The organism is Magnetospirillum sp. UT-4, from assembly GCF_902729435.1.
Classification (GTDB): Bacteria; Pseudomonadota; Alphaproteobacteria; order Rhodospirillales; family Magnetospirillaceae; genus Magnetospirillum.
On record NZ_CACVCG010000048.1, the window covers coordinates 1 to 55,389 of the forward strand.

The 55,389-nt window shown below is 68.2% G+C and carries 54 protein-coding genes, 1 pseudogene and 1 riboswitch (1 of these 56 only partly in view); of the genes and pseudogenes, 24 read left to right on the forward strand and 31 right to left on the reverse strand.

The features are described from left to right. The 5 genes from MTBUT4_RS19440 to MTBUT4_RS07380 form a co-directional block, all read left to right on the forward strand. On the forward strand, positions 1-362 hold a 362-nt coding region (locus MTBUT4_RS19440), incomplete at its 5' end, for a hypothetical protein (RefSeq protein WP_254434778.1). Continuing rightward, entirely contained in the window at positions 340-2,001 is a 1,662-nt protein-coding gene (locus MTBUT4_RS07365) for a hypothetical protein (RefSeq protein ID WP_173979028.1), read from the forward strand. The genes MTBUT4_RS19440 and MTBUT4_RS07365, both read left to right, overlap by 23 nt. Before the next feature lie 69 nt (positions 2,002-2,070). Continuing rightward, positions 2,071-3,630, forward strand: coding sequence for a GlcNAc-transferase family protein (locus MTBUT4_RS07370; protein WP_173979029.1), 1,560 nt, complete (start codon positions 2,071-2,073; stop codon positions 3,628-3,630). Next, entirely contained in the window at positions 3,630-5,384 is a 1,755-nt protein-coding gene (locus tag MTBUT4_RS07375; protein ID WP_173979030.1) for a choline/ethanolamine kinase family protein, read from the forward strand. Before MTBUT4_RS07370 ends, MTBUT4_RS07375 begins: the two co-directional genes overlap by 1 nt. 23 nt (positions 5,385-5,407) lie before the next feature. Further along, positions 5,408-6,460 (forward strand): ParA family protein, encoded by a 1,053-nt coding sequence (locus tag MTBUT4_RS07380; RefSeq protein ID WP_173979031.1) that lies wholly within the window; start codon positions 5,408-5,410, stop codon positions 6,458-6,460. Between the two features lie 90 nt (positions 6,461-6,550). Here the strand turns inward: MTBUT4_RS07380 and MTBUT4_RS07385 are convergent, their stop codons facing one another. The 15 genes and pseudogenes from MTBUT4_RS07385 to MTBUT4_RS07460 form a co-directional block, all read right to left on the reverse strand. After that, positions 6,551-6,787, reverse strand: a complete 237-nt coding sequence (locus MTBUT4_RS07385) for a hypothetical protein (RefSeq protein ID WP_173979032.1) — start codon at positions 6,785-6,787, stop codon at positions 6,551-6,553. A gap of 52 nt (positions 6,788-6,839) precedes the next feature. Next, the gene (locus tag MTBUT4_RS07390; protein ID WP_173979033.1) at positions 6,840-7,988 is read right to left on the reverse strand and encodes an ATP-binding protein; all 1,149 of its coding nucleotides are present in this window, start codon (positions 7,986-7,988) and stop codon (positions 6,840-6,842) included. After that, positions 7,985-8,257, reverse strand: a complete 273-nt coding sequence (locus tag MTBUT4_RS07395) for a circadian clock KaiB family protein (RefSeq protein ID WP_173979034.1) — start codon at positions 8,255-8,257, stop codon at positions 7,985-7,987. Before MTBUT4_RS07395 ends, MTBUT4_RS07390 begins: the two co-directional genes overlap by 4 nt. Positions 8,258-8,264: 7 nt before the next feature. Next, positions 8,265-9,935 (reverse strand): circadian clock protein KaiC, encoded by a 1,671-nt coding sequence (gene kaiC / locus MTBUT4_RS07400; RefSeq protein ID WP_173979035.1) that lies wholly within the window; start codon positions 9,933-9,935, stop codon positions 8,265-8,267. A 36-nt stretch (positions 9,936-9,971) separates the two neighbouring features. Then, positions 9,972-11,240, reverse strand: a complete 1,269-nt coding sequence (locus MTBUT4_RS07405; protein WP_254434780.1) for a methyl-accepting chemotaxis protein — start codon at positions 11,238-11,240, stop codon at positions 9,972-9,974. A gap of 42 nt (positions 11,241-11,282) precedes the next feature. Next, entirely contained in the window at positions 11,283-12,020 is a 738-nt protein-coding gene (locus MTBUT4_RS07410) for a hypothetical protein (RefSeq protein WP_173979037.1), read from the reverse strand. Next, the gene (locus MTBUT4_RS07415) at positions 12,017-12,391 is read right to left on the reverse strand and encodes a response regulator (RefSeq protein WP_173979038.1); all 375 of its coding nucleotides are present in this window, start codon (positions 12,389-12,391) and stop codon (positions 12,017-12,019) included. The genes MTBUT4_RS07410 and MTBUT4_RS07415 overlap by 4 nt, the downstream gene beginning before the upstream one ends. Next, positions 12,391-13,182: a ParA family protein gene (locus MTBUT4_RS07420; protein WP_173979039.1), complete on the reverse strand. Its 792-nt coding sequence runs from the start codon at positions 13,180-13,182 to the stop codon at positions 12,391-12,393. The genes MTBUT4_RS07415 and MTBUT4_RS07420 overlap by 1 nt, the downstream gene beginning before the upstream one ends. Further along, on the reverse strand, positions 13,179-13,436 hold the full coding sequence (locus MTBUT4_RS07425; RefSeq protein WP_173979040.1) for a hypothetical protein: 258 nt from the start codon (positions 13,434-13,436) through the stop codon (positions 13,179-13,181). Before MTBUT4_RS07425 ends, MTBUT4_RS07420 begins: the two co-directional genes overlap by 4 nt. Before the next feature lie 2 nt (positions 13,437-13,438). Next, entirely contained in the window at positions 13,439-16,075 is a 2,637-nt protein-coding gene (locus tag MTBUT4_RS07430) for a chemotaxis protein CheA (protein WP_173979041.1), read from the reverse strand. Then, positions 16,072-16,257: a chemotaxis protein CheW gene (locus MTBUT4_RS07435; RefSeq protein WP_173979027.1), complete on the reverse strand. Its 186-nt coding sequence runs from the start codon at positions 16,255-16,257 to the stop codon at positions 16,072-16,074. The genes MTBUT4_RS07430 and MTBUT4_RS07435 overlap by 4 nt, the downstream gene beginning before the upstream one ends. A 39-nt stretch (positions 16,258-16,296) precedes the next feature. After that, a pseudogene (locus MTBUT4_RS19895) lies at positions 16,297-18,225 on the reverse strand (methyl-accepting chemotaxis protein). A gap of 115 nt (positions 18,226-18,340) precedes the next feature. Then, positions 18,341-18,997 (reverse strand): response regulator transcription factor, encoded by a 657-nt coding sequence (locus tag MTBUT4_RS07450; protein WP_173979044.1) that lies wholly within the window; start codon positions 18,995-18,997, stop codon positions 18,341-18,343. Positions 18,998-19,108: 111 nt separating this feature from the next. Then, entirely contained in the window at positions 19,109-19,705 is a 597-nt protein-coding gene (locus tag MTBUT4_RS07455) for a LuxR C-terminal-related transcriptional regulator (protein ID WP_173979045.1), read from the reverse strand. Further along, entirely contained in the window at positions 19,705-20,745 is a 1,041-nt protein-coding gene (locus tag MTBUT4_RS07460; protein WP_173979046.1) for a B12-binding domain-containing protein, read from the reverse strand. The genes MTBUT4_RS07455 and MTBUT4_RS07460 overlap by 1 nt, the downstream gene beginning before the upstream one ends. 175 nt (positions 20,746-20,920) lie before the next feature. On the opposite strand from MTBUT4_RS07460, the gene MTBUT4_RS07465 reads away from it, so the two are divergent. After that, positions 20,921-21,484 (forward strand): hypothetical protein, encoded by a 564-nt coding sequence (locus MTBUT4_RS07465; RefSeq protein WP_173979047.1) that lies wholly within the window; start codon positions 20,921-20,923, stop codon positions 21,482-21,484. 168 nt (positions 21,485-21,652) lie between these two features. Here MTBUT4_RS07465 and MTBUT4_RS07470 read toward each other — a convergent pair whose 3' ends face one another. From MTBUT4_RS07470 to MTBUT4_RS07490, 5 genes are all read right to left on the reverse strand, one after another. Beyond that, positions 21,653-22,537, reverse strand: a complete 885-nt coding sequence (locus MTBUT4_RS07470) for a LysR substrate-binding domain-containing protein (protein WP_173979048.1) — start codon at positions 22,535-22,537, stop codon at positions 21,653-21,655. Positions 22,538-22,715: 178 nt separating this feature from the next. Further along, positions 22,716-23,018, reverse strand: coding sequence for a P-II family nitrogen regulator (locus tag MTBUT4_RS07475; RefSeq protein WP_173979049.1), 303 nt, complete (start codon positions 23,016-23,018; stop codon positions 22,716-22,718). Then, positions 23,018-23,962, reverse strand: coding sequence for a sodium-dependent bicarbonate transport family permease (locus tag MTBUT4_RS07480; protein ID WP_217424127.1), 945 nt, complete (start codon positions 23,960-23,962; stop codon positions 23,018-23,020). The genes MTBUT4_RS07475 and MTBUT4_RS07480 overlap by 1 nt, the downstream gene beginning before the upstream one ends. Continuing rightward, entirely contained in the window at positions 23,962-24,450 is a 489-nt protein-coding gene (locus MTBUT4_RS07485) for a hypothetical protein (protein WP_173979050.1), read from the reverse strand. The genes MTBUT4_RS07480 and MTBUT4_RS07485 overlap by 1 nt, the downstream gene beginning before the upstream one ends. A gap of 86 nt (positions 24,451-24,536) precedes the next feature. Continuing rightward, positions 24,537-25,454 carry a LysR family transcriptional regulator gene (locus MTBUT4_RS07490; RefSeq protein ID WP_173979051.1) on the reverse strand — a complete coding sequence of 306 codons (918 nt, stop codon included), beginning with the start codon at positions 25,452-25,454 and terminating at the stop codon, positions 24,537-24,539. Positions 25,455-25,588: 134 nt separating this feature from the next. Between MTBUT4_RS07490 and MTBUT4_RS07495 the strand changes: the two genes are divergently transcribed. The 4 genes from MTBUT4_RS07495 (at position 25,589) to MTBUT4_RS07510 (ending at position 30,641) form a co-directional block, all read left to right on the forward strand. Continuing rightward, positions 25,589-27,007: a form I ribulose bisphosphate carboxylase large subunit gene (locus MTBUT4_RS07495; RefSeq protein WP_173979052.1), complete on the forward strand. Its 1,419-nt coding sequence runs from the start codon at positions 25,589-25,591 to the stop codon at positions 27,005-27,007. Between the two features lie 30 nt (positions 27,008-27,037). Then, complete coding sequence (locus MTBUT4_RS07500; RefSeq protein WP_173979053.1) at positions 27,038-27,397, forward strand: ribulose bisphosphate carboxylase small subunit; 360 nt, start codon at positions 27,038-27,040, stop codon at positions 27,395-27,397. An 80-nt stretch (positions 27,398-27,477) separates the two neighbouring features. After that, positions 27,478-28,287 carry a CbbQ/NirQ/NorQ/GpvN family protein gene (locus MTBUT4_RS07505; protein ID WP_173979054.1) on the forward strand — a complete coding sequence of 270 codons (810 nt, stop codon included), beginning with the start codon at positions 27,478-27,480 and terminating at the stop codon, positions 28,285-28,287. Between the two features lie 29 nt (positions 28,288-28,316). Beyond that, complete coding sequence (locus MTBUT4_RS07510; RefSeq protein ID WP_173979055.1) at positions 28,317-30,641, forward strand: nitric oxide reductase activation protein NorD; 2,325 nt, start codon at positions 28,317-28,319, stop codon at positions 30,639-30,641. A 219-nt stretch (positions 30,642-30,860) separates the two neighbouring features. Here the strand turns inward: MTBUT4_RS07510 and MTBUT4_RS07515 are convergent, their stop codons facing one another. Further along, complete coding sequence (locus MTBUT4_RS07515) at positions 30,861-31,229, reverse strand: hypothetical protein (RefSeq protein ID WP_173979056.1); 369 nt, start codon at positions 31,227-31,229, stop codon at positions 30,861-30,863. A 38-nt stretch (positions 31,230-31,267) separates the two neighbouring features. Between MTBUT4_RS07515 and MTBUT4_RS07520 the strand changes: the two genes are divergently transcribed. Beyond that, positions 31,268-31,417, forward strand: a complete 150-nt coding sequence (locus MTBUT4_RS07520) for a hypothetical protein (RefSeq protein WP_173979057.1) — start codon at positions 31,268-31,270, stop codon at positions 31,415-31,417. 221 nt (positions 31,418-31,638) lie between these two features. Here MTBUT4_RS07520 and MTBUT4_RS19690 read toward each other — a convergent pair whose 3' ends face one another. From MTBUT4_RS19690 to MTBUT4_RS07540, 5 genes are all read right to left on the reverse strand, one after another. Beyond that, positions 31,639-31,770 carry a hypothetical protein gene (locus MTBUT4_RS19690; protein ID WP_256367230.1) on the reverse strand — a complete coding sequence of 44 codons (132 nt, stop codon included), beginning with the start codon at positions 31,768-31,770 and terminating at the stop codon, positions 31,639-31,641. A gap of 234 nt (positions 31,771-32,004) precedes the next feature. After that, a complete protein-coding gene (locus tag MTBUT4_RS07525) occupies positions 32,005-33,351 on the reverse strand; it encodes an HlyD family type I secretion periplasmic adaptor subunit (protein ID WP_173979058.1) in 1,347 nt (448 codons plus the stop codon). After that, complete coding sequence (locus MTBUT4_RS07530; RefSeq protein ID WP_173979059.1) at positions 33,348-35,060, reverse strand: type I secretion system permease/ATPase; 1,713 nt, start codon at positions 35,058-35,060, stop codon at positions 33,348-33,350. The genes MTBUT4_RS07525 and MTBUT4_RS07530 overlap by 4 nt, the downstream gene beginning before the upstream one ends. A gap of 116 nt (positions 35,061-35,176) precedes the next feature. Further along, a complete protein-coding gene (locus tag MTBUT4_RS19260) occupies positions 35,177-36,721 on the reverse strand; it encodes a hypothetical protein (RefSeq protein WP_217424128.1) in 1,545 nt (514 codons plus the stop codon). Positions 36,722-36,847: 126 nt separating this feature from the next. Continuing rightward, a complete protein-coding gene (locus tag MTBUT4_RS07540) occupies positions 36,848-37,027 on the reverse strand; it encodes a hypothetical protein (RefSeq protein ID WP_173979060.1) in 180 nt (59 codons plus the stop codon). Positions 37,028-37,135: 108 nt separating this feature from the next. Between MTBUT4_RS07540 and MTBUT4_RS07545 the strand changes: the two genes are divergently transcribed. The 4 genes from MTBUT4_RS07545 (at position 37,136) to MTBUT4_RS07560 (ending at position 41,270) form a co-directional block, all read left to right on the forward strand. Continuing rightward, on the forward strand, positions 37,136-37,348 hold the full coding sequence (locus tag MTBUT4_RS07545; protein WP_173979061.1) for a hypothetical protein: 213 nt from the start codon (positions 37,136-37,138) through the stop codon (positions 37,346-37,348). An 85-nt stretch (positions 37,349-37,433) separates the two neighbouring features. Continuing rightward, positions 37,434-39,413: an amylo-alpha-1,6-glucosidase gene (locus tag MTBUT4_RS07550; RefSeq protein ID WP_173979062.1), complete on the forward strand. Its 1,980-nt coding sequence runs from the start codon at positions 37,434-37,436 to the stop codon at positions 39,411-39,413. Then, positions 39,410-39,703 carry a hypothetical protein gene (locus MTBUT4_RS07555; protein WP_254434779.1) on the forward strand — a complete coding sequence of 98 codons (294 nt, stop codon included), beginning with the start codon at positions 39,410-39,412 and terminating at the stop codon, positions 39,701-39,703. Before MTBUT4_RS07550 ends, MTBUT4_RS07555 begins: the two co-directional genes overlap by 4 nt. 151 nt (positions 39,704-39,854) lie before the next feature. Continuing rightward, entirely contained in the window at positions 39,855-41,270 is a 1,416-nt protein-coding gene (locus MTBUT4_RS07560; protein WP_173979063.1) for a methyl-accepting chemotaxis protein, read from the forward strand. Positions 41,271-41,373: 103 nt separating this feature from the next. On the opposite strand, the gene MTBUT4_RS07565 is transcribed toward MTBUT4_RS07560, so the two are convergent. Then, positions 41,374-41,769 (reverse strand): response regulator, encoded by a 396-nt coding sequence (locus tag MTBUT4_RS07565; RefSeq protein WP_173979064.1) that lies wholly within the window; start codon positions 41,767-41,769, stop codon positions 41,374-41,376. A gap of 140 nt (positions 41,770-41,909) precedes the next feature. Between MTBUT4_RS07565 and MTBUT4_RS07570 the strand changes: the two genes are divergently transcribed. The 6 genes from MTBUT4_RS07570 (at position 41,910) to MTBUT4_RS07595 (ending at position 46,441) form a co-directional block, all read left to right on the forward strand. Further along, complete coding sequence (locus MTBUT4_RS07570) at positions 41,910-43,136, forward strand: D-alanyl-D-alanine carboxypeptidase family protein (protein WP_173979065.1); 1,227 nt, start codon at positions 41,910-41,912, stop codon at positions 43,134-43,136. Between the two features lie 78 nt (positions 43,137-43,214). Continuing rightward, positions 43,215-43,634, forward strand: coding sequence for a hypothetical protein (locus MTBUT4_RS07575; protein WP_173979066.1), 420 nt, complete (start codon positions 43,215-43,217; stop codon positions 43,632-43,634). A 124-nt stretch (positions 43,635-43,758) separates the two neighbouring features. After that, positions 43,759-44,064: an STAS domain-containing protein gene (locus MTBUT4_RS07580; RefSeq protein ID WP_173979067.1), complete on the forward strand. Its 306-nt coding sequence runs from the start codon at positions 43,759-43,761 to the stop codon at positions 44,062-44,064. A 20-nt stretch (positions 44,065-44,084) separates the two neighbouring features. Next, a complete protein-coding gene (locus tag MTBUT4_RS07585) occupies positions 44,085-44,615 on the forward strand; it encodes a PAS domain-containing protein (protein ID WP_173979068.1) in 531 nt (176 codons plus the stop codon). 9 nt (positions 44,616-44,624) lie between these two features. Next, a complete protein-coding gene (locus MTBUT4_RS19790; RefSeq protein ID WP_173979069.1) occupies positions 44,625-45,926 on the forward strand; it encodes a methyl-accepting chemotaxis protein in 1,302 nt (433 codons plus the stop codon). A gap of 83 nt (positions 45,927-46,009) precedes the next feature. After that, positions 46,010-46,441, forward strand: a complete 432-nt coding sequence (locus MTBUT4_RS07595; protein WP_173979070.1) for a Fur family transcriptional regulator — start codon at positions 46,010-46,012, stop codon at positions 46,439-46,441. A 251-nt stretch (positions 46,442-46,692) separates the two neighbouring features. Here the strand turns inward: MTBUT4_RS07595 and MTBUT4_RS07600 are convergent, their stop codons facing one another. After that, the gene (locus MTBUT4_RS07600) at positions 46,693-47,163 is read right to left on the reverse strand and encodes a Dps family protein (protein ID WP_173979071.1); all 471 of its coding nucleotides are present in this window, start codon (positions 47,161-47,163) and stop codon (positions 46,693-46,695) included. Between the two features lie 154 nt (positions 47,164-47,317). On the opposite strand from MTBUT4_RS07600, the gene MTBUT4_RS07605 reads away from it, so the two are divergent. Further along, entirely contained in the window at positions 47,318-47,602 is a 285-nt protein-coding gene (locus MTBUT4_RS07605; RefSeq protein ID WP_173979072.1) for an acylphosphatase, read from the forward strand. Positions 47,603-47,675: 73 nt separating this feature from the next. Next, positions 47,676-49,028, forward strand: coding sequence for a GH1 family beta-glucosidase (locus MTBUT4_RS07610; RefSeq protein WP_173979081.1), 1,353 nt, complete (start codon positions 47,676-47,678; stop codon positions 49,026-49,028). 196 nt (positions 49,029-49,224) lie between these two features. Here MTBUT4_RS07610 and MTBUT4_RS07615 read toward each other — a convergent pair whose 3' ends face one another. From MTBUT4_RS07615 to thiC, 3 genes are all read right to left on the reverse strand, one after another. Next, complete coding sequence (locus MTBUT4_RS07615; protein WP_173979073.1) at positions 49,225-51,294, reverse strand: ATP-binding protein; 2,070 nt, start codon at positions 51,292-51,294, stop codon at positions 49,225-49,227. Between the two features lie 82 nt (positions 51,295-51,376). Further along, complete coding sequence (locus MTBUT4_RS07620; RefSeq protein ID WP_173979074.1) at positions 51,377-51,607, reverse strand: zinc ribbon domain-containing protein; 231 nt, start codon at positions 51,605-51,607, stop codon at positions 51,377-51,379. A gap of 65 nt (positions 51,608-51,672) precedes the next feature. Continuing rightward, positions 51,673-53,505 carry a phosphomethylpyrimidine synthase ThiC gene (gene thiC, locus MTBUT4_RS07625; RefSeq protein ID WP_173979075.1) on the reverse strand — a complete coding sequence of 611 codons (1,833 nt, stop codon included), beginning with the start codon at positions 53,503-53,505 and terminating at the stop codon, positions 51,673-51,675. Positions 53,506-53,537: 32 nt separating this feature from the next. Beyond that, a riboswitch (TPP riboswitch) is annotated at positions 53,538-53,651 on the reverse strand. A 160-nt stretch (positions 53,652-53,811) separates the two neighbouring features. On the opposite strand from thiC, the gene MTBUT4_RS07630 reads away from it, so the two are divergent. Then, positions 53,812-55,389 carry the 5' portion of a methyl-accepting chemotaxis protein gene (locus tag MTBUT4_RS07630; RefSeq protein WP_173979076.1) on the forward strand. It continues 105 nt past the right edge of the window, so only the first 1,578 of its 1,683 coding nucleotides appear in the window; the start codon lies at positions 53,812-53,814; the stop codon falls past the right edge of the window.

A 55,389-nucleotide genomic window follows, 5' to 3' on the forward strand; every position in this document is an offset into this window, starting at 1 on the left:
CCGACGACCACGTCCGCTCCGACGACGACGCAGGCTCCGACGACCACGTCCGCTCCGACGACGACGCAGGCTCCGACGACCACGTCTGCTCCGACGACCACGTCTGCTCCGACGACGACGTGCGCTCCGACGACCACGTCCGCTCCGACGACGACGTGCGCTCCGACGACCACGTCTGCTCCGACGACCACGTCCGCTCCGACGACGACGTGCGCTCCGACGACGACGTGCGCTCCGACGACCACGTCTGCTCCGACGACGACGTCCGCTCCGACGACGACGTGCGCTCCGACGACCACGCAGTCTCCGACGACCACGTCGGCTCCGACGACGACGTGCATGCCGACGACCCAGCACGATGATCCGAACATGCAGGCCCAGAACGCGGTCCTGGACGAGGACGACGTGACGGCCGGCGGCAGTGACCAGAGCGATGCCTATTCGGTGACGAAGACCATCGACTTCGACACCGGCGGGGCGCGGTACGCCGACTTCAAGCTCGAGGTGCCGGCCGACCTGAAGGCCATGCATCTGACCTCTGACGGGGTCGAGCTGAAGTACTCGGTCACCAACAACGGCAATACGCTGGTGGCCAAGGCGGGCACCGAGGAGGTGTTCTCGATCAAGCTCACCGAATCTGGCGGCAATGCCTCGTACACCTACACGCTGAAGGGCCATATCGACCACGATCCCGGCCAGGGAGAGCAGGTGGAGACCCTGCCTGTCGGCCTGATGATGAAGACCTCGACGGGCGACGTGATCCGCGAGACCTTCACCGTGGGCGTGGTCGATGACCGGCCCGAGGCCGAGAACGACCTGGATACGGTCGCGTCGCGGCTGGGTGCCACCACCACCGGCAACGTCCTCACCGGCATCGACGCAGATGCCAGCACGGGCGCCCACCTGGTGGCCGACGAAAACGGCGCCGACAGTGCCGCCGTCTCGGCGGTGCGCAGCGGCGATACGGTCGTCAGCTTCGACGACGCCAGTGCCGTCCATGTGGACGCCAAGGGCAACCACTACGTCGACGTCCAGGGCGAGCACGGCTCACTCCGGATCTTCGACAACGGCAGCTACACCTACAAGGTCACCGACGCCCAGGCCGGGCAGTCGGAAACCGTGACCATCGACAACAGCAACTACCGCGCCTCGGACCATGGCTTCCAGGTATCGGCCAAGTCCCTGGACGCCCAGGGGAACTATGTCGACGGCCAGGTCAACCACTATGACGGCGGCTGGGGCACGGGCTTCGGCGTGGACGGCAACAAGGGCGGCGTCAAGATCGGCGTCGACGAGGAAACCGGCTACGTCCCCGCCTACGGCAAGTCCGAGCAGCTGATCATCGACTTCGACAAGGATGTCTCCACCGCCAAGGTGACACTGGACACCTTCTTCGACACGTCGGTGGATGCCCGGGTCGAGGTGGGCAAGATCACCGCGCTCAAGGATGGCCAGGAGGTCGGGTCGATGACCTTCTCCGGCAAGGACGCCAGCGGCGACCTGGTCGTGTCTGTCGACTTCGACAAGAACTTCGACCAGCTGGTCCTGGAAGGCTCGCCCTACAAGGGCGGTCAGGGCGGCATCACCACCGACAGCTCCGACTTCCTGGTCCGGGGAGTGACCTTCACCACCGTCCCGGCGCCGGTCGAGGAGCACTTCGAGTACACCATCCGCGATCACGACGGCGACATCGCCAAGGCCATGCTGGACATCAACGTGGCCAGCCCCGCCGGCCGTGACCTGGGCGTGACCCTGGGCGACGACCAGGGGCTGCACGCCTGCCAGGACGAGTTCACCTTCGGTCATGGCGTTTCCGGCGGGGGCGACGGATGGACCCAGCTGGTGCTGGACGACACCCTTGGCCAAGGTGCCGCGGAGGGTTGGGGCAATTACAACGAGACCGTCGAGATCCAGGATCACGGCGCCGACAAGGGCGGCTGTGGCCAGGATCAAGGCGAAAACAACCACAACATCGACCAGAACGACAGTATCGGCTGGTAGGTTTTGGGGTACTCTTACGGCTGCCGCCCCCCATGGGGGCGGCAGCCGAATTTTTGCCGGGAGCGGGGAATGGCGAAGCGTCCGCGGATCTTCGTGAACATCGCGTCTTATCGGGATACCGAATGCCAGCACACGGTTCGTGACCTTTTCTCCAAGGCGAAGCACCCCGACCGCGTGTTCGTGGGTATTTGCTGGCAGTTCATTCCTGGCGAGGATGACGACTGCTTCCAGGTCGTCACCCGGCCGGACCAGGTCCGCGTCATCGAGGTCAACGCCAACGAAAGCAAGGGGGTGTGCTGGGCGCGGTCGCAGGTCCAGTCCCTGTGGCGCGGCGAGGAGTTCACCTTGCAGATCGACAGCCACATGCGGTTCGTCGAGCACTGGGACGAGCTCCTTCTGACCATGATCGGCGAGTGCGACTCGCCGAAGCCGGTGATCAGCACCTATCCGCCCAGCTACGAGCCCCCGGACCAGCTTTCCGAGCCGACCGTCTCGGCGATCAGCGCCAGCGAGTTCGACAAGAACGGCATCCTCAAATTCCGCGCCCACGGCTCGCCTCTGCCGGAGCCGCCGCCACCGCCGCAGCCCAACCATTTCATCGCCGCCGGCCTGCTGTTCGGGCCGTCCTCCATCAACACCGACGTCCCTTACGATCCCTACCTGTACTTCCACGGCGAGGAGATTTCGCTCGCCGTTCGCCTGTTCACCCATGGCTACGACGTCTTCACCCCCAACCGCTGCATCGCCTTCCACGACTACACCAATGCAAGGGGACGCAAGCGCCACTGGGACGATTTCGAGTGGGCGCACCTCAACGCCCTGTCGTTCAACCGCATCCGCCATTTGCTCGGCATCGCCGAAAGCGACGACCCGGAAGTGCTGCGGGAGATGGACCGCTATGGCTTGGGAAGCGTGCGAAGCTTGGCCGAGTTCGAGCGCTCGGCGAAAGTCGACTTCAAGAACCGGCTGATCGACGGCATGTCAGACATCGAGCGCGTCGAGGCCATGGCGCCGGACGAGCGCTCCGAAATCGCCCATACCTTCTTCGTCAACATCTGGCGGTCGAACGGCTGGGGCCACGCCGAGTCGCGCAGCGGCTCGGGCGCCAACCTCGCGCAGACCGAAATCATCAAGGCCAGGCTGGTGGATGCCTTCGCCTTCCTGGGCGCCGAGGCGGTCGCCGATGCGGGTTGCGGCGAAATGAACTGGATGAAGACCGTGGTCGACCGGTTCCGCTTCTATTTCGGCTTCGACCTGGTGGGCGACTTGGTGACCGAATTGCGGACCAAGCACGCCCGCCGGCACAACTGCTTCTTCTCCAAGCTCGACATCATGCTGGACGTGATGCCGCGCGCCGATGTGATTCTCTGCCGGGACGTGCTGACCCACTATCCCACCTGCATGGTCCGGGCGGCATTCGACAATTTCAAGCGGAGCGGCGCCAGGTATGTGGCCGCAACCACCTTCACCAATACCGAAAACAAACCCGACAACCTGATCGGGGGCTGGCAGCCGATGAACCTGATGGCGGAGCCGTTCAACCTGCCGCAGCCCCGCATCCTTCTGTCCGAGGACCTGAAGGGCACCACCAAGTCCATCGGCATCTGGGCAATTTCGGATCTGCCGTGATGGAGGAGGCGGTCCTGCGTCGCGCGTTCGAGGCCGATCCCTCGGACATCCCGGCACGGAATGCCCTGGCCCGAAACCTTGCCGACAGCGGCCGCGCCGAGGAAGCGGCCTTCATCGAATCCGGCACCGAGACCCTGGAAGGCGCGCAGGAACCGGCGGCTACGGCGGCCGTCGCCCGCCACCTGTACCGCCGAGGCATGACCGATCATGCCAGATCCCTCGCCGCCGCCTGCGGCCTTAACCTGCCTGCCGACGTGGACGACGGCGACGCGCGGGAGGCGGCCGACCGTGCCCGCCGGGCTGAGCGGTGGAGCGAGGCCGAGGATTCCTACCTCAAAGCCTTGGCTGCGCGGCCGGACAGTGCCGGCGCCCTGCGCGGACTGGCGGCGGTGACGCTGGCCCTGGGACGGCCGGTGGAGGCGGCGCTGATCGTCCGGGCCGGTCTGTCGCTCGCCCCGATGGATGCGCGCCTGCACCTGCAACTCGGCCGTTGCCTCGGGGCGTTCAACCGCCTGACGGAGGCGGCCGAGCATCTGCGCACCGCCTGGGCACGCGATCCCGGACTGTCCGGCCTGGCCATCGAACTGGCGGAAGCGGAGCTCGGCCTCGGGCGTCTGCACTCCGCCTCGGAGCCGCTGGCCTTCGCCGCCGCCGAGCAGCCGGACAATGCCGACCTGCTGCGGCGGCTGGCGCATCATCACCTGGCCTGCGGACATCCCGCCGAGGCGGTGGTGTGGCTGCGGCGTCTGGCCGAATGCGGCGAGGCCGGCGCGGACGCCGCCCCCCTCCTCGACCTGGCGCTCGGGCGGCGGCGCCCCTACCCCGCCGACATGCCCGACGATACCGAACTGCGCGACGCGCTGGCCCGCATCCCGATGTTCGCGCAGGCCGACTGGTCGCGCCTCGCCTGTACGCCGATCACCCACGGCAACCGCAACCGGGTCTACCGCATCGACCTCGACGATCTCGCCTACGTGCTGCGCCTGCCCGCCTTTCCGAGGCAACGGCCGTCCGCCTATCTCGACGAACGCTACACCCTGGCCCGTGCCCATGCCTGGGGTGTCGCCCCGCCCGCCTTGTACATGGACGTTGCCGACGGCACCCTGGTCACGCCCTTCGCCGGACGCCACCTCGACCCGGCGGACCTGGCCGACCCGGCGGTGCTGGAGGCGGTGGGGCGCTTGCTGGCCCGGGTTCACGCCGGACCGGCGGTGCGCGGGCGGCATGAGCCGCTGGCGACCCTCGACGGGCGCCGACAGGCCATCGCCGGGCAATCATTCCCCTTCGTTCCCGACTTTGCCGCGATCGAGGCCCGGATCGCCGAATTGCGGGCCGCCCTGGCCGCCACCCTGCCGCCGCCCTGTCCCTGCCACAACGACGTCAACCCGGGGAACATCATCCGGTCGCCGGGCGGGCTGGTCCTGGTCGACTGGCAGATGGCCGCCATGGGCGATCCCGACTGGGAGGTGGGGGGGGTGCTGGCCCGGCTTCCGGCGGATGACGACGGCCTGCACGAGATCCTGCTGGCATCGGCCTCCGATGGACGGCCGCCGGGCACCGGAGCGGCCCGCGCCCGGCTGGCGGCGATCATCCACCGCTTCATCGAGGTGGTGGAGGGGATGCAGATGAGCCTGGAATTCCCCGACGATCCCGGCTGGCGGCGTCATGCCGAAGGCGCCCTGGCCTTTGTCCGGGCGGGGTTGGCGGCGGCGGCGACAGCCAGGGCATTGCAGTCGCTGCGCGCTTCGGGTTAGCTAGCGGCGACCAGGAGGGCGCCGTGTCGGGAAATCCGCCAATCATCGCTGTTTTCAATGCCAAGGGTGGCGTCGGCAAGACGACCACGGTGGTCAACCTGGCCGTCTGCCTGGCGGCGTTCGGGCGCAAGGTGCTGGTGGTCGACGTTGACGCCCAGGGCAATGCCACCACCAGCTTCGCCAAGGCCGAGCTGCCGCGCCGCGGTACCTACGACCTGATGACCGGCCGCGCCACCTTGGCCGAAGTGATGCACCCGACCTTCATCGACGGGGTTTCCCTTGTGGGAGCCACCGACGACCTCGGCATCGTCGATGTGGAGCTGGCCGTCTCCTCGCTGCAGCAGGGACGACTGCGCGATCTGATCGCGGCCGGCGGCGGCGAACTCGACATCGTTCTGGTGGATTGTCCGCCAGCCATCGGCGCCATGACCGTCAATGCGCTGATCTCGGCCCATGCGGTGATCGTGCCGGCCAATCCGACACCGTTCGCCCATGACGGGCTGATGCGCACCTGGCACATCGTCAAGCGGTTCCGCTCCACCCTCAACCCCGCCCTGTTCGTTCACGGCGTCCTGCTCACCCTGGCCGACAGCCAGCAGGAATGGGCGATGGAGCATGTGATGAAGGCCGAGCTGGGCGACCTGGTCTATCCGGTGCGCGTTTCGCACGAACCCCGGGTCTTCGTCGATGCCGCCGGCCACGGCCTGCCGGCGTGTGTGTTCGCCCCCGCCAGTGCCGGCGCGCGGGAATACCTTTCCCTGGCCGAACAGGTGCTGCTGGGCGAACCGCGCCTGCACCGCACCGTGCTCAACCTGGCCGGCAATCCCGATCCGGTGCCGGCGGCGAGCCGGCAGGCCGCAGAGAATGCGCTGTCGGCGTGGCACGTCAAGGCGCGGGACATGGGGTTGCTGAACCAGACCATCAACATACCGTCGCTGGGTCCGGCCCTGCCGCCGCCGGTGTTCGCGCCCGAGGCGACACCGCACCGCACCTGCTCCACCTGGCTGCTGGTCGCCGTTGCCGTCACCGGAGCGATATTCGGCGCCGCCGCGGCCCTGCTGACGATGCTCGGGTAGCAGGTATTGGCGCGGCGGCGATCACGCTGAAACGATACGGGCAACCGCTTGCAAGCCCATCACCGGAACGCCGCCCAGGTGCATCCGGCTCTAACGGATCGAGTGCCTCACCATCTCGGCGTGCCGGGTCCCGGCCTTGTGGACCGCCACCTGGCGCATGTCGCGGCAGGTGCGGCCGTCGGCGGCCACCCGGACCTCCGACACCGGTTCGACCCAGCCCCACATGGCGGAACTGCCGGCCGAACGGACCGGCTCCACCGCGGCCCAGGTGCCGCCGGGAGCCGAGGTCCCAGCCCAGGCGGCACCTCGGCAGTGGTGGAGGCCCATACCACCTTGCCGCCGGTCGGGGCTTCGAATGAAGCTTGGCCAGCTGGACCCGTTACCCCGCCGACATCATCCCGGCGGGCAGCGTGAAGCGGAAGGTACTGCCGTGTCCCTCTGCCGACTCCACCCAGATACGGCCCCCATAACTTTCGACGATGCGCTGGGCGATGGACAACCCGATGCCGGTTCCCTGACGGCCGTCGTGGGGAGAAAGGCGTTCGAACATTTCGAAAACCTTGTCATGGTAGGCGGGATCGATGCCGATGCCGTTGTCAGCTACTGTTACGGTCAATGCCTCGCCGTCGCTGACGGCAGAAATTTCGACGCGCACCCGTCTGTCGGGGTGGCGGTACTTGATGGCGTTGCCGATCAGATTCTGCAGCAGGCTGGCCAGCCGCACCGGATCTCCCAGCACGGTCGGCAGCGGCTGCAAGACGATGTCGGAGTCCACCTCGGACACCAGGGTGTCCAGACCCTTCAGCACCTCTAGGACCACCTCGCCGAGATCGACCTCGGTCACATGGGGGTGGGCGCCGGTCAGGCGCGAGTAGCTGAGCAGATCCGTGATCAGCGCCGACATCCGCTTGGCGCCGCTCACCGCAAAATCGATGATTTCGTCGGCGTCGGCGTCGAGTCGCCCCCTGTAGCGGCGCGCCAGCAACTGGACGAAACTGGCGACGGTCCGCAGCGGCTCCTGCAGGTCGTGGGAGGCGACATAGACGAAGCGCTGAAGTTCGCGGTTGATGTCCTCGAGGTTGATCTTCTGTTCGAGCAGGCTTTCGCTGAGGCGGTGCTGGTGGCTGACGTCAATATGCATGACCAGCGCGCCGTCGAAGGAGCCACGGTCCACCGGCAGAATCTGCACCCGCTGCCAGCAGCAACCGAGGGAGTCGGCCGCAACCGCCACCTCCTCCTCGAACATATCCGTGCGGCCAGCCAGTACGTCGGCGAGGCCGGACCCGACGCGGGCGGCCACGGCAGCGTCCCACAATCCGCTTTGCAGGGTCACGGAGGGGTAACACCCGGTCAATGTCCCCTGGTGGCCGCGAACCACCATCCGCTTCCATTCGGCATTGGTGAGCACCGGGCAGCCGCCGCCATCGAGCAGGGCGACCGCGGCCGGAAGGGCGTCGAGCAGCATCCTCCATACTGCGAACAGCACATCAGATGGGGCGCCGCCGGCGCCGTGGCTGCCGGGGCTCATTCGTTCTGCCCCTGACCGAGAAAGGCCAGCAGACCCTCGGCATCGACCAGGGTGCCCAGCAGCATGCCGACGGGTGGAGGTTGGCGGCGCACCAAGGTCGGGGTGACGAGAATCCCGGCGGACATGGCCCTTGTGGGATCGGCCAGGACATCGACGATTTCAACCTCGACGCCGCCCTCCACCCGCGCTGCCGCTGCCTCGAGGTTGCGGCGGGCGATCTGCGAATTGGCGGCTCGTCCTGCGATGTATAGCTCGACCTTCCCCGTCATGCCGCCGTCACCTCCGGTCGGCGGAGCGTGAGGCGAGGACCGAGCTGAAATCAGCGGTCTCCCGTTCCTGCATCTCCGCATCGAATTCGTCCATGCCTTGTATCTCCGCCTGCTTGGCCGCCAGTTCGGCTGCCAGCAGGGCGACTCGCGTCTTCAGTTCGTCCAACTGGGCCTGAGCGCGGATGCGCTCGTGCCGGCGGCGAAAGCGGACGCGCTGGCGTTCCGCCATGTCCTCGTTTTCGCGTTCCAGGCGGGCGGTCCCCATCAGCACCTGGCCTCCGGAGGAATAGACATCGGCCAGCGTCGGCCCACGATCGGTGAGGATCAGCTCGCGAACCTGCGAGGAATGCGCCGAGCCCCGGGACTTCACCACCGACAGGGCGCGATTGCGTTCACCGCCATGGGCGACGAAGGTCACATGCAGCCAGGTGTCGGCCATGGTCGAAACGTGGGTCTGGGTGATCTCGCGCTCGGGATCGGAGCCCTCGATCAGGGCGGTGAAGATGGCGGTGATGCCCTGAGACTTGACGAAATCGACCAGCATTTCGATCAGCGAGTCGGCAATCACCTTGCCGCCGCCCTTGACCAGGGCAGAGACCGGGTCGATCACCAGCATCGCCGGCTGGAAGTCCTCGCACACCTTGCGCAGGCGGTGGACATGCTGCTGCGCCGAGGCCGAGGCCGAGCGCATGCTGACCATCCGCAGCAGGCCGGCTTCGCGATGCCGCCCGAGGTCGAGCGATACGGAGGCCAGATTACGCACGATCTGATCCTCCGCCTCGTCGAAGCTCACGAACAATGCCCGCTCGCCGCGGCAGCAGACGGCATTCACCATTGCACCAGCCAAGGTGGTCTTGGCAGTGCCGGGGGCGCCGGAAATCAGCGCCGTCGAGCCACGGTACATCCCGCCGCCCATCATGGTGTCGAGGCGCTCGACCCCCGACGAGATTCGGTCGGAGAAGACCTGATGGCGGCTGTTGACGTCCTGATAGAGCAGTTCGAGCCCCGCCTCGGTGATCGCCAGGGGAAAGCGGTTGGTGGTCACCGGTGTGCCGCGCGCCTTGGCCACCCGCAGCGTCGCCACCGAGACGTCGCCCTCGAGCCGGCGCTCCAGCGCCAGCACGCAATCGACGATGTACTGTGCCGCATCCACCGGCAGGCTGCCGCCAAATCCGTCCATCTTGATGGTCATGATGGTGGTCAGCTTCAATTCGCGCAGGGTTCGCGCCAGCTGAAACATCTGCTGCAGCAGGCGCCCGCGGTCGGGCTGCATGGCCAGCAGCAGGTCGATGCCGTCGAGGACCAGCCGGGTGGCACCCATGGCCTGGGCCTGTGCCGCCATCATGCCGAGGAAGCCATCAAGCTCGATGCTGCCGGTCATCTCAGCCTCGGCGCCGAGGCGGGCATCGACGATGTGGATCAGCCCATCGGCCACCAGCCGGGGCAGGCCCCAGCCGAAATCCTTCAGGTGGCCGATCAGATCCTCGGGGCTTTCCTCGAAGCTGACGAACAGGCTGCGTTCGTCAAGGGCCGCGGCGGCGTTGGCCAGCATCTGCATGGCAAGCACCGTCTTGCCCGCTCCGGGACCTCCCAGAATCAGGGTCGCCCGGTCGGCCGGAACGCCGCCACCGAGAATTGCGTCGAGACCGCGTATGCCCGTGGGCTTGCGCTCCGTCATGAAATTTCCACTCCAGTTGCACCGGCTTCAGCCCGATCAGAACAATTCAATGGCCGCCCCCCTGTCCTGTGCCCGGGCGCCCTGAGCCGTGGCCGCTTGGCGATTGGCTTTAAGCTCGGCAATCGCCGCCGCGACCGCTTGCTCCAGATGCGAATTCACCAACGCGTCCAGCTCGGGCCACGATGCCATGGCGGCACCGGTCATCGCGGCGTCGGTGGCCATGATAGCGTCGGAAATGCGATCGGAACAGCGGTTGAGCGCCTCCAGCCGCTGCTTGACGACGTCCTGGAACTGGATGGAGCCGATCATCTCCATGATCGGCTCGCCCAGCCGTTCGTTCTCTTGCTGGACCCTGGCCATGGTGTCGTGCTGTTGGGCGATGAGGGCCTGCAAGCTTTCGGTCAACTCGCCGACGGCCTCGGAAATCACCGCCAGACTGCTTTCCTCCTTGCGGTTGCGCTCGCCGACAACGGTACTCAGGCTGGCTTCGACCGTTTTTTCGAGATTGGCGATGCCGGCGCCAATCTCCACCGCCGCATGGTCCGATTGCAGGGACAGGGCCTTGACCTCGGCGGCGACGATGGCGAATCCCTTGCCCTGTTCGCCGGCACGAGCCGCCTCGATGGTGGCATTCAGCGCCAGCATCCGGGTCGATCCGGCGATGCCGCGGACGGTCTGAACCATCTGCCCCAGATTGGCGACCACGTCGCTGATGTTTTCCATCGCCTTTCGCACGACTTCGGCATCGCGGAGCCGATCGGCGGCAAGCTGATCGACCAGGGACTGGCTGCGATGCAGTTGCTCGATGAGCTGGATGACACGGTCGTTGGCATTGGCATCGCTGATGAAGGCGAGCAGACCTTCCAGACTGCCTTCGACCACCTTGAGGTCGCTCATCAGATCGGCGGCATTCCTCTCGGACTCGAAGATGACGCTGCTGGTCTCGCCCTTCATGGCATCGGCGAACAGACGGAAGTAGGAGAATTTCTCCGAAATGCATTTTTCGCACTGGAAGGAATCAAAGACCGCAGCAGCCGGCGGTGGCGTGTTCCTGGCGGCGGCCGTGGGAGCGAGCGACTCGCTGTCGGGAGCCGGCAGCTCTGGCCGACCACCCCACGCCAGGGCCAAAGCCAGCGCCACGCCTGCCATCAGCACTCGCACGGCGATGGCCAGCGGAGCCGCCATGGCGGGCAGGAGGGCCACGGCGGCCTCGCCGAGGACTATGGCCAGCAGAAGCGCCGCCGCCGGCCGGGGCCACGGCAAGGAGGCCCTAGGAGCCGCCCTCTGCAGAATTCTATTGTTCATGGCGATCACCCAGTCATGTCATCCGCGCTAATCATCGGCGGGTTAAAACAGCTCGACCTTCGGCCCGCTGGTCTCGTGAACGTCGAGCCCGGCGGCGGCATGGTGGTCGTCGCGTTGGCTGGTCATCACGCAATCGTCGAGAGCCTTGTTGAACATTTCCTTGAAATTCTCGGTGCGATCCATGGACCGCCGGTCGCCGAGGCGCTGGGCGAGATCGATCATGTGCTGATCGACGATCAGCGACAGCCGCGCGAGAAAGTCGATCTGCTGCTGGGTGAGGTCCTGGAACTGGAGCTGGCCCAACAAGGAGACGATCGGTGACCCGACCGCATCGGCCAGCGCCTTCAATTCCGTGGCGTTCCCGGGGGCGGCGCGGTCGATCGCCGTGCGCAGGCGCGCCAGGTCGGAATCCATTTCCGTCAGCCCGTTGACGATGCCGATGGCGGCGGCGCTGGTGCTGGCGGTGATGCGTTCGCCCTGATCGCGCAGCAGGCGGGTGAAGGCACGGTACTGGGCCAACTCGTCGGAGACCCGAAACAGCAACAGGCGAACAGCCCGCGGCGTGAGGCCATCGCGGCGCCCCAACAGATAGCCGATGGCCACACCGGCCGCCGACAGCCCGGACACCATCAACACCGTCGCCAACTCACCACCGACCGCCATGGTTGCCGCGGCGCCGCTTCCTGCGAAGACGGAGGCGGCCACGGCGATCCGCAACAGCGCGACCCGTTCGGTCGTGCCGTGCAAGGTGCCGGCGGCGGAGGCGGATGGGGTGGTCATCCGTTGGGCAGTATCTGTTTGACCACCTTGAGAAGGTCGTCGGGCTGAACGGGCTTGACCAGCCATCCCGTCGCCTTGGCGGCGCGGGCTTCGTCGCGCTTGGCCTGCTGCGATTCGGTGGTCACCACCAGAATCGGCAGGAATTGGAGGCCCGACATGGTGCGGACCTTGCGGATCAGGTCGATGCCGCTCATCCCCGGCATGTGGATGTCGGTAATGATCAGCTGGGGCTTGAGACCGCCAGTGAGCTGGGTGGCCGCGTCCTCGCCGCTGGCCGCCTTGGCGACAGTGAAGCCAGCCTTGTGCAGGATGGCCTCCATACTCATCAGGATGGTCGCCGAATCGTCGACGATGAGGATGGTGGAAGGCATCACGAGACCTTGTTCTGGAGTTCGGGGGACAATCGCGGCCAGGACATCGCCAATTCGTCGGCGAGCAGGTAATAGTCCAGGGCACCGCGGGTGCGCGGGGCGAACTGGCGGATCGGCTGGCGCTCTGAGAAGGCGGCGGCCAATCGGATATCGCTGCGGATGGGGCGCAGCATCCGCTCGGCGCCGAACTGGCGGGCGATGTCGGCCAAGACCGCCCGATGGTGACCGATGCGCTCGCAGGCCATGATCGGCAGCAATCCCACCAGCTTCAGTTCCGGATTGGTGGTGGTGACCGCCTTGTAGAACAGCCGCGACAATTGCTTCACCCCCTCGACCGACAGCGCATGGGCCAGAAGCGGAATGAGCAGGCCATCGGCGGCGGCCATGGCGCAGGTCAGCACCAGGTCGAGCGATGGCGGCGTATCGAGCACGACGATGTCATAGCGCCCCATCCCGGGGTGGCGGAGATGGCCGGCCAGCAGCAAGGGATCGCCGAGCGTTCCGGACCCGTCGTAGAGGGCATCGGCGGGGGCGCACCACAGGTTGGGCCACGCCGTCGCCATCACCGCCGTCCCGAGGTCGAAGTGGGGATCGCGAAAGACCTCGTGGCAGGTACATCCCGGCTTCGGGTCGATTCCCAGTCCGAACCCGGCATGGCCCTGGGTATCGAGATCGACCACCAGCACCTGCCGGCCCCGAGCCGCCCATTCGGCGGCCAGATTGACGGCGGTGGTGGTCTTGCCGCTGCCTCCCTTGCGATTGGAGACCGCGACGACGAATGGGCGCGTCATTTCGCCGCCTTTCGCTCCACCGGTCCCAACGCCTGCGGCAGCCAGCGGGCGAGGAATGCCTCTCGCGGCAGGGCCGAGAGCGTCGGCCGCACTGCCAGCAGCACTTGCAGTACGGCGGTATGCAGATGCGTGCAGGCGGCGAGGTCGATCCGCGCGCCGCGATGGGCTTGCAGGAATTCCAGCAGCGGCAAGGCATCCTCGACGGTGCAGGTGTCCTGGGCGATTGCCGCGTTCTTGGCGAACTTGAACGGCATGGCTACAGCAACTCCTTGAGGTTGAGCACCAGCAGCACGCGGCCATCGCCCAGCAGCGCCGAGCCGGAATAGCCGCGGATGTTGGCGAGAATGCCGTCGAAGGGCTTCAGGATGATGTCCATCCCCTCGCGGAAGTTATCGACGACCAGGCCGACCATGTTGCCGCCGATCCGCACCACCAGCACGGCGTCCTCTTCGCTGCCGTCGCCGATCCACACCGAGGTCGGGACGCCCATCAGGCGGTCGAGACGAATGAGCGGCACGATGGCGTCGCGCAACACGAACGCCTCGGACTGCTTGAAGCGGCGCACGGCGTCGCGATGGACCCGCACGGTCTCGGCGATGTGGTCCATGGGGATGCCGAACAGCATGCCGCCGCCGGCTTCGACCACCATCACCCGCGTTACCGCCATGCTGAGCGGCAGCGACAGGCGCACCGTCGTCCCTTCGCCCGTCACGGAGGTGATGGAGACGCTGCCGCCGGTCTTTTCCACCCCGGTGACCACCACGTCCATGCCGACGCCGCGCCCCGACAGGTCGGAGACCTGGGCGGCGGTGGAGAAGCCCGGCATGAACACCAGGTTGACCGCCTCCTGGTCAGTGAGGCGGGCCGCCCGCTCTTCGTCGAGGACACCCTTGGCGACGGCCGACGCCTTGATCTTGGCGGGGTCGATGCCGCGGCCGTCGTCGACCACCTCGATCACCACCTGGTCGCTTTCCTGGAATGCCCGCAGCAGGACGGTGGCCTGACTCGGCTTGCCGGCGGCGTCGCGGTCCTCGGGCGGCTCGATGCCGTGGTCTATGGCGTTCCTGACGATGTGCAACAGCGGATCACCAAGGGCCTCGATGATGTTCTTGTCGGCGGCGGTGTCGGCGCCCTCGATCACCAGGTCGATGCGTTTGCCAAGTTTGCGCGCCACGTCGCGCACCAGCCTTGGGAAGCGGTCGAACACCTCCGAGACCGGCAGCATGCGCACCGCCATGATGGCGCCCTGCATCTCCTGGGCGAGGCGTTCGATGACGGCGTGCAGGTCCTTGATCTCGCGGCTCATCTCGCGCGAGCCATGGACCTGCTCGGCGCGCTTTGCCAGGAAAGGCAGGCTGTTCTTCGACACCACCAGTTCGCCGATCAGGTTCATCAGCGTGTCGATCTTGGCCTGGTCCACCTTCAGCACGCGGCTGGCCTGCTTGACCTCCGGGCTGGGATGCTCGCCGGCCTCAGCCCGGCGCCGGCCGTGATCGCCCGCCGCCTGCATGACTGCGGCGGCGGTCCCCTCGTCGGTCAACAGCCAGTGGTCCAGCAGGTCGAGCGCCGGGGCGGCGGACTCCTGAACCCTGGCGGCCTCGACCGCCGCGGACCAGGCGGCGGCGTCTGCGGCCCTGCGGCCCTCCGCGGCAAGAATATTGGCGACGGTTTTCGCCACCGAGTCGAGCCGTGTCGCATATCCGCCCGGCGCCACCGGAAGTCCGAGGATGGCACGCTGGCTGTCGAGAATGCGTGCCGCCGTGAGCGACACCGTCCCCAGGCCGGCGCGCTCCGGAAGGGCGGTCGCCGCCGGGGCCGCCACGGCCGCGATTGGGCGCGCGAGCGGGGCGGGCGCCAGCGGATGAAGGTCGGCGTCGCCGGTGGCGATGCACCCGATCAGCGCCGTCACCCACGAGGCATCGGGTGTGGGAACGGCGAGCACCGCGTCCAGCCACCGCAGCGCCGAAGCCAGAAGCAGCGCCGGAGCGGTGAGGTGGAGGAGGGCAGCCACCGCCCGCCGCAGCGCCGGCCAGTCGGCGGCGGCGACCAGGCGCCGCGCCTCCTCGACGAAGTCGCCGTAGACCGGGCCGCCGTTGCGGTCGCCGGTCACCGTCACCAAGGCGTGCGGCGGCACCGGCGCCATCCCAACCTGCTCGATTACGTAACGGAACAGCGCCTCGACCTCGGTGGACGGCGCCGCGACAAGGGCGCGAAAGCGCAGGTTGCAGCGATAGGGATCGAGGGCGTCCATTGCCGGCCAGGGCTCGGCCGCCTCAATGGCGAGACTGCGAAGTTCTGGCATTTGCCGGAACAGGATGAAGGGGTCCTCGCCGCTGAAAAAGCTGTCCTCTAGCGGAATGTACTCCACGGCCTGAAGCTCCGCTCCGGCCATCGCCGCCGCGAAGGCCGACAGCCGGTCCACTTCCGGGATGGCCGCCAGCCAGTCCAACGTGACCAGGTCACCGGCATGAGCGGCCGATGGACCAGCCTGGGTGGCACCGTAATCGGCCGGCAGCACCGCGCGCAGGGCGGCCGTCATCTCCTTGGACACCCCGTCGGCGCCGGCGCGCAGGGCACCGGTGCCGTCGATGTCGTCCACCCAGGCGCTGACCTGGTCGAGCGCGTCCAGCAGCATGTCGACCAACTCGGAAGTCATCGGCAGTTGGCCGGTGCGCACGACGCTCAGGACATCCTCACTGGCATGCACCAGTTTGGTGAAGGCGGGGAAGTCGAACAGGCCCGCCGAGCCCTTCAGCGTATGGACGGAGCGAAAGACCTCGTTGATGGCGGCTTCGTCGCCCGGATGCTTTTCCAGCACCAGCAAGGCGGAGGCGGACCCCTGCAGGAGTTCGCGGGCCTCGCCGACGAAGCGTTCGAGAAGGGGTGTGCTCATGGAGGCGATATTCCTGCGATCAGCCTGGCCATGCGGATGATTTCCTGCACCTCGGCCAGAGGCACGGCGAACATCTCGTCGGCGACATGAAAGATGACGAACTGGCGGGCATCACCGGCACCGACGACATCCGCCGCCGACGTTCCGGGCTCATCCCGCACCGCTTCCGCAACTTCGGACATGAAGCGTCCTCCTGTTGGCTATAAGGGTAGGGGGAAGCCTCAGGCGCCGGCCTGCAACTCGTCGGCGAGCGATGCGATCTCCTCGATTGCGGCTGCCAGTTCCTCGGCCCCCTTGGCCTGCTGCTTGGCGGCGACGCCGGCCTCGCCGGTGGCGCGGGTGGTCTGCTGGGCGGCGGCGGCGATCTGTTCGACGCCGGTCTGCACTTCCTTGACCATGCGGACGATGTCTTCGGCGCCGGTCAGGATATCGCGGTTGCCCTTCAACACCACCGCCACATCCCTGGACACCGTTTCCAGATCGGCGCTGATCACCTTGTTCTTCTCGACCTCGGCGGCGGCGGCGTTGCCGATCTCCTCGAGGTCGCGGCGCACCGAGCCGATCTGGTCCTGAATGGCCTTCACCGTGTCCTTGATGCGGTCGGCGTTCTCGGCCGAATCGCGGGCGAGGTTGCGGATGTCGGTGGAGACCACCGCGAAGCCCTTGCCGAACTCGCCGGCCCGGGCCGCTTCCACCGAGCCGTTGACCGCCAGCATGTTGGTCTGGATGGACACTGTGGTGATGGCATCGACGATCTTGTCGATGCGGCGGCTGATCTGCTCAAGGGCGTTCATCTGTTCGCGGCTCTGCTTGCCGGCCTCGACCGAGCCCATGACGCCGTCGATCAGTTCGTCGATGCCCTTGATGCTGCTGGCCACCCGCTCGGCGGTGGCCTCGGCCTTGGCGAGCGCATCGGCGGCATTGGTGGTCGACAACTGCGCCGCCCGCTCGACCTCGGCGATGGCCGCCGAGGATTGCTGGGTCGCCGCCCCCTGCTGCTGCGCCCCCTTCTGGATCTGCTCGAGCGCCACCATGATCTGGGCAGCGGCGCGGTTGATTTACTCCACTGCCGACGACAACTCCTCGGCGGCCGAGGCGACCTCCTCGCTGCTCTTGGAGATATCGGTGGAGTTCTTCAACTCGTCGGCCAGTTCGGACAGTTCCTGTGCCGCCTGCTCGGATTGGGTCAGCGCCTGGGTCTGCTGGTCGATGGTCTTGATCGATTCCTGGCAGGCGGCGCTTTGCTCCTCGGCGGCGGCGGCGATGATCTCCGAGCCCTTTTGTGCCTCGCGGGCGGCAATGGCGGATTCTTCCGACGCCTTGGCGATCTCGCGGCCGCCATTGGCGATGTCCACCATGTCGGTTCGGATCTGATCCAACTGGGTGGTGATCTGCTTGCCCTTCTCCACCTCCAGCTTGGCGCTGGTGGCGGAGGCGGTGATGCCCTCGGCGATGATCTTGACGTCCTTCTGGATCTGGGCGATCAGGTCCTGAATCTCGCGGGCGCTCTTTTCGCTGGTCTCGGCCAGGGTGCGCACCTCGTCGGCGACCACGGCGAAGCCCTTGCCGTGCTGTCCGGCCCGCGCTGCCTCGATGGCGGCATTCAGCGCCAGCAGGTTGGTCTGGTCGGCGATGCGGGCCACGGCCTTGACCACCTCGGAAATGGCCGCCGCCTGGCGTTCGAGTTCCTCGATCATCTGCACCGAGGCGACCTGACGCTCGGCGGCCCGGCCGATGGCGGCGATCGAGTTGGAGATCTGCACCGAGACGCTTTGGATCAGGGACTGCAGCGCCTCGGTCTTGGCGACTGAGACGTCGGCGTTATCCTTGGCCTTGCGGATCAGGCCGGCGCCGTGATCGACCGCCTTCTGCGATTGCTGGGCGGCACCCGCCGCCTCCTCGGCGCCCTGGGCGATCTGCTCGGAGGCCTTGCGCAATTCCTCGGCGGCCGAGGCCGATTCGGCGATGCCGCTGGCCAGCTGCGAAGTGGCGGCGGCGATGCGCTCGGCCGCCTTCTGCTGACGGGCGAAGGTGCGCGCCTTGCGCTTCTGCGCCTCGGCCAACAGTTTGCTGCCGCTCGCGGTGCCGCCATCCTCGTCAGTCCTTACCGCGACCTGCCCGCCGATCTGGTTTTTCTTGACGAGAGCCATGCCCATCCCCTTCGCTGCACTGCGATTACACGATTGAACGCACATACAATGGGCGTACGGACCGGCAGGGGTAATCCTATCCTTTGTGCTGGGGGGGGTGGGTATCGAAGGATAGCTACGCGGAGCGCCCCCTGCCGACCGACAACAGACTCCACACAGCCTGGGCGCGATTGGCGGCGCCGATTTTTTTGTAGATGCTGCGCAGGCGCGCCTTGACGGCAGTCTCGTCGATATCGAGGCGTTGGGCGATGACCTTGTTGGGCAATCCGTCCAGCAAGAGGGGAATCACCTCGGTCTCGGCCGGTGAGAAGTGAACATTCCGGAACGCGTAAGCCGACGACGGACATTCCGGCAGCAGGCGGCTATTGGAATTCGCCAGCGCGACGATTGCGCTCGCGGGGAGATAGCATTCGCCGGCCATGACCAAACGCAGGGCATGCTGCACGCCGCAGCCGGACATTCCTTTGGAGATGACCCCATGGGCACCGGCATCGACGGCAGCCAGCACGGTGGCGGAATCTGCGGTGGCAGTGAGCAGAACAACCTTGGTGGAGGGATAGCGGTCGCCGAAGACACGGACGCCGTTCACACCGTCCATGCCAGACATGGAATGCCCCAGCAGCGCCAGGTCGAACTTACGCTGGTTTGCTACGGAAATCGCGCCATCAAGCGAGTCTGCATCGGCTATCTCGACGTTGGCATTCACCTTGCTGACAAAGGCGCGAATACCATCGCGCAGCAACCGCTGTTCGTCCGCAAACAAAACGCGCATACGGCACCTTTGGGGGTGGAACGAGCCACCCAAACCAGCATCTGAACCCAACGATAGGAGGGGCCTATCGCCTGCGAGAGGCAACCCTATCCTTCGATACAAGAGGCCCCATCAGCCGAGCAGCGCCTTGACCGCCTGCGCGCGGCTGGCGACGCCCAGCTTCCTATATATGGTGCGCAGCCGTGCCTTGACCGCCGATTCTTCGACCTCCAGTCGCCGCGCGATAAGGTGGTTGGACAGACCGTCCAGCAGCAGCACGACCACCTCATGCTCGCGTGCGGTGAACGGGGGCGGAGATCTCTGGTCGCCCATCCCGGCCGGAGGCGCGGCGCGCGCCATTTCCCGCAGGCGGTTGACCAGCCCGTTGTTGAGAGCGGACATGGCGTCGATGGCCTTTTGCGATGTTGCTGCCTCGGCTTTTGGGCGACCGACAATCACCAGCAATCCCCCATCGAATACGCTGCCATCGAAGCGAAAGAGTGCCGGACCTTCCGCAAGGTCGATGGCAAACATCCAATTGAATGCCGCACCATCGCGCTTTGATGCGGCGATAAAATCGCGCGCCATCACCGCATCTTTTGCCACCACCTGGTGATCGAGGCGCCGAGCGATCTCAAGGACCGAAGAGATGCCGAGCCCGTCGCTGCGAATTTCACGCAACGTCCCGTCGAGATCGCAGTGCAGCACGGTGCCGGCGGTGGTCGGCATCATCTTACCCAGTCGTCAGCCAGGGCCAGAGCCTGACGGCCGTCGGCAGCGGTGCCGTCTGCCCCAACGCGCCGCCACAGATCCTGGTCAACGGAGAAGGGATAGCCGCCCGCCAGGATCTTTCTCCCGTTTCCGCCCGGGCTGGTCCGCAGCAAGGCAATCAGCGATGCCGCAGCCGGTACGCTGGCCACGGTCATCGCCGAGACAGCAACGACCGCGGCGCCACTCCGCGCCGCGAAAGCCGCCATTGCCTTGGGCGGAGTGCTGGCGCCGAGAAAGTGCGTTTCCCAGCCCCCCAGCTGAAATTGGTCGGTCACCATCCGCAGGCCCATTTCATGCAATTCCCCCTCTGCACAGGCGGCAACCAGCACCGGCCCGCGTCGTTCCGTCGCGAAGATGCGGGGGTAGAAGCGCGCCATGATAACCTGGGTGGCGGCAGAGGCTGCATGCTCCTCGGCCACGGTGATTTGGCCTCGGTGCCACAATCGCCCGACCTCGCGCATGGCCGGGCCGACGATATCGGGCAACGTGGCGGCAATGTCGGCACCACCCTCGACTGCGTCGAAAAGAATGGCTGCTGCCTTCGGGTAATCAAAGGCCAGCAGCGCCGCCAGAAACTTTGCCGAAGGACCGGTGAGCGGGCCGCCCGAGCAGGCCAAGGAGGCGAATTCAGGCGGCAGGCGATCGAGTTCCCTGAGGCCCCGGCGCAGCAGGCGAGCCGTATCCTGGCCCTGGGACCCGCGCACCGCTTCCACCGCCTGGGCCAGACAGTCCAGAGCCGGCCGCAGGTCCGCCACCGGCAGCCCCAGATTGCCGATCAGCGCCCGGACCCAGGCCAGGTAGTCGATCAGCAGGGGAAGACTGTCCAGGGCGGCTGCCGCCTCCACGTAGATCAGATGCATGAGCATGTCGCGTCGGCACGCGTCGCGGGCCCCGGCCGGATAGCGCAAGGCAGCCGAAGGGTGGTGGCTGTAAAACGCCTCTACCCCCAGAGCCGCAATTTCCGCGCCGTTGGGCGTGCCCGGTAGAACCATGTTCATGTCGCCGCGCTCCACGCCGGCGGCACGCTACCGCACGGTCTCCAAGGATGGAATTTCGGCATTCTACCCAGCCTGGCCCGGCGCTATGGCGATCTTTCGATAGGTTCGCCGTCGCTTCGACCTGCAGGTGCCCGCCACATCTTGTCATTGACATGGCCTGGAGGCACAATAGGGCATGGATCCGACGAAATTCGGCAAAATTCTCTCGCTGGCCGCCTCCGACAACGAGGCCGAGGCCTTGCGTGCGCTTCAGGTGGCGAAGCGAATGCTCGACGGCGCCGGCCTGGATTTCGTCGATCTCGCCCATCTTGCGACATCGACCGAGGAGGGCGGCGAAGCCGAGGCCATTGCCGAGTTGCAGGAGAGCCTGGCCCGGATACGCCGTGAAAATCGGCTATTGAAGGTGGAGAACCGGCGCCTGCGGACGGCCACTCCGGCGACTGCGCCGGAATGCGCCCGGGACGTGGCGGATGTCGAGCGCAAGCTGGCAGCCGAAATGTCGGCCAGAGCCCGCGCCGAAGCGGAGCGCCTTGCCGCGGACGAAGACGCAGTCCGAATGGCGGCGGAGATCCGCCAGCTCGCCGCAGCCTGCAGCCATCTCAGATGCGAGCTGGAGCGTAGCGAGCACGAGCGATACCGTCTGATTGCCGAGGCACGGAAGGATTCCTTCACCCCGCCGAAGCGTCCCGGCCTCTGCAAGTCGGCACGCACGCCGATGGGCCAATACAGGATTTTCTAGCGGTAATTACATCAGGGTCGGAAAGCGCTGCCCCACTGAGTTTTCAAAATTTGACCAAAGCGCTTACTTCCGTTTGGGTCACTGGGGCAAAACCCCGGGGCACTCAGGCGGCGAAGCGTGCAACGACGTTTCGGGCAGGCTGTCTTCCCCTGTGGGACCATCGACGATCTACCGTTCGTCGCGAAGCGGCGTTCCCAGGGACCGGATCAGGTCTTCGGCCAGCATCTCGGCGGCCTTGGAGGTGCTCCCAGGGGCCCTCAGGAGGACGATTTCCGTATCCGCCAGTTCGGGCAGGCCGTGCTCGGGGCCAATGACCATCAGGCCGGCGGTCACCATTTCACGCGGCAGCACCGTCACCCCCAAGCCACCGCGCACGGCGGCCTGGATGCCGGTGAAACTGGGGCTGGAATAGATGATGCGCCATGTGCGCCCCGCCCTCTCCAATGCCGCCAGGGCACGGCGGCGGTATATGTCCGGGTTGGGAGCAAGCACCAGGGGAAGCGGCGCGGCCTCGTTCAGACGGAGGCGGTCGGACATGGCCCAGACCAGGGGCTCGCGCCAGACCTTGACGCCATCGCCCGGTCCTTGCGGCTCGCGCTTGCACAGGACCAGATCGTACTGACCACGGGAAAACGACTCCAGCAGGTTGGCGGTGAAGTCGCACTGGACCTCCAGCGTCACCTGCGGGTGTGCGCGCGTGAAGCGGGACAGGACCTCGGAAAGGTGGTTGGTGGCGAAGTCCTCGGGCGTGCCCAGGCGCACCGTTCCCCCTACGTCGGGTTCCTGGAGCAGGACCCGCGCCTCGTCGGCGAGGTGCAGCAGGCGGCGCGCATACGTCAGCAGAAGTTCTCCCGCCGCCGTGAGCTCGGGCTCGCGCCGGTCGCGCGACAACACCCGTTGTCCCAGGGCCTCTTCCAGGCGCTTGATCTGCAGGCTGACCGCCGACTGGGTCCGACCGAGGCGCACCGCCGCGCGGGTGAAACCGCCGCAATCGACGACGGCGACGAAGCTGCGCAAAAGGTCGAAGTCGAACGGCGGCAGGGGAGTGGGCATTCTCGGGTTTCCTCCCGCCTCCTGTTTAACGCTTCGGCGCGTTGCGGGAAAGGCCCGGAGCCGGCATGGCGAGGGGCCGGCCCCGGTTACATCTTGGCCGGCACCGCGCCCAACGGCGGAACGGTGCCGATCTGGCAGATTTCCCGTGCCACCATTGCCCCCTCGGTCCTGCGGGTTGTCAGAACTTTTCCGGCCTGAGCACGTCCACGTCGGAGATGAACAGGATCATGGCGAAGTTCCGGTAATACCGTTCTTCGACATGATGGATGATGGCGTCGGCCGTCCGGTCGTCGCAGACGATCTCGACGCGGATGTTCGACGAGGCCTCCCACGATCCCGCCCGCACGCCGCGGCTGCCCTTGCCGCGCGCCTCGGTGACCGTGTAGCCGTGGGCGCCCAATGCCTCGACGTCCTCCAGCAGCATGCCTTCCAGCGCGGCTTCGGCGATGATGGTGACGAGCTTGCGAACCTGGCGGGGCATCACAGTCCTCCCTCCAGCCGGGCCGCGAGGTGGTGGTAGAAGGGGATGCCGGCAAGGATGTTGAAGGGGAACGTCACGCCCAGCGACGCGGTCAGGGACAGGGCGGGATTGGCCTCGGGAACGATCAGGCGGAAGGCGGCCGGCACGGCGATGTAGGAGGCGCTGGCCGCCAGTGTCGCCATCAGGACGGTGCCGCCCAGGGACATTTGGAAGGCCGCGGCGAGGCCGAGGCCGAGGGCGGCGCCGACCAGGGGCATGCCCAGGCCGAAGGCCACCAGGAATGGCCCGTGGTGGCGAAGCGAGCCCAACTGGCCGGCGGCGATCAGCCCCATTTCCAGCAGGAAGAGCGCCAGCACGCCCTTGAACAGGTCGAAGAACAGGAACCCGATCGGTTGCAGCCCTTCGGCGCCCACCGCCCAGCCGATCAGCAATCCGCCCACCAGCAGGACGATGCTCTTGCCGAGCAGGACCTCATGGGCCATGCGCTTCCACCGGGTCTCCATGGCGATCCCGCGCGCCAGGGCCACGCCGACGATGATGGCGGGGATCTCCAGGATGACCACGAACACCGGCATGTACGCCTCGAAGCCGATGTCGCGGTAGGTCAGGTAAGCCGTGGCCACCGCGAAGGTTCCGACGCTGACCGACCCGTAATGGGCGGCGATGGCGGCGGCATCGGCGCGTTTCAGACGGCCGACGACGTGCAGGACCGGAAACGCCAATAGCGGCATGATCGCCCCCATCGCCGCCACCGCCGCCACCTGGGGCAGCAACGCCGGCAGGGATTGCCGCCCCAGCTCGGCGCCGCCCTTGAGGCCGATGGCCAGCAGCAGCACCATGCTGAGGAATTCGTAGACCGGCGCCGGGAGCCTCAGTTCCGAGCGCATCAGCCCGGCGGCCACGCCGAGGACGAAGAACAGGATGACCGGGTCCAGCACCGCCATCACGCGGCCCCGGCGGCCAGCGTCCAGGACAGTCGGCCGGTGAGGCCGTTGCGGTAGAGCGGGGCGCCGATGCGCTGGGGATAGGCCGCGGTCAGCCGATCCATCTCGGCGGCGACGGCGCGCCGGCGTGCTCCGCCATCGAAGACGGGGACATAGAGATGGCCATCGCGCTCCCCGTCCCGCGACAGCAGGGCGCCGGCGAGGTCCCGGTGCGACGGATGCCACGGCACCGCATCGGCGCCGAAATACGGCTCGAACCGCCATACCGCCCACACGCCCACGCGTTCGAACGACTGCTCGAACCGCAGCGACCGGTAGACGCCGGGCGCGCACGGGACCGCGACCCGGGCCTCGGGCAGCGAGGCCGACGCGGGGTCGCACCAGACGCCGCGCAGCGGCCCGTTCACCGGTTCGAGACGCCGCACCAGGTCACCGATGGCGGCCGAATTTTCCTGCAGCACCTTCAAGTTGCGCACGACGACGAGCACTGACCGTCTCCTGGCTGGATGAGACGGATCGACAGTACGGTGCGGCAAACCATATTAAAAATTGATAGTATTAATGAATACCATTGCTAACTGAAATGATTCTGCCCCATGGCCAGGCCCGGTCCGCCGGCCAGAAGGGATTCGAGGAACGTCCGCGCGACCTTCGACAACGTCTTTCCGCTCAGGTGAACCACGTTCCACTGGCGGAGCAGAGGGAAGCCGTCGATGTCGAGTGTGATGAGGCGGCTGGTCTCGAGTTCGAGTTCCATGCTTCTCCGCGGAAGAATCGACAGTCCCAGATTGGCCATCACCCCCTGCTTGATGGCCTCGGTGCTGCCAAGCTCCATGTAGGGCCGGATCGTCGCCCCGTGGTCGGCGAGCATCCGCTCCAGGGCCATGCGGGTCCCCGACCCGCGTTCGCGCACCAGCATCCGCTCCTCGGCCAGGGCGGCGAGGGGTATCCCGGTCCGTCCGGCCAGGCGGTGGCTGGGATGGGCGACGATCATCAGCAGGTTGTCCAGGAACGGATATGCCCGAACGTCAAGTTCGGGCGGAACCTGCCCCATGATGACGAAGTCGTCGCGGTTGTCGGCCAGGCGTTCGATGACACGGGTGCGGTTCGTCACGGTCAGGCGGGGAATGACCTCGGGGTGGGTGCCGATGAAGGCGCCCAGGTAGTGGGGAATGAAGTACTTGGCCGACGTCACCACCGCCAGGTCAAGCGGACCCCGCACTGTCTCGCGGATGTCGTCCAGCGCGTCGTCAAGCGACCGCAACCGCCCCAGCACATCGAGACAGGCGGCGTGGACCGCATGGCCCGAGGGCGTGAGAAACAGACGCTTGCCCATATGCTCGAACAGCCGCACGCCGGCGTTCTCCTCGAGCCGCTTCAACTGGATCGAGACCGCCGGCTGGGTCAGGTGCAGTTCCTCGGCCGCTCGGGTGAAGCTGTGGTGACGGGCCACGGCCTCGAACAGTCGCATCTGCTGAAGGGTCAGGTGCATCGCCATTCCATAAACATTTGTTTATTCAAAAGATAAGATCATTTAATTTTCTTTTATTCATTCGCCTCCCTAAGGTCAAGCGCAACGAAGCCCCGACCCCGCGCGGGCTCGCAGCCATCAGACAGGAGCGAAACATGGGAAAGACTTACCAGGCGGGCGTGAAGGAATACCGCGAAACCTATTGGGATCCCAACTACACGCCGAAGGACAGCGACTTCCTGGCCTGCTTCAAGGTGGTCCCCCAGCCGGGCGTGCCGCGTGAAGAGGCCGCCGCCGCGGTCTGCGCCGAATCCTCGACCGCCACCTGGACGACGGTCTGGACCGATCTTCTGACCGACCTCGACTACTACAAGGGCCGCGCCTACGCCATCGAGGACGTGCCAGGCGACGACGAGGCCTTCTACGCCTTCATCGCCTACCCGATGGGCCTGTTCGAGGAAGGCTCGGTGGTCAACGTCTTCACGTCGCTGGTCGGCAACGTGTTCGGGTTCAAGGCCGTCCGCACCCTGCGCCTGGAGGATGTCCGCTTCCCGCTGTGGTTCGTCACCACCTGCGACGGCCCGCCCCACGGCATCCAGGTCGAACGCGACAAGCTCGACAAGTACGGCCGGCCGCTGCTGGGCTGCACCATCAAGCCCAAGCTCGGCCTGTCGGCCAAGAATTACGGCCGGGCGGTCTACGAATGCCTGCGCGGCGGCCTGGACTTCACCAAGGACGACGAGAACGTCAACTCCCAGCCGTTCATGCGCTGGCGCGACCGCTTCCTGTTCTGCCAGGAGGCCATCGAGAAGGCCGAGGCCGAGACCGGCGAGCGCAAGGGTCACTACCTGAACGTGACCGCCGGCAACATGGAGGAGATCTACAAGCGCGCCGAGTTCGCGAAGGAGATCGGCACCCCGATCATCATGAGCGACTACCTGACCATCGGCTGGGCGGCCCATTCGTCGCTGTCGCGCTGGTGCCGCGACAACGGCATGCTGCTGCACGTCCATCGCGCCATGCACGGCGTGATCGACCGCAATCCCAAGCACGGCATCAACTTCCGGGTCCTGGCCAAGCTGCTGCGCCTGCTGGGCGGCGACCACCTGCATTCGGGCACCGTGGTCGGCAAGCTCGAGGGCGATCGCGCCGCCACCCTCGGCTGGGTCGATCTGATGCGCGAACGCTACGTCAAGGAAGACCGCTCGCGCGGCATCTTCTTCGACCAGGATTGGGGCCAGATGCCGGCGGTGATGCCGGTCGCCTCGGGCGGCATCCACGTCTGGCACATGCCGGCCCTGGTGTCGATCTTCGGCGACGACGCCGTCCTTCAGTTCGGCGGCGGCACCATCGGCCACCCGTGGGGCAACGCCGCCGGCGCCGCAGCCAACCGCGTGGCGCTGGAAGCCTGCGTCCAGGCCCGCAACGAGGGCCGCAACCTGGAGCGCGAGGGCAAGGACATCCTGACCAACGCCGCCAAGAGCAGCCCCGAGCTGAAGATGGCGATGGAGACCTGGAAGGAAATCAAGTTCGAGTTCGACACCGTCGACAAGCTTGATGTCGCCCACAAGTAAGATCGTCACCCGAGACACGAGGACAACGTCATGAGCGAGATGCAGGACTACAAGTCGCGCCTGTCGGACCCCAACAGCCGCAAGCTGGGCACCTTCTCCTACCTGCCCCAGATGGATTCCGACCAACTGCGCAAGCAGATCCAGTACATCGTCAACAATGGCTGGAACCCGGCCATCGAGCACACCGAGCCGAAGCAGGCCACCAGCAATTTCTGGTACATGTGGAAGCTGCCCATGTTCGGCGAGACCGACGTGGACCGCATCCTCGGCGAGATCGAGTTGTGCAAGAAGGCCAATCCCGGCAATCACGTCCGCCTGATCGGCTACGACAACATCAAGCAGAGCCAGGGCGCCAACATGGTGGTCTACAGGGCCCCCATCGAGGTCTGAGCCTGGGCCGGAAGCCGCGTCCTCCCCTGTCTCCGCGGCTTCCGGCTTGTCTCTTCCCAGCCTTCGCGAGGAACCGCGCCATGAGCCAGTCTGAACGGGACCAGTACCGGGTCAAGACCCAGCCCTACTATCGTCCGGTCGCCAACGAGGTCGAAGTCTACGGAGCCGCTTACGACGTGCGGATGCCGGTGATGCTGAAGGGGCCGACCGGCTGCGGCAAGTCCCGCTTCGTCGAGTACATGGCCTGGACGTTGGGCAAGCCGCTGATCACGGTGGCCTGCAACGAGGACATGACCGCCTCGGACCTGATCGGCCGCTTCCTCCTCGACATCAACGGCACCCGCTGGCAGGACGGCCCGCTGACGGTGGCCGCCCGCATCGGAGCCATCTGCTATCTCGATGAGGTGGTGGAGGCCCGCCAGGACACCACCGTGGTGATCCATCCCCTGACCGACCACCGCCGCTGCCTGCCCCTGGACAAGAAGGGCGAACTGGTCGAGGCCCATCCCGACTTCCAGATGGTCATCAGCTACAACCCCGGCTACCAGTCGATGATGAAGGACCTGAAGCAGTCGACCAAGCAGCGGTTCGGCGCCATGGTCTTCGACTATCCCCCGGCCGCGGTGGAGGCCGAGATCGTCGCCCACGAATCCGGCGTCTCCCCCGACATCGCCGCCCGGCTGGTGCAGATGGCGGAGCGCAGCCGCAACCTCAAGGGCCATGGCCTGGATGAGGGCATGTCGACCCGTCTGCTGGTCTATGCCGGCCAGCTGATCGCCAAGGGTGTCGCCCCCCAGGACGCCTGCCGCATGACCCTGGCCCGGCCGCTGACCGACGACCCCGACATGCTGGATACCCTGGACACCGCCATCGCCACGTTCTTCGGCTGACCCACCCAAACCCGCGAGGGCCGCCCGCCATGACCGTGAACCTCGAGGACTATCGGACCGAGCTGTACGCTCACGCGCCGGAACTGGCGCTTACCCTGGACGCCACGGTCCACGAGGCCGCACGCATCCTGTCGCCGGCGGGACTCAAGGATTACCTCGACGGGGCGCGGGGCTTCGTGACCCTCGGCCGCGGCCCCCAGCTGCTGGTCACCTATCTGGAGACCCTTCCGCTGGTGGCGAAGGAATGCGGCGAGGACGTGGTGCGGGACTGCGTGCACTCGGTGATGAAGCTGTCCTCCATGACCTCGGGCGATGTTCTCACCCTGGTTTACGCCACCCTGCCCACCGCCGCCAACCGGCTGGGTGATCCGGACCTGCTGCGCGGGTATCTCCAGCTCCTCCACCGCCTGGTGGCCAAGGCGCCGCGCGGATTGCGGCCCATGCTGGGCCAACTGGACGAGCTTCTCGGCAAGCTCACCTTGTCGGGGCTGCGCCGCTGGGCGGATTTCGGCGCCGAGGCCTATCGCCGCGACCTGCCGCGCCAGGCGGCGTATTTCGGCCTGCAGAGCGAGGACAGCAAGGCCGTCCTCCAGCGCGAGCGGAAGGGCACCCTGTTCGTCGATTCCCAGCGCAAGCTCAACTTCTATCTGCGGGCCTTCTGGGGGCGGGATTTCTTCCTGCGTCCGACGGCGGCCGACCACATGGGCTTCCGCCCCTTCATCGAGGCCCGCACCCTGCACCTGCCCGATGCGGTGGACGGCCTGGGTGACGTCGGCGGCATGGACATCTTCCGTGCCATGGCCGCCCACATGGCCGCCCATCTGGCCTATACCACGCGTCCCCAGTCGGCCGAGGCGCTGGCCCCGGCCCAGCAATTCTTCGTCGGGCTGATGGAGGACGCCCGTGTCGAATACCGGGCCTGCAGGGACTTCCCCGGAATGCGGCGGCTGTGGATGTCGCTGATGCCCGACGGCGAGACTCCCCATCCCGAGCATGAATCGGTGGCTCTGATCGAACGCTGCGCCATCGCCCTGCTCGACCCCAAGCGTCCCACCGGCGATCCCGACCTGGATCGCCTGGTCGCCCGCTTCCACGACGCCGTCGGTCCGGGTGACGAATCCTTGTCCATGGACCTGGGGCTCGACGTGTTCAACGTCTTCGCCCACCGTCGCGCCGTGCCCAGCTTGCGTATCCTGGAGGCCCTGCGCATCCCCTATCGCGACGACAACCGCTTCGTCTGGTCCAGTGACCATTTCGACTGGCTGGACAGCGCCGCCTATCTGCCCGCCGGCCAACGCCAGATCCGCAAGCACGTCGGCTTGATGGAGTTCATCAACGAGACCGACGTGGAGAACGCCGGTGACGATGCCCAGGAAATCTGGGTGCTGGGCACCGAGCTGTTCCCCTACGAGGACGAAGGCGTCTCGTTCAACCAGCGCGAGGGCAAGGAGCCGGTCTCGGACCCGGTCCACTACCAGGAATGGGACTATCAGGTGCAGTTGTACCGCCCCAACTGGGCGACCCTGCGCGAGCGGCGCCAGGGCAGGGGCGACCCCGGGCGCATCGACGCCCTGCTGTCGGCGAACCGGGGGGTCAGCCAACGCATCAAGCAGATCGTCGATCGCCTGCGCCCCCAGGGCGTGTCGCGTCAACGCAAGCTGGAGGACGGCGACGAACTGGACCTCAACGCCGCCGTCGATGCCATGGTCCAGCTGCGCATGGGGCTGCATCCCGACACCCGCATCACCATGCGCAACGTGCTCAACCGGCGCGACCTGTGCGTGCTGGTGCTGCTCGACCTGTCCGAATCCACCAACGAACTGGTGCGCGGGGAGGACAAGTCGGTGCTGGAGCTCACCCGCGAGGCCACCGCGCTGGTCGCCACCGCCATCGCGGGCATCGGCGACCCCTTCGCCATCCACGGCTTCGCCTCCGACGGCCGGCACGACGTCCATTACTACCCGTTCAAGGATTTCGACCAGCGCTTCGACGGCGACGCGAAAAGCCGCCTCGCCGGCATGACCGGCGGGTATTCCACCCGCATGGGGACGGCGCTGCGTCATGCCGGCCGGCATCTGCTGCAACGGGGCGAGCGGCACAAGCTTCTGCTGGTGGTGACCGACGGCGAGCCGGCCGACATCGACGAGCGCGATCCCCAATACCTGCGCCTGGATGCCAGGAAGGCGATCGACGAATTGCGGGCCTCGGGCGTCCACCCCTATTGTCTGAACCTGGATCCGAATGCGGACCGGTACGTGGAACGAATCTTCGGGGCCAACAACTATACCATCATCGACCACGTGCGCCGCCTGCCGGAGAAGCTTCCCGCCCTGTTCGCCCACATCACGGCCTGACGCCTGGGTGGAGAAGCCCATCCGGCCGCCGACGCCCTCCCCAAGTCGGCCCCCCCTGCGGCTTTTCTCTGCCGCCTTCCGATTAGAGCCGGATGCTATCAGGTTGAATCCGCCTCTAAATCAATAAATTAGAGTGCGATTCAGACACCGGCTCTAGGAGGTGTGCCCTCTTAGGGATTCACAGCTCCTAACGGTCAAGCCGTCACGGTCGCCGAGGTGTCAGGCCGTCCCGAGACCACCGAACCCAGCTCGAAGCGGTTCCTGCCCTGATGCTTGGCGCGGTAGAGCGCCTGGTCCGCCGCGTCGATCAAGGCCAGGGCGGCGGCGGCGCGAAGCCGGCGGGCAGGCGCCCCACAGCTCGGCCGCCGCCTTGCGGCCGGTGTCGTAGGCGGCGCGGAAATCGCCGCAATTGGCATGGAAATGGACCATGGCCTCGAACACCACCATCCGTTCCTCGACGCTGCGCGCCTCGGCCAGCGCCCGGCTGTAGGCCAGCGCGGCCCTGGCATAGTCCAGCGCCGGCCCATAGGCGATGGCGAAGAGGTGGTTGTCCAGGTCGTCCTCGGCGGTGTCCCGCAGCAGCGCCATGCCGATCAGGCGGTCGGGCGAGGCGGAGCTTGGCCTCCATGCCCGGCATGCCCTCGGCCATGACCTCGTACAGCGTCACGCCGCCGAAATCCTCCATCACCATGGCCAGGGTGTGTCCGGTCCTGACCAGGTCGAGCACCCTGATCACCGCCGGGTGGTCAAGGGACCGCAACAGCTCGAACTCGTAGCGAAGACGCGCCAACTGGCTGGCGGTGGGATAATCCACCGCCATCACCTTGATGATCACGGGCAATCCACCAGTTGCGAAACGACCCTGTAGCCGGGAAGCGCGTACATTTCGCCGAATGCTGAGTGGGGCGAGGCGAATGTAAGTCATCGGCCGGACAACAGGTGCGGCTTCCGTCGCGCCTGCGCGGGAATGACGGCGGAGGACTGGGATTCCCCCCCCTCACCACTCGCGGGTAGGCGGCGCCTTGCCCAGGGCGACCAAGCACTGGGGATTATCGACGTAATAGTGCAGGCGGGCATTGAACGGCGACGACACCCCGCCCTGGTCCTGGCGGTGCATGACCCGTTCCATCATTGCGACATCCCTGGGGACCGGGCAATGCTGCCGGATCTCGCACCCGTCGCAATGGCGCCGCATGTGTTCCATGGCATCCTCCCATTCCGGACCGGAGCCCCCAAGGCCCCCCTTCGCCGACCGAAGCTTAGGCGGACCATACCGCGCAGACCCATCGGATGTCTGCCCCACCCCGACCGAAATCACAGAACATTAACCAGCGGCCCGCTCCACCTGGACGTTCGGGCGATCTCATTTCTCGGTCAACCCCACCGCCATGGCGCGGGTCAGGGGTGCCAGCAGATATTCCAGGGCGGTGCGTTCGCCGGTGACCACCAGCACGTCGGCCTGCATGCCCGGGGTGAGCGGGCCGGGCAGGCCTTTCAGCGATACGGGATCGAGGCCGATGCGGGCGAGGTAATAGGGGGCGCCGTCCCGCTCGTCGTGCAGCAGGTCGGCCGAGACCCCCGTCACGGTGCCGGCGGCGGGCGGCGTCAGCCCGCGCAGGAAGGTGCGCAGCCGCACCTGGGCCGGCCGGCCGGCATGCACCCGGTCGATGTCCTCGGGGGCGATGCGGGCCTCGACGATCAGCGCTTCGTCCTTCGGCACGATGTCCATCACCGCCTCGCCCGGCTGCAGCACGCCGCCCACCGTGTGCACCTTCAGCCCCACCACCACGCCGGCACGGGGAGCCCGCAGGACGGTGCGGGCCAGGGCGTCGTCCACCGCCGCCAGCTGCTGCTCGACGTCGCGGATCTGGGCTTCGACCTCGCGCAGTTCGCCCGCCACCTCGTTGAGGTGCTTGTAGTCGATGTTGGAGATCTCCAGCTCGGTGCCGGCCTGGGCCTGGCGCAGGCGGGCGATGCGCGCGGTGTAGTCGTCGCGCTCGCCGCGCAGCTTCTCGGCCTCGCGCTTCAGGGCGAGCAGGCGCGGGCGCCGTTCCAGGCCGCGCGCCACCAGGCCGCCGACCGAGCCGATTTCCTCCTCGACCAGGCTGAGCTGGCGGTCCTTGGACCGGCGCTCGGCCTCCAGCGCGTCGGCCTCGCGGTCATAAAGGACCAGCCGCTTGCGCAGCACCGCGATCTGGCCGTCCAGGGTGGTGCGGCGGGCGCGGAACAGATTGGCCTGGACCCGACGGATTTCGTCGATGCGGGGCGATTGGACGGGCGGCAGGGCACTGGCGAAGTCCACCGCCCCGGTGCCGTCGCGTTCGGCCACCAGGCGGGCGCGGGTGCCCAGGCCGTCCCAGTACTGCGACAGCAGCTGGCCGCGGCGGGCGCGGACGGCGACGTCTTCCAGCAGGACCAGCGGCTGGCTGGCCGCCACCTTGTCGCCGTCCCTGACCAGGATGGCGCGCACGATGCCGCCCTCGCGGTGCTGCACGGTCTTGCGGTAGGTATCGACCTTGACCTCGCCGGGGGCCACCGCCGCCTCGTCGAGCGGCGCCGTCGCCGCCCACAGGCCGAACCCGGCGAAGGCCACCACCAGGGTGGCGAAGCCGATGCGCAACGCCAGGCCGCCGCCCACCGGCTCGCTGCCGGCGACCTCTGGGACGGCCTCGGGGGGAACCGCCTCGCGGGCCGGCAGCAGCGCGGTCATGCCCCGGCTCCCTGTGCGGTGGCGAGGCGGCCGGCGGCGGGTGCGCCCGGCTGCGGCAGCACCCGGGCCATCACCTCCTCGCGCGGCCCCAGCATCTCCATCCGCCCCTCCTTCAGCAGCAGCAGGCGATCGACGGTCATCAGCACGCGGGCGCGGTGGGCGATCACCAGGGTCGTCACCCCCTGCCCGCGCGCCCGCAGCAGCGCCCGGATCAGCGCGTTCTCGCCCTCGGAATCCAGGTTCGAATTGGGCTCGTCCAGCACCAGCAGGCGCGGCGAGCCGTAGAACGCCCGGGCGATGGCGATGCGCTGGCGCTGCCCGCCCGACAGGTTGCGCACCGCCTCGCCGATCTCGGTGTCGTAGCCGAGCGGCAGGCGCAGCACCATCTCGTGCACGCCGGCCGCCTGCGCCGCCGCCACCACCAGGGCATCGTCGGGCTTGCCCATGCGGGCGATGTTGCGCTTCACCGAGCCGGGGAACAGCTCGACGTCCTGCGGCAGATAGCCGATGTGGCGGCCCAGGTCGTCGCGGTCCCAGGTGGCGAGGTCGGCGCCGTCGAGGCGGGCGCAGCCACGGTTGGGGGCGAGGATGCCCAGCACCACCCGTGCCAGCGTCGTCTTGCCTGCCGCCGAGGCGCCGATCACCCCCAGCGATTCGCCCGGCGCCAAGGCGAGGTCGATGCCGGCCAGCACCGGCCGTTCACGCCCCGGCACCTCGACCGTCACCCGGTCCAGGGTCAGTCGTCCGCCGGGTACCGGCAGCCGGGTGGTCGCCCGCCGCGGCGCCGGACGCTGCAGCTCGGCGGCGATGCGGGCCAGGGCGGCACGGGCGGCGATGACGCTGCGCCAGCTGCCCACCAGGCTTTCCACCGGCGCCAGGGCGCGGGCCAGGATGATGGAGCCGGCGACGATGGCGCCGGCCGACAGCTGGTCGTTGATGGCCAGCCACGCCCCCAGGGTGAGCACGGCGATCTGGATGAAGAAGCGCCCGAAGCGGGCCAACGCCGTCAGCAGCGCCGCCCGCTGCAGGCCCCGGCCGGTCAGCGCCTCGGTGCGCGCCGCCTCGGTACGCCAGTCGGCGATGATGCCGCCCAGCATGCCCATGGCCTCGATCACCTCGGCGCGGCGCACGCAATCGTCGGCGCGCGCCTGCGCCTGCTGGACCCGCAGGCCGGCGGCCCGCAACGGCGTGCGGGTGGCGTACTCGCTGGCGATGGCCAGGCCGAACAGCACCAACGCCCCGCCCGTGGTCAGCCAGCCCAGGGCCGGATGCAGCAGGAACATCACCGCCACATAGACCGGCACCCAGGGCGAATCGAACAGGTGGAAAACGGCGGCGCCGGTCAGCACCCCGCGCACCACCGCAAGGTCGCGCAGCAGCGACGCCCCCGCCGCCGACTCGCCGGTGGCGCCACGGCGCACGCCACGCACCAGCAGCGCCGGCGCCCAGGCGCGGTCGAGCCACAGCCCGGCATGCACCATCAGCCGCGACCGCACCGCCTCGAGCACGGCGTGAACCGCCAGCGCCCCGGCCGCGATCACCGCCAGCAGAGCCAGGGTCTCGCCCGAGCGGCTGGACAGGACGCGGTCGTAGATCTGCAGGGTGTAGAGCGGTACCGCCAGGATCAACAGGTTGCCGAACAGGCTGAAGACGGCGACCGCGGCGAATGTCCGCCGGGCGCCCGCCAGGATGCCGTCGTCGCCGGCCATGGGCTTGCCTCACCGCTTGGGAAGGGGGCGGCCGTCCACGCCGAAGCACGGACGGCCCCACCGCTTGAAAAGGATAGCGGCCGACCGTGCCGAAGCACGGACGGCCGCGAAGTTCCTTAGCTGAGGAACCAGTCGGCGGTGACGTCGCCCTGCTGGACGTTCTCCAGCGTGAGCGTGCCGCCGTCCAGGGTGAGCACCACCGGCGTGGCGCCACCGGTATCGGTCCCGGTGTCGGTCCCGGTATCGGTGCCGGTATCGGTCCCGGTATCGGTGCCCGTATCGGTCCCGGTGTCGGTACCCGTATCGGTCCCGGTGTCGGTCCCCGTATCGGTGTCGGTGCCGGTGTCGGTCCCGGTATCGGTGCCGGTATCGGTCCCGGTATCGGTGCCCGTATCGGTGCCGGTGTCGGTGCCGGTATCGGTCCCGGTGTCGGTCCCGGTATCGGTCCCCGTATCGGTCCCGGTGTCGGTGCCGGTATCGGTGCCGGTGTCGGTGCCCGTATCGGTGCCGGTATCGGTGCCGGTATCGGTCCCGGTATCGGTCCCGGTATCGGTCCCGGTATCGGTCCCGGTATCGGTGCCCGTATCGGTGCCGGTGTCGGTGCCGGTATCGGTCCCGGTGTCGGTGCCGGTATCGGTGCCGGTGTCGGTGCCCGTATCGGTGCCCGTATCGGTGCCGGTATCGGTCCCGGTATCGGTCCCGGTATCGGTCCCGGTGTCAGTCCCCGTATCGGTGCCGCCGCCCAGGGTGGACAGCACGGTCGAGACGTCCTGGCCGGTGGCGATCAGCAGGCGGTCGCCGTCGGCGAAGCTGAAGTCCTGGATGACGTCGTTGCCGCCGTCATAGATGAACAGATCGGCCCCGGCGCCGCCGTTGAGGACGTCGTTGCCTGCCCCGCCGGAGAGCACGTCGTTGCCCTCGCCGCCCTGCAGCACATCATCGAAGGTGCTGCCGACCAGGACGTCGTTGCCGCCGCCGCCATCGAGCTGATAGCCGGAAACAGCCGTGGTGGCCGATCCGCCCGCACCGGTGGTGCCGGTGCCGGTGTCGTCGGTGGTGCCGGTATCGGTGGTGCCGGTGTCGGCGCCGGTATCGGTGGTGGCTGTGTCGTCGGTGGTGCCGGTGTCGTCGGCGGTGCCGGTGTCGTCGGTGGTTCCGGTATCGGTGGTACCGGTGTCGTCGGTGGTACCGGTGTCGTCGGTGGTACCGGTGTCGTCGGTGGTACCGGTATCGGTGGTGTCGCCGGCCGTGCCACCGGTGCCATCGGTGGTGTCACCGCCGGTTGCCCCGCCGGTTCCGTCAGCCGTGCCGCCGGTATCGGTGGTGCCCGTGTCGGTCCCGGTATCGGTATCGGTATCGGTCCCGGTATCGGTTCCGGTATCGGTTCCGGTATCGGTCCCGGTATCGGTGTCGGTTGCGCCGCCGCCGGCCGGCAGGACGTCAGGGGCGATCAGGATGTCGTTGCCGTCGCCGCCGACCAGGATGGAGGTCTCGGGCGAGCCGATCAGCAGGTCGTCGGAGGATTGGCCGGTGACCGTGACGTCGCCATCAGCGGCGGTGATCACGGTCAGATTGTCGCCCGCGGTCGCCGTGGCGCCGCCCGTGGTGCCGTTGCCGGTGGTGCCAGCATCGGTACCGGTCGAGGTTGTCCCGTTAGCCATTGGGGAGCTCCCTGTCGAAGTTGCCAACTGGAGAAGCCAACGGGCGAGCGGTGAAACCGTTGCATCCGATGACGGCCATAGGCTTTCGATGCCGGCGATCATGCCGCCGGCGCGGGCGCCGGGAAACTATTCGTGGTCTGGTTCGGGGCTCGAGGGGGCCACCGCCTTGGGCGGGCGGTTCTTGTCCTCGTTGGAGAAGCGGAAGCGCCCGGCCAGGATGCACCCCTTCATGCCGGGGTCGCAGGGCCGCCCCGCCACCTTGGTGCAGGTTCCGTTGATGTCGTGGGGGCAGCCCCAACCGCTCATGATGAAAAGGCCTCCTGTGCCGGCACCAGCATAGCGGAACCGCGGGAGTGGCGGAACCCGGCCCGCGCCCGCGGTGTTTCGCTTGCAGCGCGGAGACGGGAGGACGTCATGCGGGTTGCGGATGCGGCGATTGGACTGGCGGCGGTGGGAGCGGGGTGGCTGGTGGCGCGCGCCCTGCTGCGGCGGCGCTCAGCCACCGGCTATGTGGGCGGCAACCCTGAGCACCGGCCGCCCAGCCCCGAGCGCCTGATCGGGCTGCCGCCCGGCCACCGCAGGGCTGGCGACAGTGCCGAGGTCCTGGCGGGCACCCGGCCCTCCTGAGCCCTGCCTTCCCGAGCCCGGTGGACGGGTGCGGCGCCGGCGCCTATTCTGAATCGCAGCACGCCTCGTCACCGGAAGGACCGCCATGCCGGACCTGATCCGCCGCCTTCACCCGACCGATCCGGGCTCGACCGAGTGGCCCGGCCCGACCGAGTGGATCGTCGCCAACGGCCTGGGCGGCTACGCCACCGGCCTGGTCGCCGGCGGCCCGATCCGCCGCTATCACGGCTGGCTGGTGGCGGCGCTGCCGCCGCCCCTGGGCCGCACCATGCTGTTCAACCACCTCGAGGAAACCGTGCTGGCACCCGGCGGGCACCGCCTGGCGCTGGGCGGCGAGGTGCTGAAGCTGGCCGAATTCCGCCTGGAGGATGGGCTGCCGGTATGGCGGTTCGAGGGCGGCGGCGTGGTCGTCGAGCGCCGCCTGGCCATGCCCTGGCGCCGCAACGAGACCCATCTGCTGTGGCAGATCCTGGCCGGCGGCGACGGCGATGCCGGGATCGAGCTGCGTCCGTGGCTGCAGCCGCGTCCCCACGGCACCCCGGTGGACGCCCCCCTGCCCGGTCCGCCCAGGGTGGCGGCCGAGGGCGGGCGGGTCGAGATCGCCCTGGGCGCCATGCCGCCGCTGCGCCTCGCGCTGGAAGGCGAGGCGCCGTCGCTGGACCTGGGCGCGGGCGACCGCCGCGAATGGTACTACGCCAACGAGGACGACGGCGGCGACCCGGCGCGCGGGCCGCTGTGGAGCCCCGGCACCCTGTCGGTCCGGTTCGCCGGCGGCGCCGCCGCGCTGGTGGCCTCGGCCGAGGATTCCTCGTCATCCACCGCCGCCACCTTCGCCGCCGAGCGGGCCCGCCGCCGCGCCCTGGTGGCCCGGGCTCACCCCGCTTTGCATGACGGCGCAGCCGCCGAACTGGTGCTGGCCGCCGATGCCTTCGTCGTCACCCCCCGCCACCGCCCCGACCACGACGGCGACGCTGCCCGTTCGATCATCGCCGGCTATCACTGGTTCACCGACTGGGGCCGCGACACCATGATCAGCCTGGAGGGGCTGACCCTGCTGACCGGCCGCGCCGACGAGGCCGCGCCGATCCTGCGCAGTTTCGCCGGCCACGTGCGCGACGGCCTGATCCCCAACATGTTCCCCGACGGCGCCGAGCAGGGCCTCTACAACACCGCCGACGCGACGTTGTGGTTCTTCCACGCGGTCGGCCGCTGCGTCGCCCTGACCGGCGACCGCGCCCTGCTGACCGAACTGCTGCCGGTGCTGTCCGACATCATCGAGCACCACCGCCGCGGCACCCGCTTCGGCATCGCCGTGGACCCGGCCGACGGCCTGCTTCGCCAGGGCGCCGACGGCCTGCAGCTGACCTGGATGGACGCCAAGGTGGGAGACTGGGTGGTCACCCCGCGGCGGGGCAAGGCGGTGGAGATCAACGCCCTGTGGTACAATGCCCTGGCCCTGATGGCCGAGTGGCTGGAGGCGGCCGGCGATGCCGCCGGGGCCGCCCGCGCCGGCGCCGATGCCGCCCGGGTCCGCGACTCCTTCAACCGCCGCTTCTGGGCGCCGGCGCTGGGCCATCTCTACGACGTGGTGGACGGCGAGGGGGGGGACGACGCCACCTTGCGGCCCAACCAGCTGTTCGCGCTCTCGCTTCCCAACCCGGTGCTGGAGCCCGCCCATTGGCCGGCGGTGGCGGCGGCGGTGCGCGACCGCCTGCTCACCCCGGTGGGCCTGCGCTCCCTCGCCCCCGGCCATCCCGACTACAAGCCCCGCTATGTCGGCGACCAGTGGGGCCGCGACGGCGCCTATCACCAGGGCACGGTGTGGGCCTGGCTGATCGGCCCCTTCATCGATGCCTGGCTGCGCGCTTATCCCGACGATGCCGAGGGCGCGCGGGCGGTGCTGTCGGCCATGCTGCCGGAGTTGGACCGCTTCGCCGTCGGCACCCTGGGCGAGGTCTTCGACGCCGACCCGCCCCATACCCCGCGCGGCTGCATCGCCCAGGCCTGGAGCGTGGCGGAATGGCTGCGCGCCTGGGTCCGCGCGGCGGAAGCCCAACCCGGATGATGGCTCGACAGGGGGCCGGCGGCGCGGTCACACTGCCGCCGCCCATCCACCAGATCCGAGCCGCCATGCCCCCCTCGCCCGCCCGTATCTGGCGCACCCCCGCCGGAGGCACCGTCGCCTGCGCCGAGAAGCTCAAGGTGCTGGAGCAGAACCTGGAGGAATTCGAGACCGTCGCCCGCGACATCCTGGAGGACGCCGCCCTGATGGGCTGCGACGTCGAACAGGTGCGCGCGGTGTTGCGCGAGCGGCTCGATTTGCTGCGGGTGCGATATTCGGGCCGCGGCATCTAACACACAATTATTTTGTGATTACTCCTTGCGGTCAGGCCGTCGGCGATGATTGACCGATGGGGTGTGCGTTTGTTTTACTGGATTCAACATCGTGAGCGCGGAGACCGCGCCGCTGGGGTCAAGAATAACGGTGCCTCTGGGAGATCGCGGTATGGTCGTTAGCGGCGTGCAGGTTCAGCCGGCCGGGGGCAAGGCTGACCATTTCGCTTCGGAAGTCCTGGAGAAGATCGAAAGCCTCAGCCTCGAGGTGGCCGACATCGCCGGGACCATGGATGGCCTCGCCAAGTTCGTGCAGCACCAGGAGGATTTGTTCGGCCAGTTGAAGGGCATCGCCCACTGCATGGCCGACGCCATCCGCCGCATCGACGGCGCCGGCCGCGAGACCCGCGAGGTCACCGAGCAGGCCGGCCGCCAGTCCACCGATTCGCTGGGCACCATCGGCGGCGCGCTGGCCGACATCAACCGGCTGGTGGGCGCCGTCCAGGGCATCGAGGAGCGGCTGGAGGAACTGGAAAGCGCGCTGGGCGAGGTCAGCACCATGTCGCGCGACATCCAGAAGATCGCGCGCCAGACCAACCTGCTGGCGCTGAACGCCACCATCGAGGCGGCGCGCGCCGGCGAATCCGGCAAGGGCTTCGCGGTGGTCGCCACCGAGGTCAAGACCCTGGCCCGCCAGACCGCCGACGTCACCTCGGGCATCGACGACACCGTGGGCAAGCTGTCGGGCTCGGTGACCGACCTCATCTCGTCCTCGACCGACACCCTGAAGATGGCCGATTCGGTCAATGCCGGCGTGGCGGTGATCAACGACGCGGTCTCGGTGTTCGGCCAGGCCATCGGCACCGTCGAATCCCGGGTGTCCGACATCGCCCAGGCGGCCGGCGTGTCGCTGGAGCAGTGCGGCGAGGTCATCACCGAAATCGACAAGTTCTTCGAGGGCATCTCCCGCACCAGCGAGTCGCTGCGCCGTGCCGACGAGCGCATCTCGTCGCTGCTGCAGAACTCCGAGGAACTGATCGGCTTCATCGCCGATTCCGGCTACCGCACCGGCGACACCCCGTTCATCGAGTTCGTCCAGGTCGGCGCCACCCGGATCTCGGGCCTGTTCAACGAGGCGGTGAGCGCCGGGCGCATCTCCATGGACGATTTGTTCGACGAGGATTACCGCCCCATCGAGGGCAGCAACCCGATCCAGCACATGACCCGTTTCGTGCGCCTGACCGACACATTGCTGCCGGAAATCCAGGAACCGGCGCTGGAATTCGACGAGCGGATCGCCTTCTGCGCCGCGGTCGATCGCAACGGCTACCTGCCCACCCACAATCTCAAGTTCTCGCAGGCGCAGGGTCCGGACGCGGTGTGGAACAACGCCAATTGCCGCAACCGGCGGATCTTCAACGACCGCACCGGCCTGCGTGCCGGCCGCAACACCGAGCCGTTCCTGCTGCAGACCTATCGCCGCGACATGGGCGGCGGCAAGTTCGTGATGATGAAGGACGTCTCGGCCCCCATCACCGTCGGAGGCCGCCACTGGGGCGGCCTGCGCATGGGCTACCGGATGGGCTGACGCCGGTCGGCAGATGATGCGAATCGCCGAAGGCGCCTTGGCCGACCGGCAAGGCCGCGCGCCGCCTGAGCGTCACCGTCTCGGCATGAAATGACCGAACAGGTCATTTCATCGGCCGGGCGGTATTAGACTCCAGGGCGGCGGCGATGGCCTCGCGCAGGCGGTCGGTGTGGACCGGCTTGTGCAGAAAGGTCAGCCGGCGGCGCCGGCCCTCGGACAGCTCGGCCTCGCCGGTCTCGCCGGTCAGGATGATGGCCGGCAGGGTGGCGCCATTGCGGCCGCGCACCGCCTCGACCACGTCGAAGCCGGTGATGCCGGCGCGCAGGCGCAGATCCGACAGCACCACGTCTGGCGGCGTGGCGGCGGCACTGGCCACCGCCTGATCCAGATCCTCGGCGGGCAGCACCGCGACGCCCCACGCTTCCAGCACCATCTGCAGCCCCAGCAGCACCATGGGATCATCCTCGACCACCAGCACCGTCCGGCCCGCTACATCCATCGGCCCCATCCTCCGTTGCCCGAAAATCGTCCCCACGAGGTATATGGGCTCCCCCGCCGGTCGCCGCCGCCTGCACCTGAGAGGTAGGCCCGCTCCGGCCGGGGCTTGCCCGCCGTGGCGGTTGATGCTCTCATCGGCGCATGCGCGCCCCCGTCCTTCGCCTTCCTCTCCTGCTGGCCTGCCTGGCCGCCCTTGCCGATCCCGCCCGGGCCGACCCGCCGCCCCCGGCCACCATCGTGGTCGATGCCGCCAGCGGCCGGGTGCTGGCACAGGAGCGCGCCGGCCAGCCGCGGCATCCGGCGTCACTGACCAAGCTGATGACCGTCTACCTGGCGTTCAAGGACATCGCCGCCGGCAGGGCGGCGCGGGCCGACACCATCCGCGTCTCCGAGCGGGCGGCGACGCAGCCGGGCTCCACCCTGGGGCTGAAGGCCGGCACCGCCATCGGGCTCGAGCAGGCGCTGCGGGCGGTGGTGGTGCGCTCGGCCAACGACGCGGCGGTGGCGGTGGCCGAGCACCTGGCCGGCAGCGAGGACGCCTTCGCCGGGCGCATGACCGCCGAGGCGGCGCGCCTGGGCATGACCGCCACCCGCTTCGCCAATGCCAGCGGCCTGACCGCTCCCGGCCACCTCAGCACCGCGCGCGACATGGCGGTGCTGGCGCTGGCGCTGAAGCGCGACTTCCCTGCCGCCTGGCCGCTGTTCGCGACGCGCGAGGTGGCCTGGGGCAAGGCCCGGCTGCCCACCGTCAACGGCTTCCTGGCCGCCTATCCCGGTGCCGAGGGGCTGAAGACCGGCTTCACCTGCCATGCCGGCTACAACCTTGCCGCCGCCGCCAGCCGCGGCCAGCGCCGCGCCGTGGCGGTGGTGATGGGCAGTGCCAGCAAGGAGTCCCGCCTGGCGCTGGCCGCCCGCCTGCTCGACCGCGCCTTCGCCGCGACGTCGTCAGAGGGCCTAATGCTGGCCGAGTTGGGTCCCCAGGACGGACCGGTGCCGGACCTGGCCGCCGCTGTCTGCAGCGGCGCCGTCCCCGGCGAGACCGCGGCCACCCCCCGGGTGCCGCCGGGCTGGGCGCTCGAGCTGGCGTTCGGGCGGGACCGCGCCCAGGTGGCCCGCGACCTGGCCGCCGCCCGCCGCAAGCTGGGGTCGCGCCTGGGCGGCACGCCGGTGGTGCTGTTGCGCCCGTTCGACGGCGGGCTGCGCTATCGCGGCCTGGTCGCCGGTCTGGCCCAGGACAAGGCGGTGCCCCTCTGCCTGGGCCTCAGGGCCGAGGGCGGCGAGGAACGCTGCCTGGTGCTGCCGCCCGCCGCCGTCGAGGCGGCGGTGAACGACGAGCGCCGCTACCGCATGATCGCCGCGCGCGAGTAGTTGCGGAAGCCGCCCCGAAAGGCGCATAATCGGCAACGGAAGAGAACCTCCGTTGGTCAGCCAGAAGGCCGACTCGCCATGAGCGAAGCCCGCATCCATCCGCTGTCCCTGCTGTCCCGCCGCCTGCACTTGCTCGGCAAGGTGCTGGCGTTGGTGTGCTGCGCGTGGATCGCCGTGGTGGGGCCGGCGCTGATGCGCGACCTCAACGCCGATCAGCTGGGCAATCACCGCTCGCCCCAGGTGCAGGAGCGCGTCAAGGGCTGCGACGGCGACTTCGCGTCGCGCTACGCCTGCACCGACCTGATCCTGCTGGCCGGCCACCGCGACGGCGCCGTCGAGGTGCTGCGGCGCCTGGGCCTGACCCTGATGCTGCCGACCATTGCCTGGGCCATGTGGCGGGCGGTGATGGACCGCACCGACCGCCTGTGCCGCTCCGCCGTCTTCCGCGCCGCCGCCGCCCGCGCCGCCGGGCTGGACTGGGAGACCGGGCGCGGATGAGGGGCGCCGCCCGATGCCTCTGTGCGCACGAGGCATGTCCCCTGTAGCCATTGGCGCACGGCTTTCGTATGGTATGAGCCTTGAACTTGCGGGTCCGCGCCGCGGTGCACGGGAGGGCTGGGCAATGACTCATCGCATGTCGGAGGATGGCGCGACGCTGACCGTCGCGTTCACCGGCCAGATCAACTTTTCCGCCAATATCGAGTTCCGCGACCTGCTGGCCGAGATCGTCGAGAAGCGGCCGCAGCGGGTGGTGTTCGACCTGTCCGATCTGGCCGCCGTGGATTCGGTCGGGCTGGGCCTTCTCTACATCGCCAACGAGGAGGTGGCCGCCATGGGCGCCAAGCTCATCCTGGCGCATCCCAGGGACCGCGTCGCCCGCCTGCTGGAGCTGACCGAGTCCGCCCAGATCTTCGAAATCCTCCACTGACCGCACCGGGAGGGGGTTCCATGGCCGCCGATCTTTTCCTGTCCGGCAGGGTCAGGACGTTCGCCCGCGACGAAATCATCGTCTCGAAGACCGACCGCACCGGCAAGATCACCTACGCCAACGACGTCTTCATCGCCTTGAGCGGCTATAGCGAGGACGAGCTGCTGGGCGCGCCCCACAGCATCCTGCGCCATCCCGCCATGCCGCGCTGCGTCTTCCGCCTGCTGTGGGACACCATCGAGAAGGGCGACGAGATCTTCGCCTATGTGGTGAACCGGGCCAAGAACGGCGACGAGTATTGGGTGTTCGCCCACGTCACCCCCAATTTCGGTCCCGATGGCGGCATCGTCGGCTACCATTCCAATCGCCGGGTGCCCAAGGATTCGGCGGTGGAGACGGTCAAGCCGCTCTATGCCGAGCTGCTGGCCATGGAGCAGGCGGCGCCCGACCGCAAGGTCGGAGTGGAGCGCTCCTATGCCGCCCTGCTGGCCAAGGTCGGCGAGCTGGGCTTCGCCAGCTACGACCAGCTCATCTTCGCCATCTGCCGCTAGGAGGCCGCCATGCCGACACCTTCGTCGTCCGCGGCCCGCATCGCCGCCCTCGCCGGTCTCGCGTTGGCTGCCGTCGCCGCCGTCATCCTCGGCCTGCGTCATCCCGACGGCATCGGCATCGCCTTGCTGGTGGCCGGCACCATGGGCGCCGCCGTCGCCGCGGCGGTGCTGCTGCGCCCGGGTATCGGCGGCTGCGAGGGGATGGTCAGGCTCGCTGCCGACACGGTGATGGCGGCCTCGGCCGGCGACCTCAACGTCCGCATCCTGCGCATTCCGGCCGATGGCAGCGACCTCTCCCGCCTGCTCAACGGGGTCAACCGCATCCTCGATCTGTCCGAGGAGTTCGCCAAGGACACCGGCGCCGCCATGGCCCGGGCCGGGCGCAAGGAATACTTCCGCATCATCCCCGAGGAGGGATTGCGCGGCGACTTCCTCACCTTCGCCCGCCTCATCAACAAGGTGATGGGCGACATGGAGGCGCGCGACCGCGAGACCACCGAGTTCGAACAGGCGGTGCGCGCCCTGGTCGGCCAGGTCGCCCGCTCCACCGAGGGCATCGCCCGCACCGCCGACCAGATGGCCCAGCGGTCGGAACGCGCCGGCGCCCGCTCCATCGACGTCGGCGACGCCGCCGAGGCCACCACCGAACGCGCCAACGCGGTGTCCGACGTCACCCGCCAGTTGGCGTCGGCCATCAACGAGATCGCCCAGCAGGTGACCCTGTCCAGCAGCGTCGCCCACGGCGCGGTGGGCACCATCGCCGCCACTTCCGAGCGGGTCAACGGCCTGGCCGACGCGGTCCAGCGCATCGGCGCCGTGGTCCAGCTGATCAGCCAGATCGCCAGCCAGACCAACCTGCTGGCGCTCAACGCCACCATCGAGGCGGCGCGGGCGGGCGAGGCCGGCAAGGGCTTCGCGGTGGTGGCGCACGAGGTCAAGACCCTGGCCAACCAGACGGCGCGGGCGACCGCCGACATCACCAACCAGGTCGGGGAGATCCAGGCCGCCACCCGCGACGCGGTGGCCGCCATCGACGACGTGGTCGGCACCATCCGCCGGATGGACGAGATCGCCGCCGCCATCGCCTCGGCGGTGCAGGAACAGGAGGCCGCCACCCGGGACATCTCGACCAACATCGAGGAGGTCGCCGGCAAGGCCCGCGAGGTCTCGGCCGCCGTGGCGGTGGTCTCGCAGGTGTCCTCCCAGGCCTGCGGCGGCACCATCCGCGTCATCTGGAGCGCGGAATCCCTGTCCCAGGTGGTCAAGTCCCTGAGCCAGCGGGTCGACGAGTACATCGCCAAGGTGCGCTAATGAGATCCGGGCGGGCACGGTTATGGTTGCTTCGGCGACCGAACCACTATACTCTAGTATAGAACTGTTCCAAGGTGATGCCCATGAACCGTGATCCTTCCGGAGGTGCCTGTGCCGCCGAGCAATTGGTGGAAGCCGGCGTGCGCCCGACCCGCCCGCGGCTGGCCATCATGGAAGCGATCCGGACCGGCGCCACCCGCCACCTGACGCCCGAGGCCTTCCACCGCGAACTGGCCGATGGCGGCGTTCACCTGTCGCTGGCCACGGTCTACAACACCCTCAACCATTTCTCGGAAGTCGGCCTGCTGCGCCGGGTCGGCTTCGGCGACCGCAGCTATTACTGCACCAACGCCGCCGAGCATCACCATTTCTATGACGAGGCCACCGGCCGCCTGGAAGACATCCCGGGTGCGCAGCCGCAGGTGGTGTGCCTGCCCGAGGCGCCGCCCGGCATGGAAATCGACGGCGTCGAAGTGATCGTCAAGCTACGCCGCTCGCGCCAGTATCCGCGTTAGCGCTGACCCTGCCCCCTCGCCCGCAGGCAGGACCTTTGCGAAACCCTCCCCACTGGTGGGGGAGGGTGGCGGCGCAGCCGCCGGGTAGGGGGGCTTACGCGCGGCGAGCGCGGAAAAATATTTAACGTCATCAAACACTTCATGTAGCGCGCTGACGCGCGCACCCCCCACCCCAGCCCTCCCCCACAAGGGGGGAGGGAGCCCAAAAAGGCAATTTCGCAAAGGTCCCGCAGGCGGGCGAGGGGGCGATCCTACCCCAGCAGCGAGCGCAGCATCCACGCGGTCTTCTCGTGCACCTGCATGCGCTGGGTCAGCAGGTCGGCGGTGGGCTCGTCGTGGGCTTCGTCCACCATCGGGAAGATGGAGCGGGCGGTGCGCACCACCGCCTCCTGGTCCTTGACCAGCTGGGCGATCATCTCCTCGGCCGACGGCACGCCTTCGGCCTCGGACAGCACGGTCAGATCGGCGAACTGCTTGTAGCTGCCGGGGGCCGGAAAGCCCAGGGCGCGGATGCGTTCGGCGATCAGGTCCACCGCCAGGGCCAGCTCGGTGTACTGCTGCTCGAACATGAGATGCAGCGTGTTGAACATCGGCCCGGTCACGTTCCAGTGGAAGTTGTGGGTCTTGAGGTACAGCGTGTAGGTGTCGGCCAGCAGGCGCGACAGCCCCTCCCCGATCTTGCCCCGGGTGGCGTCGTCGATGCCGATGTCGATGCTGCTCATCGCGTGTCTCCTGATCCCCTTGATTGCAGGTGGATCCAGTCATAGCCCCGGCAACATCATCGGTCCAATAGATATTTTGGTATAGTTTCATTGATGCAGTCGATTACGGAAATGGCGCCAACCATCCTATAGTCGGAGAAAAGGAGGTGCCGCCATGGAGCCCAGGAAGACGATGCGGGTGATTGTCGAAGGCCGCGTGCAGGGCGTGTGGTTTCGCGGCTGGACGGTGGAGGCCGCCAATGCCCACGGGCTGGACGGCTGGGTCCGCAACCTGTCCGACGGCCGCGTCGAGGCAGTGTTCTCCGGCCCCGCCGAACGGGTCGATCGCATGGTCCAGGCCTGCCGCGCCGGTCCGCCGGCAGCCGACGTGAAGCGGGTCAGCGCCGAGCCCTGGGCCGAGCATCCCGGCCACGGCTTCCACCAGCGGCCCACCGTTTGACCTCTTCCCCCAGGGGTGTAAGCTGATGGCATTGGATCTGTCCCGCCGCCTGTTCCTAGCCGGAGTCGCCGCCATGGCCGTTCCCACCCCCGCATCCGCCGCGCCCAAGCGCACCTTCCCCAAGGACTTCCTGTGGGGGGCCTCGACCGCCGCCTACCAGATCGAGGGCGCCTACAACGAGGACGGCCGCGGCAAGGACGTGTGGGATACCTACACCGAGCAGGGCCGCATCATGGACGGCACCAGCGCCAAGGTGGCCTGCGACCACTACCACCGCTACCCGGAGGACGTGGCGCTGCTGAAGGCGGCCAACTTCAACGCCTACCGCTTCTCCATCGCCTGGCCGCGCATCCTGCCGACCGGCGAGGGCGCGGTGAACCCCAAGGGCCTGGACTTCTACGACCGCCTGGTCGACGAGATCCTGAAGGCCGGCATCCGCCCCTTCGCCTGCCTGTACCACTGGGACCTGCCCCAGGCGCTGATGGACAAGGGCGGATGGCAGAGCCGCGACATGGCCGGCCCCTTCGCCGAATACGCCCGCATCGTCACCAGGCGCCTGGGCGACCGGGTCAAGGACTGGGTGATGCTGAACGAGCCCAACGTGGTCGCCATCTTCGGCTACGGCCTCACCGACCAGGCGCCGGGCCTCAACCTGGGCGAGATGGGCGTCCTGAAGGCGCTGCACCACCAGAACCTGGCCCAGGGCGCCGCGCTGCGCGCCATCCGGGCCGAGCATTCGGACGTGCGCCTGGGCACCGTCACCAATATCCAGCCCTGCCGCCCCGACACCGAGTCCGAAGCCGACCGCGCCGCCGCCATCCGCTGGGACGCGGTGTGGAACCGGGTCACCGTCGACGGGTTGCTGCGGGGCGCGGTGCCCGACGTGCTGGCCGAGAAGATGGCGCCCATCGTCAAGGCCGGCGACATGGAGGCGGTGAAGTTCCCCATCGACATGCTGGGCATCAACTACTATTCCCGCTGCACCATGAAGCACGACCCCGACCACATGTTCGACGTGTGGTGGGGCGACCCCAAGGCCGAGCGCTACACGGTGATGGGCTGGCCGGTGCAGCCGGACGGGCTCTACGACCTGCTGATGGAGTTCAAGCACCTCTACGGCAATCCGGCGGTCTACATCGCCGAGAACGGCGCCGCCTACGACGACGTGGTGTCGCCCGACGGCCAGATCCACGATTCCGAGCGCGCCCGCTTCATCAAGGAGCACATCGAGCAGGTCCACCGGGCGCTGACCGACGGCGCCAACATCAAGGGCTACCTGGCCTGGAGCCTGCTCGACAATTTCGAATGGTCGTTCGGCCTGTCCAAGCGCTTCGGCATCGTCCGCGTCGATTACGACACCCTGGTGCGCACGCCCAAGGACAGCTACCGCATGCTGGCCGAGATCGCCAAGGCCAACGCGGTGTAGCGGGTCTGCTCCCCTCCCCTCGATGGGGAGGGGTCTTTCCTCTTTTGCTCCCCTCCCCTTGTGGGGGAGGGGTTGGGGGCGGGGTGGAGTCACACACTCCACCGCCGACGCGGTTCCCCCCCACCCCAACCCTCCCCCACAAGGGGGGAGGGAGTGACTCTCACCCCCTCCCCCACAAGGGGGGAGGGGGTGAGAGTCACTCCGCCGGCAGGGTGAAGCAGAAGCGGCAGCCGCCGCCCTCGGCATCCTCGATCCAGATGCGGCCGCCGTGGCGTTCGACCACCTTGCGGCAGACGGCCAGGCCGATGCCGGTGCCCTCGCAGGTGGTGCGGCCGGCCAGGCGTTGGAAGATTCCGAAGACGCGCTCGCGCTGGTCGGCGGGAATGCCGATGCCGTTATCGGTGACGACGACCAGCCAGGCGCGGGCCTGGCGCCGCCACTCGACCCGGATGCGGGGCGGCCGGTCGGGATGGCGGTACTTGACGGCGTTGCCGATCAGGTTCTGGAACAGCCGGCGCAGCTCGTTGGGGTTGCCCGCCACCACCGGATCGTCGGCGGGCACCGCGACCGTCGCCCCGGCATCGGCGATGGCGACGTCGAGGTCGCGCAGCGCCTCGGCCAGCGCCATCTCGAGCGCCACCGGCTGATGCGGCGCATCGCCGCGGCCGATGCGGGAATAGTCCAGCAGGTCGATGATCAAGGCGTCCATGCGCTTGGCGCCATCGACGGCGAAACCCAGGAACTCCGCCAGATCGGGATCGGCGTTACCGCCCAGCCGCTTGGCGATCAGCGCCAGGTAGCTGCTGATCATGCGCAGCGGCTCGCGCAGATCGTGGCTGGCAACATAGGCGAATTCCGCCAGTTCGGCATTGGAGCGCGACAGGTCCTCCATGGCCGCCCGCACCGCCTCGGCCGAGTGCTGCTGGTCGGTGACGTCGCGGAAGACGTTGACCACCCCGATCACCTCGCCGTGCTCGACGATGGGGGTGCAGGTGTATTCCACCGGGAACGAACCGCCGTCCCGGCGCCAGTAGACCTCGCCGCCGATGCTGCGAGCGGTGCCGTCGGTGGCGGTCAGGCGGATCGGGCATTCGGCCTCGGGATACTCGCGCCCATCGCCATGGTGGTGATGGCTCAGCTCATGCAGGTCCAGCCCCACCCCCTCGCCATCGCCCCATCCCAGCATGCGCCGTGCCGCCTGGTTGGCGAAGACCACCTTGCCGGCGACATCGACGCCGCAGATGCCCTCGCCCACCGCCTCCAGGATGAGGTCGCTGCGCCGCCGAACGTCGTGCAATTGCCGGTGCAGGCGGGCCAGGATGGCCGTCAGCGCCGCCACGGTGAGCGCGAAGACCAGGATGGCCGCGGACATGATCGACAGGTGGACCAGCCGCGGCCGGATCACCCGGTCGGTGGCGGCATGCAGGTCGGCCACGGTCTCCGAGGCGACGACCACCAGCGGATAATGGGGAATGCGGCGGTAGGCGAACAGCCGGGTCTGGCCATCGACCGAGCCCACGGCCTCGAAGGTGCCGACCTCCTGGGTGAAGAAGGGACGGTCGGCGGGAAGGGTCCGCCCCACCACCGTCTGGCCACCCTGCTCCTCGGGCGCGCGGGCCCGCACCACCCGGTCCAGCCCCGCCACCGCCACCGCGCCGTTCGGCCCCAGCCCGATATGGGGGACGTCGCGGACCAGTTCGGCAGGCGAAATGGCAAGCACCACGGTGCCGCCGTAGCCGCCATGGGGCGCCTCGATCCGGCGGGTCATCTGTATCATCGTCCGCTTGGCGAAGCGCCCCATGACCGGCACGCTGACATACAGGATGTCGTCATCGCCCTCCATGTGGAAACGGACATGGGGGCGGTCGGCAAAATTGACCGGCGGCTCCACCGGGGCCAGCGTGCTGAAGCGCGCCCAGCCCTCGGCATCCATGACGGTGACGGCGACCGACGGCCCCGGAATGCCGTCGCGCTGGACCGAGTCAACCGCCTCGGCGAAGCGGTCGCGGTCGTGCACCCAGACGTGGCGCAGGAACAAGGCGGTACCGTTGACCCCGGCCAGCGTACGGCCGATGTGGCTTTCCATGGTGCGGGCGGCGTTGTCCAGGCGGACCAGCGCGTCCTGGCGGATTCGCTCGCGCTCGCGGGTGGTCTCGCCGGCGAAGGACAGCCACACCAGGGCGACGGCGGCCAGCCCCACGGCGACGACGCCGGCCGGGACGACACGGGTGCTGGTGGCGATGCGGGCGATGTATCCATCCGTCATAATTCCATGGTAACGGAAGGACCTGCGGTTGAGAAGATGCAGCACTTCTAATTTTATCTACCCTCATCCCGTGCATAACGGGCTACCGCCGTTTTCGTTCCGCCTTGGAAAAGTTGCTCATGTGCCCCTCGCGCGCGGCGAGGCGGCGGGCGGCGCCGATCACCTGACCGCTCCTGCCCTCGGCGGCGGTGACCGACACCAGGCGCTCCAGGGTGGTGGCGCCGCAGCCGGGACAGGCGGGGACCTCGTCGCCGCGCACCAGGGTCTCGAACTCCTGGCCGCAGCCGGAACAGCGGTACGAATAAAGCGGCATGGCTCCTCCGGTGTGGCATTCCCGACAGGGTCGGGCTTTCCGCCACACCGAAGCAAAGGGCGTGCCTACTCCGCCGCCGGCTTCTCGGCGTGGTAGATCTCGCCGCCGTCGGCGCGGAATTTCTCGCTCATTGCTTCCATACCGTGCTCGGCCATCATGGCTTCGCTCCGCTCCGCGGCGATGTCCCGCACTTCCTGGCTGATCTTGTAGGCGCAGAACTTGGGGCCGCACATGGAGCAGAAATGGGCAAGCTTCGCCCCTTCGGCGGGCATGGTGCGGTCGTGGAATTCCAGCGCCTTGTCGGGGTCCAGCGACAGGTGGAACTGGTCCTTCCAGCGGAACGAGAAGCGGGCGCGCGACAGCGCGTCATCGCGCAGCCTGGCCGCCGGATGGCCCTTGGCCAGGTCGGCGGCATGGGCGGCCAGCTTGTAGGTGACCACCCCTTCGCGCACGTCCTGGCGGTCGGGCAGGCCCAGATGCTCCTTGGGAGTCACGTAGCACAGCATGGCGGTGCCGAACCAGCCGATCATGGCGGCGCCCACGGCGCTGGTGATGTGGTCGTAGCCCGGGGCGATGTCGGTGACCAGCGGCCCCAGGGTGTAGAACGGCGCCTCGCCGCACAGCTTCAGCTGCTTCTCGACGTTGACCTTGATCTTGTGCATGGGGACGTGGCCCGGCCCCTCGATGATCACCTGGCAATCGTGCTTCCAGGCGATCCTGGTCAGCTCGCCCAGCGTCTCCAGCTCGGCGAACTGGGCGGCGTCGTTGGCGTCGGCGATGGAGCCGGGGCGCAGGCCGTCGCCCAGGCTGAAGGCGACGTCATAGGCCCTGAGGATGTGGCAGATGTCCTCGAAATGGGTATAGAGGAAATTCTCCTTGTGGTGGGACAGGCACCACTTGGCCATGATCGAGCCGCCACGGCTGACGATGCCGGTGACCCGCTTGGCGGTCAGCGGGATGTGGGCCAGGCGCAGGCCGGCATGGATGGTGAAATAGTCCACCCCCTGCTCGCACTGCTCGATCAGGGTGTCGCGGAAGACCTCCCAGGTCAGGTCCTCGGCGCGGCCGTCCACCTTCTCCAGCGCCTGGTAGATGGGCACGGTGCCGATGGGCACCGGCGAGTTGCGCAGGATCCATTCGCGGGTGGCGTGGATGTGGCGCCCGGTGGACAGGTCCATCACCGTGTCGGCGCCCCAGCGGATGGCCCACACCATCTTCTCGACCTCTTCCGCCACCGACGAGGCCACCGCCGAATTGCCGATGTTGGCGTTGATCTTGGTGAGGAAGTTCCGCCCGATGATCATCGGCTCGGCTTCCGGGTGGTTGAGGTTGGCGGGAATGATGGCGCGGCCGCGGGCGATCTCGTCGCGGACGAATTCGGGCGTCACCTGGTCGGGAATCTCGGCGCCGAAATCCTCGCCGTCCCGCTCCATGGCCTCCGCCCGGCGCAGGTTCTCGCGAATGGCGACGTATTCCATTTCCGGGGTGATGATGCCGCGGCGGGCATAGGCCATCTGGGTCACCGCCGCGCCGCCCTTGGCCCGCAGCGGCTTGCGGCCGGCGCGGTCGAACACCGGCACCGAGATGGTCTCGCCCGGCTTGAGGCCGTCATCCTCGGGCCGGTGGGCGCGCCCGGGATACTCCTCGACGTCGCCGCGCGCCAGCACCCAGGCGCGGCGCAGGGGGGCCAGGCCGGCCGCGATGTCGACCCGCACCGAGGGATCGGTATAGGGCCCCGAGGTGTCGTAGAGACGCACCGGCGGCTCGTCGGCCGACGGCTCGAGGTCGACCTCGCGCATGGCGACGCGGATGTCGGGGCGCGAGCCCTCGACGTGAATCTTGCGCGAGCCGGGCAGCGGCCCGGTGGTGACGTCAAGCGCCTGGGAACGGTCGGACATGGCTTGCTCCGCAAGGGTGCAGGACGGCGAATGGCGGAGCAGGATCCGATCCCTTCGCCGGCATGACCCGGATCAGGTTCCAAGGGTCGCCGGCGGACGCGCTCCGGCCTCTCAGCCCCGCATCCGGGGCTCCCCTTCGGGAAGAAGCATGGAGATTGGGGCCTGATAGGGCATGAAGTCAACCCTATGCCACGCAGGGGTTCCGCCGCGCATCGACGCGAAATACATACAACCTTCGTATTTTCATTTTTATAATATAAGGCTAAGGTCGTAAATTGTCCGCCAAAAGTAGAGGAGTGCCTTCCCATGACCATCGACATCAAGGCCAGGCTCGGCCTTCTGTGGGCGGTGGCGGTCGCCACCCTCACCGTCCTGGGCGGAAATGCCCTCTACACCCACGATTCCATCGACCGGTCGGCCGAGGCGGTTCATCAGCGGAGTGCCGCCGCCCGCGAGGTGACGGCCGCCAATGTCGATCAGCTGGTTCTGACCCTGGCCGCCATGGATTCCATCATCGACCGCGGCGACCGCAAGGTGCAGCCCGAGCGGCTCGAGGACATGAAGGTGCGCTCGCGCCGGCTGCTGGATTTCGCCGCCCACGTCGCCGCCCTGGCCGACACGCCCGAGGAAAGGGCGCTGGCGGCCAGCCTGCCGGGCGACGTCAAGGCCCTCAACGACCTGATCCTGGGGGATCTGAAGGCGGCCATCGAGGCCGGGGCCGACGACGACGCCTTCGCCCGGCTGGACGACGCCATCGACGAGGCCGGCGGCAAGGTCGAGACCGCCCTGATCGCGCTGCAGGATTCGCTCTATGCCGAGGTGGACGAAGCCAACGCCGACGAGAAGGCCACCGTGGCGGCGACGCTGCGGGTCGCCATCATCACCTTCGTCCTCGCCCTCGTCGCCTTGTCGGCCATCTCGCTGCTGGTCGGGCGCTCGATCATCGCGCCGCTGGCGGCCCTGCGCGGGGCCACCCTGAGGTTGGCCGGCGGCGACCGCTCGGTGGCCATTCCCGCCACCGGCGCCCGCGACGAGATCGGCGACCTCGCCCGCGCCATCGACGGCTTCAAGACCGCGCTGGCCGAGGCCGACCAGCTGCGCCGCGACCAGGAGGCCGCCAAGGCGGCGGCCGAGGCCGAACGGCGGCGCAGCCTGGTCCAGATCGCCGACCACTTCGAAAGGAGCGTGCAGGGCGTGGTCGCCACCGTCTCCAGCTCGGCGACCCAGTTGCGGGGCACGGCCGAGCACATGGTGTCGGCGGCAGCCGAATCCGAAGGCCATGCCAGCGCGCTGGCCGGTGCCGCCGAACGCACCGCCGCCAATGTCGAGACCGTCGCCGCCGCGGCCGAGGAACTGACCGCCTCGATCTCGGAGATCTCGCGCCGGGTGGCCGAATCCGCCGGCATCTCGCGCGAGGCGGTGACCGAGGCGCAGCGGGTCGACCAGATGGTCCGCCAGCTTTCCGGCGCCGCGTCGCGCATCGGCGACGTGGTCCAGCTGATCAACCAGATCGCCAGCCAGACCAACCTGCTGGCGCTCAACGCCACCATCGAGGCGGCCCGGGCGGGCGAGGCCGGCAAGGGCTTCGCCGTGGTCGCCAACGAGGTGAAAAGCCTGGCCAACCAGACCGCCAAGGCGACCGAGGAGATCACCTCCCAGATCACCGGCGTCCAGGCCGCCACCCGCGACGTCGCCGAAGGCATCGCCGGCATCGTCAAGACCATCGACACCATCAGCGGCATCTCGGCCGGCATCGCCTCGGCGGTCGAGGAACAGGGCGCCGCCACCGGCGAGATCGCCCGCAACGTCGCCGAAGCCTCGGCCGCCACCTCCGAGGTGTCGTCGGCGGTGGGACGGATGACCCAGGTGGTCAACGAGGTCAAT

Excerpts from the sequence above, each read along its gene's own strand:
- MTBUT4_RS07500 (WP_173979053.1), top strand. The coding sequence starts at position 27,038 with ATGAGCGAGATGCAGGACTACAAGTCGCGCCTGTCGGACCCCAACAGC.
- MTBUT4_RS07390 (WP_173979033.1), bottom strand. The coding sequence starts at position 7,988 with ATGAGCCCCGGCAGCCACGGCGCCGGCGGCGCCCCATCTGATGTGCTG.
- MTBUT4_RS07375 (WP_173979030.1), top strand. The coding sequence starts at position 3,630 with ATGGAGGAGGCGGTCCTGCGTCGCGCGTTCGAGGCCGATCCCTCGGAC.
- MTBUT4_RS07435 (WP_173979027.1), bottom strand. The coding sequence starts at position 16,257 with ATGTCCGAAGTTGCGGAAGCGGTGCGGGATGAGCCCGGAACGTCGGCG.
- MTBUT4_RS07540 (WP_173979060.1), bottom strand. The coding sequence starts at position 37,027 with ATGAGCGGTTGGGGCTGCCCCCACGACATCAACGGAACCTGCACCAAG.
- MTBUT4_RS07475 (WP_173979049.1), bottom strand. The coding sequence starts at position 23,018 with ATGCCCCGCCAGGTTCGCAAGCTCGTCACCATCATCGCCGAAGCCGCG.
- MTBUT4_RS07580 (WP_173979067.1), top strand. The coding sequence starts at position 43,759 with ATGACTCATCGCATGTCGGAGGATGGCGCGACGCTGACCGTCGCGTTC.
- thiC (WP_173979075.1), bottom strand. The coding sequence starts at position 53,505 with ATGTCCGACCGTTCCCAGGCGCTTGACGTCACCACCGGGCCGCTGCCC.
- MTBUT4_RS07560 (WP_173979063.1), top strand. The coding sequence starts at position 39,855 with ATGGTCGTTAGCGGCGTGCAGGTTCAGCCGGCCGGGGGCAAGGCTGAC.
- MTBUT4_RS07565 (WP_173979064.1), bottom strand. The coding sequence starts at position 41,769 with ATGGATGTAGCGGGCCGGACGGTGCTGGTGGTCGAGGATGATCCCATG.
- MTBUT4_RS07420 (WP_173979039.1), bottom strand. The coding sequence starts at position 13,182 with ATGACGCGCCCATTCGTCGTCGCGGTCTCCAATCGCAAGGGAGGCAGC.
- MTBUT4_RS07570 (WP_173979065.1), top strand. The coding sequence starts at position 41,910 with ATGCGCGCCCCCGTCCTTCGCCTTCCTCTCCTGCTGGCCTGCCTGGCC.
- MTBUT4_RS07595 (WP_173979070.1), top strand. The coding sequence starts at position 46,010 with ATGAACCGTGATCCTTCCGGAGGTGCCTGTGCCGCCGAGCAATTGGTG.
- MTBUT4_RS07365 (WP_173979028.1), top strand. The coding sequence starts at position 340 with ATGCCGACGACCCAGCACGATGATCCGAACATGCAGGCCCAGAACGCG.
- MTBUT4_RS07600 (WP_173979071.1), bottom strand. The coding sequence starts at position 47,163 with ATGAGCAGCATCGACATCGGCATCGACGACGCCACCCGGGGCAAGATC.
- kaiC (WP_173979035.1), bottom strand. The coding sequence starts at position 9,935 with ATGACGGAGCGCAAGCCCACGGGCATACGCGGTCTCGACGCAATTCTC.
- MTBUT4_RS19690 (WP_256367230.1), bottom strand. The coding sequence starts at position 31,770 with ATGGAACGGGTCATGCACCGCCAGGACCAGGGCGGGGTGTCGTCGCCG.
- MTBUT4_RS07620 (WP_173979074.1), bottom strand. The coding sequence starts at position 51,607 with ATGCCGCTTTATTCGTACCGCTGTTCCGGCTGCGGCCAGGAGTTCGAG.
- MTBUT4_RS07530 (WP_173979059.1), bottom strand. The coding sequence starts at position 35,060 with ATGGCCGGCGACGACGGCATCCTGGCGGGCGCCCGGCGGACATTCGCC.
- MTBUT4_RS07405 (WP_254434780.1), bottom strand. The coding sequence starts at position 11,240 with ATGAACAATAGAATTCTGCAGAGGGCGGCTCCTAGGGCCTCCTTGCCG.
- MTBUT4_RS07525 (WP_173979058.1), bottom strand. The coding sequence starts at position 33,351 with ATGACCGCGCTGCTGCCGGCCCGCGAGGCGGTTCCCCCCGAGGCCGTC.
- MTBUT4_RS07510 (WP_173979055.1), top strand. The coding sequence starts at position 28,317 with ATGACCGTGAACCTCGAGGACTATCGGACCGAGCTGTACGCTCACGCG.
- MTBUT4_RS07585 (WP_173979068.1), top strand. The coding sequence starts at position 44,085 with ATGGCCGCCGATCTTTTCCTGTCCGGCAGGGTCAGGACGTTCGCCCGC.
- MTBUT4_RS19260 (WP_217424128.1), bottom strand. The coding sequence starts at position 36,721 with ATGGCTAACGGGACAACCTCGACCGGTACCGATGCTGGCACCACCGGC.
- MTBUT4_RS07455 (WP_173979045.1), bottom strand. The coding sequence starts at position 19,705 with ATGCCGACCACCGCCGGCACCGTGCTGCACTGCGATCTCGACGGGACG.
- MTBUT4_RS07505 (WP_173979054.1), top strand. The coding sequence starts at position 27,478 with ATGAGCCAGTCTGAACGGGACCAGTACCGGGTCAAGACCCAGCCCTAC.
- MTBUT4_RS07550 (WP_173979062.1), top strand. The coding sequence starts at position 37,434 with ATGCCGGACCTGATCCGCCGCCTTCACCCGACCGATCCGGGCTCGACC.
- MTBUT4_RS07480 (WP_217424127.1), bottom strand. The coding sequence starts at position 23,962 with ATGGCGGTGCTGGACCCGGTCATCCTGTTCTTCGTCCTCGGCGTGGCC.
- MTBUT4_RS07460 (WP_173979046.1), bottom strand. The coding sequence starts at position 20,745 with ATGAACATGGTTCTACCGGGCACGCCCAACGGCGCGGAAATTGCGGCT.
- MTBUT4_RS07495 (WP_173979052.1), top strand. The coding sequence starts at position 25,589 with ATGGGAAAGACTTACCAGGCGGGCGTGAAGGAATACCGCGAAACCTAT.
- MTBUT4_RS07415 (WP_173979038.1), bottom strand. The coding sequence starts at position 12,391 with ATGCCTTCCACCATCCTCATCGTCGACGATTCGGCGACCATCCTGATG.
- MTBUT4_RS07545 (WP_173979061.1), top strand. The coding sequence starts at position 37,136 with ATGCGGGTTGCGGATGCGGCGATTGGACTGGCGGCGGTGGGAGCGGGG.
- MTBUT4_RS07575 (WP_173979066.1), top strand. The coding sequence starts at position 43,215 with ATGAGCGAAGCCCGCATCCATCCGCTGTCCCTGCTGTCCCGCCGCCTG.
- MTBUT4_RS07465 (WP_173979047.1), top strand. The coding sequence starts at position 20,921 with ATGGATCCGACGAAATTCGGCAAAATTCTCTCGCTGGCCGCCTCCGAC.
- MTBUT4_RS19790 (WP_173979069.1), top strand. The coding sequence starts at position 44,625 with ATGCCGACACCTTCGTCGTCCGCGGCCCGCATCGCCGCCCTCGCCGGT.
- MTBUT4_RS07520 (WP_173979057.1), top strand. The coding sequence starts at position 31,268 with ATGCCCGGCATGCCCTCGGCCATGACCTCGTACAGCGTCACGCCGCCG.
- MTBUT4_RS07410 (WP_173979037.1), bottom strand. The coding sequence starts at position 12,020 with ATGACCACCCCATCCGCCTCCGCCGCCGGCACCTTGCACGGCACGACC.
- MTBUT4_RS07610 (WP_173979081.1), top strand. The coding sequence starts at position 47,676 with ATGGCCGTTCCCACCCCCGCATCCGCCGCGCCCAAGCGCACCTTCCCC.
- MTBUT4_RS07430 (WP_173979041.1), bottom strand. The coding sequence starts at position 16,075 with ATGAGCACACCCCTTCTCGAACGCTTCGTCGGCGAGGCCCGCGAACTC.
- MTBUT4_RS07385 (WP_173979032.1), bottom strand. The coding sequence starts at position 6,787 with ATGGGCCTCCACCACTGCCGAGGTGCCGCCTGGGCTGGGACCTCGGCT.
- MTBUT4_RS07370 (WP_173979029.1), top strand. The coding sequence starts at position 2,071 with ATGGCGAAGCGTCCGCGGATCTTCGTGAACATCGCGTCTTATCGGGAT.
- MTBUT4_RS07515 (WP_173979056.1), bottom strand. The coding sequence starts at position 31,229 with ATGGCGCTGCTGCGGGACACCGCCGAGGACGACCTGGACAACCACCTC.
- MTBUT4_RS07425 (WP_173979040.1), bottom strand. The coding sequence starts at position 13,436 with ATGCCGTTCAAGTTCGCCAAGAACGCGGCAATCGCCCAGGACACCTGC.
- MTBUT4_RS07395 (WP_173979034.1), bottom strand. The coding sequence starts at position 8,257 with ATGACGGGGAAGGTCGAGCTATACATCGCAGGACGAGCCGCCAATTCG.
- MTBUT4_RS07490 (WP_173979051.1), bottom strand. The coding sequence starts at position 25,454 with ATGCACCTGACCCTTCAGCAGATGCGACTGTTCGAGGCCGTGGCCCGT.
- MTBUT4_RS07470 (WP_173979048.1), bottom strand. The coding sequence starts at position 22,537 with ATGCCCACTCCCCTGCCGCCGTTCGACTTCGACCTTTTGCGCAGCTTC.
- MTBUT4_RS07450 (WP_173979044.1), bottom strand. The coding sequence starts at position 18,997 with ATGCGCGTTTTGTTTGCGGACGAACAGCGGTTGCTGCGCGATGGTATT.
- MTBUT4_RS07555 (WP_254434779.1), top strand. The coding sequence starts at position 39,410 with ATGATGGCTCGACAGGGGGCCGGCGGCGCGGTCACACTGCCGCCGCCC.
- MTBUT4_RS07615 (WP_173979073.1), bottom strand. The coding sequence starts at position 51,294 with ATGACGGATGGATACATCGCCCGCATCGCCACCAGCACCCGTGTCGTC.
- MTBUT4_RS07605 (WP_173979072.1), top strand. The coding sequence starts at position 47,318 with ATGGAGCCCAGGAAGACGATGCGGGTGATTGTCGAAGGCCGCGTGCAG.